This window comes from Acetanaerobacterium elongatum (assembly GCF_900103835.1).
GTDB classification, from domain to species: domain Bacteria; phylum Bacillota; class Clostridia; order Oscillospirales; family Ruminococcaceae; genus Acetanaerobacterium; species Acetanaerobacterium elongatum.
Genome location: NZ_FNID01000015.1, coordinates 1 through 57,671 on the forward strand (window position 1 = coordinate 1; position 57,671 = coordinate 57,671).

At 47.1% G+C, this 57,671-nt stretch carries 58 protein-coding genes, 1 tRNA gene and 2 pseudogenes (1 of these 61 running past the window's edge); 42 read left to right on the top strand and 19 right to left on the bottom strand.

What is annotated here, in order from left to right:
• Positions 1 to 80: 80 nt before the first annotated feature.
• The 4 genes from BLR50_RS06805 to BLR50_RS06830 form a co-directional block, all read right to left on the bottom strand.
• Complete coding sequence (locus BLR50_RS06805) at positions 81 to 566, bottom strand: hypothetical protein (protein ID WP_092639889.1); 486 nt, start codon at positions 564 to 566, stop codon at positions 81 to 83.
• 324 nt (positions 567 to 890) lie between these two features.
• A tRNA-Ala gene (locus tag BLR50_RS06815) sits at positions 891 to 967 on the bottom strand.
• A gap of 283 nt (positions 968 to 1,250) precedes the next feature.
• Complete coding sequence (locus BLR50_RS06820) at positions 1,251 to 2,498, bottom strand: MFS transporter (RefSeq protein WP_092639893.1); 1,248 nt, start codon at positions 2,496 to 2,498, stop codon at positions 1,251 to 1,253.
• 431 nt (positions 2,499 to 2,929) lie between these two features.
• On the bottom strand, positions 2,930 to 4,042 hold the full coding sequence (locus tag BLR50_RS06830) for a hypothetical protein (protein ID WP_143008059.1): 1,113 nt from the start codon (positions 4,040 to 4,042) through the stop codon (positions 2,930 to 2,932).
• A gap of 154 nt (positions 4,043 to 4,196) precedes the next feature.
• Between BLR50_RS06830 and BLR50_RS06835 the strand changes: the two genes are divergently transcribed.
• The 9 genes from BLR50_RS06835 to BLR50_RS06875 all read left to right on the top strand — a co-directional run bounded on the left by BLR50_RS06835 (position 4,197) and on the right by BLR50_RS06875 (position 12,306).
• A complete protein-coding gene (locus tag BLR50_RS06835; RefSeq protein ID WP_242871706.1) occupies positions 4,197 to 4,511 on the top strand; it encodes a YabP/YqfC family sporulation protein in 315 nt (104 codons plus the stop codon).
• Positions 4,512 to 4,546: 35 nt separating this feature from the next.
• Entirely contained in the window at positions 4,547 to 5,734 is a 1,188-nt protein-coding gene (gene yqfD / locus BLR50_RS06840; RefSeq protein WP_162840354.1) for a sporulation protein YqfD, read from the top strand.
• Positions 5,735 to 5,892: 158 nt separating this feature from the next.
• Positions 5,893 to 6,864 carry a PhoH family protein gene (locus BLR50_RS06845; RefSeq protein WP_092639901.1) on the top strand — a complete coding sequence of 324 codons (972 nt, stop codon included), beginning with the start codon at positions 5,893 to 5,895 and terminating at the stop codon, positions 6,862 to 6,864.
• Between the two features lie 82 nt (positions 6,865 to 6,946).
• A complete protein-coding gene (gene ybeY / locus BLR50_RS06850; protein WP_092639904.1) occupies positions 6,947 to 7,453 on the top strand; it encodes an rRNA maturation RNase YbeY in 507 nt (168 codons plus the stop codon).
• A complete protein-coding gene (locus tag BLR50_RS06855) occupies positions 7,443 to 7,979 on the top strand; it encodes a diacylglycerol kinase family protein (protein WP_092639907.1) in 537 nt (178 codons plus the stop codon). Before ybeY ends, BLR50_RS06855 begins: the two co-directional genes overlap by 11 nt.
• Positions 7,960 to 8,853: a GTPase Era gene (era, locus tag BLR50_RS06860; RefSeq protein WP_092639910.1), complete on the top strand. Its 894-nt coding sequence runs from the start codon at positions 7,960 to 7,962 to the stop codon at positions 8,851 to 8,853. The genes BLR50_RS06855 and era overlap by 20 nt, the downstream gene beginning before the upstream one ends.
• A 163-nt stretch (positions 8,854 to 9,016) precedes the next feature.
• On the top strand, positions 9,017 to 9,169 hold the full coding sequence (locus tag BLR50_RS06865) for a YqzL family protein (protein ID WP_242871707.1): 153 nt from the start codon (positions 9,017 to 9,019) through the stop codon (positions 9,167 to 9,169).
• A complete protein-coding gene (recO, locus tag BLR50_RS06870) occupies positions 9,132 to 9,905 on the top strand; it encodes a DNA repair protein RecO (RefSeq protein WP_092639914.1) in 774 nt (257 codons plus the stop codon). The genes BLR50_RS06865 and recO overlap by 38 nt, the downstream gene beginning before the upstream one ends.
• Positions 9,906 to 9,924: 19 nt before the next feature.
• Positions 9,925 to 12,306, top strand: a complete 2,382-nt coding sequence (locus tag BLR50_RS06875) for an endonuclease MutS2 (protein WP_092639916.1) — start codon at positions 9,925 to 9,927, stop codon at positions 12,304 to 12,306.
• 235 nt (positions 12,307 to 12,541) lie between these two features.
• Here the strand turns inward: BLR50_RS06875 and BLR50_RS06880 are convergent, their stop codons facing one another.
• From BLR50_RS06880 to BLR50_RS06895, 4 genes are all read right to left on the bottom strand, one after another.
• Positions 12,542 to 12,955 (bottom strand): hypothetical protein, encoded by a 414-nt coding sequence (locus tag BLR50_RS06880; RefSeq protein WP_092639918.1) that lies wholly within the window; start codon positions 12,953 to 12,955, stop codon positions 12,542 to 12,544.
• 141 nt (positions 12,956 to 13,096) lie between these two features.
• Positions 13,097 to 13,369: a zinc-ribbon domain containing protein gene (locus BLR50_RS06885; RefSeq protein WP_092639920.1), complete on the bottom strand. Its 273-nt coding sequence runs from the start codon at positions 13,367 to 13,369 to the stop codon at positions 13,097 to 13,099.
• A 473-nt stretch (positions 13,370 to 13,842) separates the two neighbouring features.
• Entirely contained in the window at positions 13,843 to 13,995 is a 153-nt protein-coding gene (locus BLR50_RS14280) for a molecular chaperone GroEL (protein WP_143008061.1), read from the bottom strand.
• 33 nt (positions 13,996 to 14,028) lie between these two features.
• Positions 14,029 to 14,232, bottom strand: coding sequence for a hypothetical protein (locus BLR50_RS06895; protein ID WP_092639922.1), 204 nt, complete (start codon positions 14,230 to 14,232; stop codon positions 14,029 to 14,031).
• Between the two features lie 232 nt (positions 14,233 to 14,464).
• Here BLR50_RS06895 and BLR50_RS06900 point away from each other — a divergent pair, with 232 nt between their 5' ends.
• On the top strand, positions 14,465 to 14,881 hold the full coding sequence (locus BLR50_RS06900) for a putative ABC transporter permease (RefSeq protein ID WP_092639924.1): 417 nt from the start codon (positions 14,465 to 14,467) through the stop codon (positions 14,879 to 14,881).
• A 62-nt stretch (positions 14,882 to 14,943) separates the two neighbouring features.
• Here the strand turns inward: BLR50_RS06900 and BLR50_RS06905 are convergent, their stop codons facing one another.
• Positions 14,944 to 15,534 (bottom strand): hypothetical protein, encoded by a 591-nt coding sequence (locus BLR50_RS06905; RefSeq protein ID WP_092639926.1) that lies wholly within the window; start codon positions 15,532 to 15,534, stop codon positions 14,944 to 14,946.
• Between the two features lie 215 nt (positions 15,535 to 15,749).
• On the opposite strand from BLR50_RS06905, the gene BLR50_RS06910 reads away from it, so the two are divergent.
• Positions 15,750 to 16,433, top strand: a complete 684-nt coding sequence (locus BLR50_RS06910) for a DUF3298 and DUF4163 domain-containing protein (protein WP_162840355.1) — start codon at positions 15,750 to 15,752, stop codon at positions 16,431 to 16,433.
• Between the two features lie 139 nt (positions 16,434 to 16,572).
• Positions 16,573 to 17,160, top strand: coding sequence for a flavin reductase family protein (locus BLR50_RS06915; RefSeq protein ID WP_092639930.1), 588 nt, complete (start codon positions 16,573 to 16,575; stop codon positions 17,158 to 17,160).
• Positions 17,161 to 17,259: 99 nt separating this feature from the next.
• Here BLR50_RS06915 and BLR50_RS06920 read toward each other — a convergent pair whose 3' ends face one another.
• The 4 genes from BLR50_RS06920 to BLR50_RS06935 all read right to left on the bottom strand — a co-directional run bounded on the left by BLR50_RS06920 (position 17,260) and on the right by BLR50_RS06935 (position 22,401).
• Positions 17,260 to 18,078: a GNAT family N-acetyltransferase gene (locus tag BLR50_RS06920; protein WP_092639932.1), complete on the bottom strand. Its 819-nt coding sequence runs from the start codon at positions 18,076 to 18,078 to the stop codon at positions 17,260 to 17,262.
• Positions 18,075 to 19,478 carry an oligosaccharide flippase family protein gene (locus tag BLR50_RS06925; RefSeq protein WP_092639934.1) on the bottom strand — a complete coding sequence of 468 codons (1,404 nt, stop codon included), beginning with the start codon at positions 19,476 to 19,478 and terminating at the stop codon, positions 18,075 to 18,077. Before BLR50_RS06925 ends, BLR50_RS06920 begins: the two co-directional genes overlap by 4 nt.
• Before the next feature lie 150 nt (positions 19,479 to 19,628).
• Positions 19,629 to 21,068: an aminoacyl-histidine dipeptidase gene (locus BLR50_RS06930; RefSeq protein WP_092639936.1), complete on the bottom strand. Its 1,440-nt coding sequence runs from the start codon at positions 21,066 to 21,068 to the stop codon at positions 19,629 to 19,631.
• Positions 21,069 to 21,195: 127 nt separating this feature from the next.
• Complete coding sequence (locus tag BLR50_RS06935) at positions 21,196 to 22,401, bottom strand: cofactor-independent phosphoglycerate mutase (RefSeq protein ID WP_092639938.1); 1,206 nt, start codon at positions 22,399 to 22,401, stop codon at positions 21,196 to 21,198.
• Between the two features lie 278 nt (positions 22,402 to 22,679).
• Here BLR50_RS06935 and BLR50_RS06940 point away from each other — a divergent pair, with 278 nt between their 5' ends.
• Both BLR50_RS06940 and BLR50_RS06945 read left to right on the top strand, forming a co-directional pair.
• Positions 22,680 to 23,891 carry a hypothetical protein gene (locus BLR50_RS06940; RefSeq protein WP_143008063.1) on the top strand — a complete coding sequence of 404 codons (1,212 nt, stop codon included), beginning with the start codon at positions 22,680 to 22,682 and terminating at the stop codon, positions 23,889 to 23,891.
• 131 nt (positions 23,892 to 24,022) lie between these two features.
• Positions 24,023 to 25,048 (top strand): SDR family oxidoreductase, encoded by a 1,026-nt coding sequence (locus BLR50_RS06945; RefSeq protein WP_092639942.1) that lies wholly within the window; start codon positions 24,023 to 24,025, stop codon positions 25,046 to 25,048.
• 63 nt (positions 25,049 to 25,111) lie between these two features.
• Here BLR50_RS06945 and BLR50_RS06950 read toward each other — a convergent pair whose 3' ends face one another.
• The gene (locus tag BLR50_RS06950) at positions 25,112 to 26,176 is read right to left on the bottom strand and encodes a M23 family metallopeptidase (protein ID WP_092639944.1); all 1,065 of its coding nucleotides are present in this window, start codon (positions 26,174 to 26,176) and stop codon (positions 25,112 to 25,114) included.
• A gap of 87 nt (positions 26,177 to 26,263) precedes the next feature.
• Entirely contained in the window at positions 26,264 to 26,995 is a 732-nt protein-coding gene (locus BLR50_RS06955; protein ID WP_092639946.1) for a hypothetical protein, read from the bottom strand.
• A 452-nt stretch (positions 26,996 to 27,447) separates the two neighbouring features.
• On the opposite strand from BLR50_RS06955, the pseudogene BLR50_RS06960 reads away from it, so the two are divergent.
• The 4 genes and pseudogenes from BLR50_RS06960 to BLR50_RS14810 form a co-directional block, all read left to right on the top strand.
• Positions 27,448 to 28,179 (top strand): annotated as a pseudogene (locus BLR50_RS06960) (alpha/beta hydrolase); the annotation flags it as partial.
• A 36-nt stretch (positions 28,180 to 28,215) separates the two neighbouring features.
• Positions 28,216 to 29,577, top strand: a complete 1,362-nt coding sequence (locus BLR50_RS06965) for a family 43 glycosylhydrolase (RefSeq protein WP_092640034.1) — start codon at positions 28,216 to 28,218, stop codon at positions 29,575 to 29,577.
• A gap of 155 nt (positions 29,578 to 29,732) precedes the next feature.
• Positions 29,733 to 31,205 carry an alpha-N-arabinofuranosidase gene (locus BLR50_RS06970; RefSeq protein ID WP_092639948.1) on the top strand — a complete coding sequence of 491 codons (1,473 nt, stop codon included), beginning with the start codon at positions 29,733 to 29,735 and terminating at the stop codon, positions 31,203 to 31,205.
• 10 nt (positions 31,206 to 31,215) lie between these two features.
• Entirely contained in the window at positions 31,216 to 31,461 is a 246-nt protein-coding gene (locus BLR50_RS14810; RefSeq protein WP_092639950.1) for a DUF6171 family protein, read from the top strand.
• A 2-nt stretch (positions 31,462 to 31,463) separates the two neighbouring features.
• On the opposite strand, the gene BLR50_RS06980 is transcribed toward BLR50_RS14810, so the two are convergent.
• From BLR50_RS06980 to BLR50_RS06990, 3 genes are all read right to left on the bottom strand, one after another.
• Positions 31,464 to 32,378 carry a carbohydrate ABC transporter permease gene (locus tag BLR50_RS06980; RefSeq protein WP_205408677.1) on the bottom strand — a complete coding sequence of 305 codons (915 nt, stop codon included), beginning with the start codon at positions 32,376 to 32,378 and terminating at the stop codon, positions 31,464 to 31,466.
• 14 nt (positions 32,379 to 32,392) lie between these two features.
• Entirely contained in the window at positions 32,393 to 33,379 is a 987-nt protein-coding gene (locus tag BLR50_RS06985; RefSeq protein WP_242871708.1) for an ABC transporter permease, read from the bottom strand.
• Positions 33,380 to 33,441: 62 nt separating this feature from the next.
• The gene (locus BLR50_RS06990) at positions 33,442 to 35,163 is read right to left on the bottom strand and encodes an extracellular solute-binding protein (RefSeq protein WP_092639953.1); all 1,722 of its coding nucleotides are present in this window, start codon (positions 35,161 to 35,163) and stop codon (positions 33,442 to 33,444) included.
• 551 nt (positions 35,164 to 35,714) lie between these two features.
• Between BLR50_RS06990 and BLR50_RS14865 the strand changes: the two are divergent.
• The 9 genes and pseudogenes from BLR50_RS14865 to BLR50_RS07035 all read left to right on the top strand — a co-directional run.
• Positions 35,715 to 35,836, top strand: a pseudogene (locus BLR50_RS14865) (IS256 family transposase); the annotation flags it as partial.
• A 175-nt stretch (positions 35,837 to 36,011) separates the two neighbouring features.
• Positions 36,012 to 36,803 (top strand): polysaccharide deacetylase family protein, encoded by a 792-nt coding sequence (locus BLR50_RS07000; RefSeq protein WP_092639957.1) that lies wholly within the window; start codon positions 36,012 to 36,014, stop codon positions 36,801 to 36,803.
• Between the two features lie 108 nt (positions 36,804 to 36,911).
• Positions 36,912 to 37,634 (top strand): 2-C-methyl-D-erythritol 4-phosphate cytidylyltransferase, encoded by a 723-nt coding sequence (ispD, locus tag BLR50_RS07005; RefSeq protein WP_242871709.1) that lies wholly within the window; start codon positions 36,912 to 36,914, stop codon positions 37,632 to 37,634.
• Between the two features lie 76 nt (positions 37,635 to 37,710).
• Entirely contained in the window at positions 37,711 to 38,187 is a 477-nt protein-coding gene (gene ispF, locus BLR50_RS07010) for a 2-C-methyl-D-erythritol 2,4-cyclodiphosphate synthase (RefSeq protein WP_092639961.1), read from the top strand.
• Between the two features lie 164 nt (positions 38,188 to 38,351).
• Positions 38,352 to 38,570: a putative Se/S carrier protein gene (locus BLR50_RS07015; protein WP_092639963.1), complete on the top strand. Its 219-nt coding sequence runs from the start codon at positions 38,352 to 38,354 to the stop codon at positions 38,568 to 38,570.
• Positions 38,571 to 38,572: 2 nt separating this feature from the next.
• Positions 38,573 to 39,712, top strand: a complete 1,140-nt coding sequence (locus BLR50_RS07020; protein WP_092639965.1) for an aminotransferase class V-fold PLP-dependent enzyme — start codon at positions 38,573 to 38,575, stop codon at positions 39,710 to 39,712.
• Between the two features lie 153 nt (positions 39,713 to 39,865).
• Positions 39,866 to 40,735 carry a diadenylate cyclase CdaA gene (gene cdaA, locus BLR50_RS07025; protein WP_092640038.1) on the top strand — a complete coding sequence of 290 codons (870 nt, stop codon included), beginning with the start codon at positions 39,866 to 39,868 and terminating at the stop codon, positions 40,733 to 40,735.
• Complete coding sequence (locus tag BLR50_RS07030) at positions 40,732 to 41,997, top strand: CdaR family protein (RefSeq protein WP_092639967.1); 1,266 nt, start codon at positions 40,732 to 40,734, stop codon at positions 41,995 to 41,997. The genes cdaA and BLR50_RS07030 overlap by 4 nt, the downstream gene beginning before the upstream one ends.
• A 114-nt stretch (positions 41,998 to 42,111) precedes the next feature.
• Positions 42,112 to 43,701 (top strand): NAD(P)/FAD-dependent oxidoreductase, encoded by a 1,590-nt coding sequence (locus tag BLR50_RS07035; protein WP_092639969.1) that lies wholly within the window; start codon positions 42,112 to 42,114, stop codon positions 43,699 to 43,701.
• Between the two features lie 50 nt (positions 43,702 to 43,751).
• Here the strand turns inward: BLR50_RS07035 and BLR50_RS07040 are convergent, their stop codons facing one another.
• Positions 43,752 to 44,279: a flavodoxin domain-containing protein gene (locus BLR50_RS07040; protein WP_092639971.1), complete on the bottom strand. Its 528-nt coding sequence runs from the start codon at positions 44,277 to 44,279 to the stop codon at positions 43,752 to 43,754.
• 208 nt (positions 44,280 to 44,487) lie between these two features.
• Between BLR50_RS07040 and recJ the strand changes: the two genes are divergently transcribed.
• From recJ to BLR50_RS07115, 15 genes are all read left to right on the top strand, one after another.
• The gene (gene recJ / locus BLR50_RS07045; protein ID WP_162840356.1) at positions 44,488 to 46,533 is read left to right on the top strand and encodes a single-stranded-DNA-specific exonuclease RecJ; all 2,046 of its coding nucleotides are present in this window, start codon (positions 44,488 to 44,490) and stop codon (positions 46,531 to 46,533) included.
• A 64-nt stretch (positions 46,534 to 46,597) separates the two neighbouring features.
• Complete coding sequence (locus BLR50_RS07050; protein ID WP_092639975.1) at positions 46,598 to 48,760, top strand: RelA/SpoT family protein; 2,163 nt, start codon at positions 46,598 to 46,600, stop codon at positions 48,758 to 48,760.
• 46 nt (positions 48,761 to 48,806) lie between these two features.
• A complete protein-coding gene (gene dtd / locus BLR50_RS07055) occupies positions 48,807 to 49,259 on the top strand; it encodes a D-aminoacyl-tRNA deacylase (RefSeq protein ID WP_092639977.1) in 453 nt (150 codons plus the stop codon).
• A 49-nt stretch (positions 49,260 to 49,308) separates the two neighbouring features.
• Complete coding sequence (locus tag BLR50_RS07060; protein WP_092639979.1) at positions 49,309 to 49,965, top strand: MBL fold metallo-hydrolase; 657 nt, start codon at positions 49,309 to 49,311, stop codon at positions 49,963 to 49,965.
• Complete coding sequence (gene hemZ / locus BLR50_RS07065; protein ID WP_092639981.1) at positions 49,949 to 51,424, top strand: coproporphyrinogen dehydrogenase HemZ; 1,476 nt, start codon at positions 49,949 to 49,951, stop codon at positions 51,422 to 51,424. The genes BLR50_RS07060 and hemZ overlap by 17 nt, the downstream gene beginning before the upstream one ends.
• Entirely contained in the window at positions 51,405 to 52,349 is a 945-nt protein-coding gene (locus BLR50_RS07070; protein WP_092639983.1) for a uridine kinase family protein, read from the top strand. The genes hemZ and BLR50_RS07070 overlap by 20 nt, the downstream gene beginning before the upstream one ends.
• 18 nt (positions 52,350 to 52,367) lie before the next feature.
• A complete protein-coding gene (locus BLR50_RS07075; protein ID WP_092639985.1) occupies positions 52,368 to 52,649 on the top strand; it encodes a hypothetical protein in 282 nt (93 codons plus the stop codon).
• Positions 52,650 to 52,867: 218 nt separating this feature from the next.
• Complete coding sequence (locus BLR50_RS07080; protein ID WP_092639987.1) at positions 52,868 to 54,667, top strand: putative polysaccharide biosynthesis protein; 1,800 nt, start codon at positions 52,868 to 52,870, stop codon at positions 54,665 to 54,667.
• Between the two features lie 41 nt (positions 54,668 to 54,708).
• Positions 54,709 to 55,521, top strand: coding sequence for a nucleoside triphosphate pyrophosphohydrolase (gene mazG / locus BLR50_RS07085; RefSeq protein WP_092639989.1), 813 nt, complete (start codon positions 54,709 to 54,711; stop codon positions 55,519 to 55,521).
• 16 nt (positions 55,522 to 55,537) lie between these two features.
• Entirely contained in the window at positions 55,538 to 55,813 is a 276-nt protein-coding gene (locus BLR50_RS07090; protein WP_092639991.1) for an HU family DNA-binding protein, read from the top strand.
• A 112-nt stretch (positions 55,814 to 55,925) separates the two neighbouring features.
• Positions 55,926 to 56,168: an RNA-binding S4 domain-containing protein gene (locus tag BLR50_RS07095; protein WP_092639993.1), complete on the top strand. Its 243-nt coding sequence runs from the start codon at positions 55,926 to 55,928 to the stop codon at positions 56,166 to 56,168.
• 138 nt (positions 56,169 to 56,306) lie between these two features.
• Entirely contained in the window at positions 56,307 to 56,588 is a 282-nt protein-coding gene (gene yabP, locus BLR50_RS07100) for a sporulation protein YabP (RefSeq protein WP_092639995.1), read from the top strand.
• Between the two features lie 119 nt (positions 56,589 to 56,707).
• The gene (gene yabQ / locus BLR50_RS07105; RefSeq protein WP_162840357.1) at positions 56,708 to 57,301 is read left to right on the top strand and encodes a spore cortex biosynthesis protein YabQ; all 594 of its coding nucleotides are present in this window, start codon (positions 56,708 to 56,710) and stop codon (positions 57,299 to 57,301) included.
• Complete coding sequence (locus BLR50_RS07110) at positions 57,255 to 57,548, top strand: septum formation initiator family protein (protein ID WP_092640000.1); 294 nt, start codon at positions 57,255 to 57,257, stop codon at positions 57,546 to 57,548. The genes yabQ and BLR50_RS07110 overlap by 47 nt, the downstream gene beginning before the upstream one ends.
• 58 nt (positions 57,549 to 57,606) lie before the next feature.
• On the top strand, positions 57,607 to 57,671 hold the 5' end (the start) of the coding sequence (locus tag BLR50_RS07115) for a S1 RNA-binding domain-containing protein (RefSeq protein WP_092640002.1). 388 nt of this gene lie beyond the right edge of the window; the window shows 65 of its 453 coding nt (coding positions 1-65); it begins with the start codon at positions 57,607 to 57,609; the stop codon falls past the right edge of the window.

Here is a 57,671-nt window from a genome sequence, read left to right on the forward strand (position 1 = left end):
AGCGAAGGAAGCGTTAAGAGGACAAAGCAGCATTTTGCTGACTAAAAACATGAAGGATTCTGTTTCTGAAGCGGAAGAAATTACGATAACCATAGCATATTGCCGATCTCATCATAGGTGATGGACTGCCCGTTGTAGGCCGTCAGCTTATCCTTCCAGTTGCTGTCGCCGTAGGTGTAATTGATAGTATCGGTGGCGTTCGCAGGCTCCACCGCCGGGTCGGTATACGCATACGTTGCTTTACTCTGAATGTTACCACTGACATCGTAGGCGTAAACGATGGTTTCATCCTGCCACAGGTTGTCCTCTCTGGTCAGCTGGCTTAACGCATCGTAGTGGTAGGTGGCCTTCAGATTACCGTTTTCGCTGATGGTCTCGATGTTCCCCAGTTTGTCGTAGGTATAGCTGAGTGTGCTACCGCCGTTGTTAATGCTGGAGAGCAGGGTAGTCGTTTTGCTGTCGGATACATCCTCATAACTATAGCCTACCGCATAGTTATTCGCCCCGTTGATGGTCTTGTTGGTTAATCTCGCAAGAGAATCGTAAGCATATGAGAGCTTCTGCACATCGTTGAGCTTGATGCTTTTTCAAAAGATATGCGTCCATCGCGGATTGCTGAAGCGGAAGTTAAATGTACCGAGCTTCAGAATGTTCTTGCTGAACTGAACGAACAATACAATGAAATTATTACATGGTCGGGGATGTACGACACTGACAGTTTCGAGGCCAAGAAAATGATCATCAACTACCTGATAAGCAGAGTAGAAATTTATCGTGGATACAAGCTCCACATTGACTTCCAAATCAATCTTGACCAATTCAACGAAGGGCTTGATATCGCTGCACAAAGCAAAAAACTCGCTTCCTTACAGAAACGAGTTTCTTTCGATTGGTGGAGACGGAGGGGATCGAACCCTTGACCTCTTGAATGCCATTCAAGCGCTCTCCCAGACTGAGCTACGCCCCCGTATTCATACCCCCATGTTGGTTTGGGGATAAAGATATTAACTTTTGTGATTGAGGATACGTGAGCACACTGCTTGCGCTCCCAAGTGAGCTACATCACCACAAAAAGAATTATTATACTGAGGTAGTACATTCGTTACAAGCGCTCTCCCAGCTGAGCTATACCCCCGTGTCTCATGCGACGTTAATTATTATACTAAATACAATTAACTTCGTCAATAGTTTTATTATAAAAAAATTCAGGCCCTCAAACTACTGTCGAGGGCCTGAAGAGGATATAAATATTATTCCGGTTTGATGAAATCAACAGTATCATTCTTTGGAATTAATGAAAGGAATATAAAGCCTATAATAAACAGCACAATCAAGGCTAAAACACCATACTTCGATGCCTTAAAGATAAAAGCGGAAGCCGATAAAATCAGTGGCCCGAAAAAATCCGCAAACTTACCGAAGATATCAAAGAAGCCGAAATATTCATTCGATTCTTCCTTAGGAATCAGCTTGCCGAAGTAGGAACGAGAGAGAGACTGTACACCGCCCTGCGCAAGCCCAACGGCAACGGCAAGCACCCAAAACTCCCATTGCTGATCTAGCTGGAAGCCAAACAGGCAGATAGCAATATACCAGACGATATATATTTTAATCATTTTCATAGCGCCAAATTTTGTGCCGAGTTTTCCGGCAAGAATTGCAAACGGGAAGGCTACGAACTGGGTAAGCAGTAGCGCCAGAATCATACTGGTACTGTCAATGCCAACCTCACCGCCATAGGTGGTAGCCATTGAAATGATGGTGTAAACGCCGTCTATGTAGAAGAAATATGCCACAATAAAGTAAAGCAGGATTCTTTCTTTTACAATCTTTTTTAAGGTAGCGCCAAGGCGCGAGAAGGCGTGTGTAATCTTATCCTGGCGGTTTTCCAGAAAAAAGACCTGCTTAACATTCTTCAGAAGCGGAATGGTTAAAAGCCCCCACCAAAGCACGGCGAATAGAAACGAGATCTGCGTTGCCATACCGGTTGACATTCCGAACGGTTTTAAGAAGATAACTGCAATACCGGCTATGAAGGGAATACAGCTGCCGATATATCCCCACGCATAGCCTGCAGCGGAGATATAATCAATACGTTCATCGTTGGTAACATCGGTGAGCATGGAGTCATAAAAAACATTGCAGGCCGTATAGCCTACTCTGGCAAGCACAAACACCAGCAGGTATGCAACCCAGTCTGAGGTAACCGAAAGTGATAGCCCGCCGATTAACCCGATAACAAGAAAGAGGATAAACATCTTCTTCTTCATACCCTTGTAATCCGCAATTGCACCTAGAATAGGTGATAGAATAGCCATGATGGCTATGGCTATCGAGGTTACAATTCCCCAGATACCGGTTGCGGTTGAAGGGTCTGCTCCAGAGTTCTCCACCAACGACCTAAAGTAGATGGGAATTGTGGTAGATATTATCATGGTAAATGCCGAATTTGCCACGTCATATAATACCCAGCTTTTCTCCGCTTTCGACAGTTTCATTGTTTTCCCGCTCCAATCCTAAGACTAAAATCTTGTTTTAGGCGCTGCTAACTTAATTTATGCTAAGTGTAACATATTTTAGGTTATGTCACAATGAATTTTGTTAAATAAGACGTAAAGCGGTGGTAAAAAACATCTATAGTTGGGTTATGTATTTAATACAGATGGTTATAGCTTAAAATCCTCCGCGGAGTATTGCGGAAGCGTTAGTATTCTTTTGGGCTTACGTTTCAGCGGGTCATACTCAAAACGTTTACAGCTTCCAGTTAGAACAGATGCCTGTTTTTTGCGGCAGCTGTGTAAGGTGACGTTTTCTGCGATATTGTAGTAAATGCAGTATTCGCAGGAGGGTTCAATTTCTTTCCCAAAATACAACATTTTCAAAAGCACATCCCCAATCTTTTCTTAACTCAATATTATTATACCAAAAATTAGAGAATTGGTCTATCTTTTTTAAATAGTATGAGTGCGATGCACAGTACCAAAAGTACACCGGCGGCTAAAGGGGGGCCAGAAAGGCCGTAAGCAGTCAAAGGGCTTTCCGGAGTAAATGAAAAGACTGCTATTGCTCCGGGGAATAACGCCTGTAACCCGGCTGCAATCAGGCAGGATAATGGTATGTGCACAAATCTTGATAGAATATACGGCCTCATGCTGACTTTCAATCCATTAAAGAAGGCTGTTACTTGGCAAATAACAGATAAACCACCAAAGGAACAGAGCGCGCAGGCCAATATAACGGCTGAGCTCCCAGAAATGGCGGCAGTTGAAGCACACCCCAACGTTACCTCAAAGACGCCGGTAAATACAGCCATACCCCATGAGCGTAGGTCCAATGGTAGAAAAGTATAGATTCCGGCGGCTAGCGGCAGCTCTTTTAAAAGTGCAAGTATTGCAGAAAAAATCACCACAAAACCGCAGATGCTTAGAATACCCAGTGCAGATCCGGTTACAGCTTCCACGAATGCTTCGGCCAGTGGAGCAGTTGTATTGGTATAACTGTCTAAAAGCACCTTTTTTTCTGCTCCTTTCATTTTAATACCTGAGAATATTGCGATAATAATGCTTGCGATTGTCTGGGCGGCAAAGATAATCACTCCGGTGTAAGGGTTGCCGAACATCTTTGTTCCTACGGCAGTTATTAAAAACGCAGGCCCCGCATTTACGCAAAAGCAGAGCATTCGGGCGGCGGTTTTAGCATCCAGACGTTTATCCCGGCACAGAGCAGCGATTGAACGGGCCCCGATGGGGTAGCCTCCAATCAAGCTTAATAGAATAATAGTGCCTGTATATTTGGGCAGATGCAGAATTTTAGCGGTAAAAAAGGATAGTGGCCTTGATAATGTGTCAGATAACCTACTGTTTATTAAAAACGAGCAAAGAACCATAAACGGAAAAAGGGAAGGAATTACGGCGTTAACGCAGGCCGCGAGCCCTTCCTTTACCCCGGAAATGACGGCGGTACTGTTTAGAAAATAGAGCAGTGCAAGAACAGTAACAAATACAGAAAGAATAACTGCCTTTTTCAAGCCGGTTTTATTCATACCCTCCATTACACAACCCCCAATTGACGTCAGTTATTCCATATATATGGATAGTTTGATTATAAAATTAGCCATTCTTCAATATATATTTAATGTTGTATAAATTATATTGTGCGCCTTTCGGGCGTCGCTGAAGGAAGGCTTGGTTTTATATATGACGCGAAGGGAAAGAGAAGCCGAGAAAAGGAGTAAAAGGGAGATTGCGCAAAGAGGGGCTGTTAAGGTTGCCAAAATGCTCCAGTTTCCTGAAACGGCGTTGTCAAAATCCGCCCAGATGGAGATTATGGGAAACCGTGAGATAACCTTAGACGGCTCGCAGGGCGTTTTGGAATACAGTGAGGATTGTATTAAAATCAATGCGGGCCGAATGGTACTGAAATTTTCCGGTAGAGGGCTCACCTTGAAATGCCTTTCGGGGGAATCACTCGCGATAGAAGGCTTTTTAACAGGAATTGAGTTTCTCACCTAGTTGGCAGACGGGATATAAAGAGAGGGGCGCCGCCTTTGTTTATCGTAAAATTAGTCAGATGGCTAAAGGGATACGTTTCTTTTACGGTCATCGGTGCATTTGCGGAACGGTTTCTAAACCTTGTAACCCGTGCCGGAATCAGTATATGGAATATCAGCAGAAAAGATGAGGTACTAACTGCCTGTACTGTTGCAAAAGATTATAAGCGGTTAAGAACCCCGGCAAAGAAATCCGGCGTAAGGCTGCGGCTGAACAACCGTTTTGGTCTTCCGTTTCGCGCCAGAAAATACCGTAAACGAGCAGGATTATTGCTGGGGGTTGCCATATTCATCGGCTTTATCATGCTCATGTCACAGTTTATCTGGTCGGTAGAGGTTGTTGGCAATGTAGAGGTGTCGAGGTTTGAAATCTTAAAAGCACTTGAGGTTGAAGGCATAAAGGTTGGCGGGTATAAAAACAATATTGATATACCTGCAGCCAAGCAAAGGCTTTTGCTTGCACTTGACGATCTTTCGTGGCTAACAATCAATCTCAGCGGAACAACCGCGGTTGTAGAGGTGAAGGAGCGTACCAAAGAGCCGAAGATGGAACCGGTTGATATACCATGCAATATCGTTGCGGCAAGATCTGGGCAGATACTTAAAATGGAAGTGTATGACGGGGAGTCTATGGTTAAAAAGGGTGATGTGGTTAAGGCCGGGGATATCCTGGTAAGCGGAATAATCGAGGATAAATCTGGAAACAATACGATTAAGCACGCAGGCGCTAAGGTAATTGCACAGGTTCAGGAGCACCGCGAATATGATGTTCCGCTGGTTACCGAGGTCACGCGGTATACCGGAAAAGAGAGAACGAAACGACTGCTTTCGTTTTTAAATACCGACATACCCATCTGGTTTTGCGGTAGTACCGAGTTTGATTATCGGCTGGAAACCGCCAAGGATACACTTTCGCTGTTTGGTATAGAGCTTCCCGTAATCTATAAAGAAGAGCGTTATCGGGAAGTAATCAGTAAAAAAGTGCCTGTAACCGAAGAAAAGGCAAAAGGCGCAGTTTTGCTGCTTGTAAAAAAGTTTGAAAAAGACGAACTGAAGGATGCAGAGATAATATCTCGTATTATTGATGTTAAGAAGATGAATAACAGGTATCTGGTAAAGGTGGATATGGTGGCAAATGTTGATATAGCAAAAGAGCAAGAAATTCTGGTACAAAATTTAGAATAATATTGCTGTTTTTTTAAGGAAAATTATGATATAATTCTTTAGAATGTAGGTTGTTCAAATATTAAATCATTTTTTAATACATATTTTTGCAGCGAAACGAATTAAAGCGAACACAATAAAGGTATCGGAAAAAGCTAAAGAAACGGAGCATTGCCTTGATGATTGAACAGGTAATTAATATTGACAGGCTGGAGCATACCTTTGCCCTTTTCGGAAGTTTCGATTCTAATATAAAGATTATTGAACAGGAATATGGTGTCAGCGTTGTTAACCGCGAGAATGAGATAAAGGTAAGCGGTGAGCCCGACAGCGTGATGTATGCGTCGCGTGTAATTGATGGTCTGCTGACGCTTTTAAGCCGGGGTGAAACAATCAACGAGCAGAATCTCCGTTATGTGATTTCGCTGGTCAGTGAAGGGAACGAAGACCAGATCAGCTCGCTGGCTGCCGATGATAATGTTTGTATTACTGCCAAAGGCCGACAGATTAAAGGTAAGACACTGGGCCAAAAGCAGTATATAGATTTAATGAAGAAGAATATAATTGTATTCAGCATAGGCCCGGCGGGAACAGGTAAAACCTATCTTGCTGTAGCCATGGCTGTTCGCGCTTTTCGCGCGCATGAGGTAAACCGGATTATACTTACTCGTCCTGCGGTGGAGGCGGGTGAGAAGCTGGGTTTTCTGCCCGGTGATCTTCAAACAAAGGTTGACCCTTATCTGCGCCCATTGTATGATGCACTGTTCGATATGCTGGGAGCTGAGAATTATCAAAAATATGTTGAACGCGGCAATATCGAGGTGGCACCGCTTGCGTATATGAGAGGGCGAACCCTTGATGATTCGTTTATTATACTGGATGAAGCGCAGAATACTACGCCGGAGCAGATGAAGATGTTTTTAACCAGACTGGGTGTAAACTCTAAGGCGGTAGTTACCGGTGACATAACGCAGATTGACCTCCCCGAAGAAAAACGTTCGGGCCTGATCGAAGCAAGCAAGATCTTAAAGGACGTGGAAGATATAGGAATGATATATCTTACTCAAAAGGATGTAGTTCGGCATGTGCTGGTGCAAAGGATTATCCGTGCGTATGAAAAGTATTATGATGAAAAGAAGCATGTAAGATAAAATACGAGATTCTTTACAGGTAAGGAATACCGAATAGTTGAATGGCGATAGTTTGGTATTGCCAGAAAGGAAAGGTAAAACAATGGAGAGAATTAAAGCATTAATATCCAACCGACAAAAAAAGATAAAGATTCCTACCGGTATTCGGCTGCTAATCAGGCGTTGCTGTCATGCGGTGCTGGAGCAGGAAAACATGAGCGGGAACTATGAGGTGAGTGTCAGCTTTGTGGATAACGAGAATATCCAAAGCTTGAACAGTCAGTACCGGCAAAAGGACATGCCTACCGACGTACTGTCGTTTCCGCTTGGTGAAAACGGCATATATGATATGAATCAGGAAACCGGTGCATATATGCTTGGCGATATCGTGATCTCAATGGAGAAAGCCGTTGAGCAGGCAGAGATGTACGGGCATTCCTTGCGGCGCGAGGTGGCATATCTTACTGTACACTCTATGCTGCACCTGATTGGGTACGACCATGAGGATGGCGGCATGGAACTGGTGCGGATGCGCGAGAAGGAAGAAGCTGTACTTACCAGCCTTGGGCTGCCCAGAGGCGAAAGCTACGTTTTAACCGATGAAAAATAATGAACGTGGGTTAAAAGGGTTTGTTAAAAGCTTTCAATATGCAATAACGGGTATCATAAGCAGTATAGTAAGCGAGCGAAATATCCGTATTCATCTTGTGGTAACACTATATATACTCTATTTTTCACGCTTTTACAGTCTAAGCCGTGCGGAGTATATTCTGCTCATTCTCACTATCTGTTTTGTAATAGCCACCGAAATGCTCAACACAGCTATCGAAACAGTGGTAGACCTTGTTACCGATGCCTATGCAAGACTTGCCAAGATTGCGAAGGATGTAGCGGCAGGTGCGGTTTTGGTGGCTGCATTTTCGGCGGTGGTTGTGGGTGTCATTCTGTTTTTTGACATTGGTATCATACAAAACATCTTATTGTATTTTGCTGCCAGTTGGGTGAGAGTTGTGCTACTGCTGCTTTCTGTAGCTGTTGCAATACTGTTTATTGTTAAGGCAGGCAGATGGGCCAATAAGGCTGAGAGTTCTAACAACTTAAATTACGGAGGAAAAGATGCTCAAAACCAAAAGTGAGTTTGTAGCAATAGTCGGCAAACCCAACGCGGGGAAATCCTCGCTGTTAAACAGTATGATTGGCGAGAAGATTGCCATTGTAAGTAATAAGCCGCAAACAACAAGAACAAGGATTACCGGGGTACTTACCAAGGAATCCACGCAGTTTGTATTTATCGATACCCCCGGCCTGCATAAGCCGAAAACAAAGCTGGACGAGTATATGGTAAAACAGGTGGACGATTCGGTTGCCGATGTGGATACCGCGGTTTTAGTGGTTGATTTTCAGGGTGAACCCGCAAAGGCGGAGCTGGAGTTGATAGACAGCTTTAAATCGTTGCATATTCCCGCACTGCTCGTTATCAATAAAATCGATACCTTAGCGCAAAAGGAACAGATTATTCAACGAATCGATCAGTACCGCAGCTTGTTTGAGTTTGAAAGCGTCATCCCCTTATCGGCGAAAACCGGCGAGGGGGTTGAAATCCTTTTGAAAGAGCTGGATAAGCTTGCGCAGGAAGGGCCGCATTTCTTCCCGGGTGATACCATGACCGATCAACCCGAGCGTGTTATTGCTGCCGAGATTATTCGCGAAAAGCTGCTGCGCAATCTTTCAGACGAGGTACCGCACGGCACGGCGGTAGAGATCGAATCCATGAAGGAACGCGAAGGAGCCGATATCATTGATATTGATGCGGTTATCTACTGCGAAAAGGAATCGCATAAGGGCATTATTATCGGTAAGGGCGGCGCGATGTTAAAAAAGGTTGCAACCCAAGCCAGAAAAGAACTGGAAGATTTTCTGGACATAAAAGTTAATTTAAAGACCTGGGTAAAGGTTAAGGATGATTGGCGCAACAAGGAAAGCGCCGTTCGTTCACTAGGTTACAACTAAGCCCGCAAGACCGATTTTGCAGCAGCTTAGTAAGAATATGGTCTACATTGCCGCACATATAAACCCCGCTCAGGGCAACAATCTTAATACACCGCTGTGAAGAGAGCTGATTCGTCAACCCTTTGAACAAAACGGTGATTGTTGATTATATGGAGGGGTTATTGTGGACAGGGAAGCTCTGTGGAGAATTTTTGAAGACACCGGCAGCGTAGAGGCTTATCTTCTTTATAAGGATAATCAATTTCTTCAAGGTTTGGCCGAAAGCGAGGAACCCCAGGATGCAGATATGTACCGAGGGAGTGGTGCTAAAGGTTAGGGACGTTGACGAAGCCGACCGAGTGCTCACCATTCTTACGCGTGACAGAGGCGTTATTACCGCGTTTGCCAACGGCGCCAAACGGCTTAAAAGCAAACTGATGGCGGCAACACAAACGTTTAACTATTCGGGATTCCAGCTGTATAAGGGTAAAGACCACTATACGGTAGACTCAGCAGAAACACTAAACGTTTTTTATGGCATTCGAAATGATATAGACAGTCTATCACTGGCCGGATATCTTTGTGAGCTTACCCAATGCCTCGCCCCGGAGGAGGACGAGGCAGAGGGTTATTTGCGTTTGCTGTTAAACTCAATGCATTTTTTAAACACCGGTACCCGTTCGGTTCGGTTTATTAAGCCGTTATATGAGCTTCGCATTCTTTCACTTGCCGGATACATGCCTAATTTGGTTTGCTGTGAAAGCTGTTCCTGCTATGAGGCTGCCCAAATGTATTTTCTACTAAGAAGCGCCAAGCTTTTATGTGCCGACTGTGCGAAGTCGGCCATTACCGAGCCTTATATGCTGCTGCCGCCCGCAGTATTAACCGCCATGCGTTATATTATCTACAGCGAGTTTAATAAGCTTTTTAACTTTACGCTGGCAGATGAGAGCTTAAGCCAGTTGGCTAGGGTTTGTGAGGCCTATCTGCTTTGCCAGGTAGGGCATGGGTTTAAATCGCTGGACTTCTTAAATTCACTTTCCCCTGCAAATGAAGGGGAAGCTATAGTTTGAATAAACGAAAGGAATTATCATGCCTGATTTTGAAAGACATTATAGGGCATTGGAACTGCCTAAGATACTCACCCTGCTTGCCGAACAGGCAAGCTGTAAGGATACATACGGCTTAGCTTTGGAGATAAAGCCGTCATCCGATTATAATACCGTTAATGCCGAGCTTGATAAAGCTAACGACGCGTATATGCTGTTGCAGCGCTTTGGAGCACCGACGTTATCCGGTGTGGCAAACCCCAAGGGGATGCTCAGGCGAGCCGGCGCCGGAGCGGTACTTTCTATGGGGGAATTACTCTCAATCGCCGAGGTGCTGCGCTGCATCCGGTCGCTAACCGAATGGAAGAAGCGATGCGAAGGTATTTCAACAACGCTTGATTTTCTGTTTGAATCATTAGTCCCCAATAAAAAGCTGGAGGAAAAGATTTTCACCTCAATCCTTTCAGAGGATGAGATGGATGATAACGCAAGCCCTGAGCTCGCCGAGCTTCGCAGAAAGATTAAAGGCGCAGGTATGCGTGTGCGTGAACAGCTCGAGGGAATGGTGCGTTCGCAGACCTACCAGAAGTATCTTCAGGAGGCTATTGTAACAATTCGTGATGGGCGGTTTGTACTGCCGGTTCGTGTGGAATATCGCAACGAGGTAAAGGGGCTGGTGCACGATACCTCTTCCAGCGGCGCTACCCTGTTTATTGAGCCCATGGCTGTGGTGGAGGCTAACAATGAAATCCGTGTACTTCAAACTAAAGAAAAGGCGGAGATTGAGCGTATATTGGCACAGCTTAGCGCTGAGTGCGCCGAATATGCCGATGCAACCTGTGGCAGCTATGACTGCTTAATTGATATTGATCTGTATTTTTCCAAGGCAAGGCTTGCAGACCGTATGCGCGCAACAAGGCCGAACCTTTCAGCTAACGGTGTAATTGAGCTTAAAAAGGCACGCCACCCGCTGATTGACCGTGAAAAGGTTATACCTACCGATATTCGTCTTGGGCAGCAGTTTGATGCCTTAGTGGTTACTGGCCCCAATACCGGCGGTAAAACCGTTACACTGAAGACCATAGGGCTGTTTACGCTTATGGCGATGTGTGGGTTGCTGTTGCCCTGTGCCGAGGGCAGTACCATTGGTCTGTATGAAAAGGTGCTTGCCGACATCGGGGATGAGCAGAGCATTGAACAAAGCCTTTCTACCTTTTCATCTCATATGACAAATATCATTGCTATCCTGCAGGCGGCGGATGAACACACGCTGGTGCTGCTGGATGAGCTTGGTGCGGGTACCGACCCGGTTGAGGGAGCGGCACTGGCTATCTCGATTCTCGACCATCTGCGCTGGGCCAAATGCCGGGTAGCCGCTACCACGCATTATGCCGAATTAAAGGTTTATGCGCTTGAGACCCAGCGGGTAGAGAATGCCTGCTGCGAGTTTGATGTAGAGACCCTGCGCCCCACCTATAAGCTGCTCATCGGTGTGCCCGGGCGCTCCAACGCGTTTGCCATTTCGCAGCGTCTGGGGCTGGACGGTTCTATAATCGATAGAGCGCGTGCGATGGTTTCCAGCGAAAACACTCGTTTCGAGGATGTGGTATCCGGTCTGGAGCAAACCCGCCAGCAGCTTGAAAAGGAAAAGGAGCTTGCGCAGCGCCAGCGCTGGGATGCTGAGACTGCAAATGCTGAGATACAAAATCACAAGAAAAAGCTTGAGCTAGAAAAGGAAAAAGAACTGGAACGGGCACGCCGGGAAGCCAGAAATATTGTTGAACGTGTGCGGTATGAAGCCCAGCAGCTGATTGATGAGCTGACGGAGCTAAAAAAGCAGAAGGATAACGAGGCGTTTACGCGCATGGCTGCCGAGGCAAAGGCACAATTCAATTCAAAGGTTTCCAAGCTGCAGGCAACGGCTGATCCTGTTATTACGAAGAAGGACGAAAACTATGTACTGCCCCGCGCGTTAAAGGTGGGGGATACAGTATTACTGATGGATGTTGATCAGGAGGGAACGGTTGTTCGTCTACCCGATAAGGATGGCATGGTGGCAGTAGAGGCGGGCATCCTGAAAACCAAAACCCCGCTTGCCAACCTCAAACTGGTGGAAGGCAAGCGTAAGCGCACAGAGCAGCCCGATGCAAGGCGTAACGTAAGGAGCACCGTGCAGATGCAGGCCAAAACCGAGGTGGATCTGCGTGGCATGAATTTGGAAGAAGCGCTTATGGAGCTTGACCGTTTCATTGATGAATGCGTACTGCTGCATTTAGAGGTTATCTCTATTATCCATGGCAAAGGCACCGGCGTACTTCGTAAGGGCGTACAGGCACACCTGAAAACTCACCCCAATATTGAATCGTATCGTTTGGGTGTTTATGGTGAAGGCGAGTCTGGCGTAACAATTGCAACATTAAAATAATCGATCTTATAGAGCTTCCTGATAAACCATTGAATGTATATGTAATCTCAAACAATCACAAGTATAATTGGTATTTACTGTAATGCTATAAAAATCAGTGCCCATGTAAATTCATGGGCGCTGATTTTTATGTGGTTCTGTTTTGTTAGGCTCCATTCTACGTTCGATGCCGGAGTTTACACAAAATGCGCGATACACCCCTGCATCAGCTTAGTAGAACGAAATCACTTTCTTTTCAGGTTACCTTTATAAAATGATTCCCGCATTTGGGGCAGGATATCTCGATCTTTCCTTTACCTCTTGGCACCCGCAGCTTTTGCCTGCAGGTCTTACAGATAAAGTAGCGGTAGTACTTGCGATTGGCAAACTGCTGCCGCTTTGTTGTAAACCAACCCTTTATGCGGTTTCTAAATGATAAGTACTTTATATTCTCTGCCGTACGCTTTGGAATATTGCGGGAAAGCACACGGAAGAAAGCCAGTACCAAAACCGCAAACCCCACCCAGTAGATGATATGCGTTCTTAACAGAATATCTAAAAACATCAGTATAAATGCAAGGATATTCAGGTCGCGCGAAAGTAGATCCACCCCGTTTCGGCCATACATCCATTGTTGTAAACGGTAGCGCAGCTGCGAGAAAAACCCCATTGTATCTATGCTCCTTGTTAACATTCTATTTATATTACCATACATAATAATTATTAACGGCTTAAATATTACTTGTGAAAAGAATGCAAACAAAAAAACACGCCCCCCAAAGGGACGTGTTTGTAAGTGCGGTGTTAAGGGTTATCTCTGGCTCGAGAAGCAATCGCTGCAGTAAACAGGACGATCGTTTCTGGGCTGGAAGGGAACCTTGCAGGTTTTCCCGCAGGAAGCGCATACAGCGTCGAACATTTCGCGCTGGGGCCTTCCGTTATTCTTACGGGCATCGCGGCAGCTCTTGCAGCGCTGAGGCTCATTGGTAAAGCCTTTCTCCTCGTAAAAATCCTGCTCGCTTGCTGTGAACACGAACTCGTTGCCACAGTCTTTACATACCAGTGTTTTGTCTTGATGGTTCAATGGAAATACCTCTTTTTTTTATTATGACGGATATACTCCGCATTAACACTTAGTATACAGCATAATAATCAAATTGTCAAATTTTTATATTCGGAAATTTCATCCTTTTTAGATTATTTACAATTGAAAGCAGCAAGGCCTAAGCTTTGCTGCTTTAAGTAGTAATTGCTTAGATTTTATCGCGGTCTCCACGGTGGGGGAGGCGGGGGAGGAGGTGGCGGTCCCGGAGGCCACGGGGGTCTTGGAGGCGGGGGCGGGGGTGGAGGCCCGGGAGGAAACGGAGGACGCGGTGGACAATTGGGGCACTGCCACATCCATGGCCATCTGGGCCTTGGGTACCAGCGCCGACGTCGCCAGCGGATATCTGAGCACTCGCCATGGTCACGCATTTCAGGCATATTATCATCTCCTTTTGATGCATCATATGCCTAAAAAACCTAGATTGTTACAAAACTTGCCTGAGTGTTTGCTGTTTATAGCTCAGCCTTAAAATGCTCTGCAATCTGCATTAGTTCCCCCAGTGTTGAGATTTCAACACCCGATTCCAAAATTTTATTCTTAACCTGAATGGGCAGCGACTCGAAATACTCCCGAAAACCGGGGATATTCTCGTCATATACGGTCATTCCAAGCTCACGTCCTTATCTTAATATTTTTTCCTAGTAAAAGGCCGATGGGTTTTGCGCAAGCTGCGCTATATACTGCTTCATCTCGCTTTTAGACCGTATTGTTTTTGTGCGATCAATAACCCTTTGCTGCTGCTCTTTGGTAAGGGAGCCAAAATGGTTCAGTGCCTCGGTGTTCTGTGCAAGTGCCATACCAAAGCCAAGCGGCAGGCCCCGTTTATCCTCTGCGTCTAACATATCGTATCAACAATCCTTTCAATGTTTAATCAAATTTAGTATTACCAAGGCAAATACGGTCATACCCAACAAACAGTTAAATGATATGGATATAGCGGTTCAAATTACCGTTAGCAAATGGGGTTGAATCCGTAAAAGCTTGAGATACTAATCCGGTAATCATTTTTAAGGAATAAAGGGAGAAGTAGCTGAAAAATAGACTTTCATGTTCCCGAAAGGCAGGATTTTAACAATGAAGCTCTTTTTTAAGGAATTCTATCTGTTTTGCTTTGGTGCGGTGGCCTATGGGCTAATCGAGATCATGTTCCGCGGCAATACGCACTGGACGATGTTAATTGTCGGTGGTTTGTGTTTTGTGCTGATTGGAGCTGTTAACGAGGTCTTTCCGTATGAGATAGCGCTTACCAGCCAGATGCTGATTTCGGCAGTAATTATCACAGCATTGGAGTTTGTATCCGGTACGGTGATTAACGATTGGTTTCGGCTTGGGGTGTGGAACTACAGCGACATGCCTTATAATGTTAACGGGCAGATATGCTTGGTATTCTTCTGCGCGTGGTTCTTCCTCTCGCTTGTGGGGATTGTACTGGATGATTATATGCGCTATAAGCTGTTTGGCGAGGAACGTCCTCATTATAAACTCCTGTAAGAAAACAAGGCCTCCCTGTTCCTGGCAGGGAGGCCTATTGATATTCATCGATATATTTTTAGTTAAGTCGTGGCTTCCGGCCTTTTTGGCTTAGCCGTAAACAGTTCGGCGGTAAAGCGGTTACGGTTTACCGCCTTCCACAGCAGCCAAGAGATGTAGAAATCAATACTGCTGTGGATAATGGTACCGACCCCAACCAACAGGATGACGGCAACCACAAAGCCTTTGGCATAATAGCCCTTGGCCATGGTATTGCTGAAGTAGAAGGGTATTACCACGAGCACCTCAAAGCCCGCGTGAATAAGCGCCATTACAAAGTTAAAGGCAAGGTTTGATTTAACGCTCAGCAGGGTGTATGGGTGCCTTTTCAGCCATAAAGCGCCGATGGTAACAAAGATTACCTGGCTCAACGCACGCAGCACCACAACAATGGGGAACCCGCCGAGGAAAAAGCCTAGCGTAGTGCCAAGCGACACTGATACCGCTACAGCGGGAGATATAAACATTGCGATAAAAACCGCAACATGGCTGGCCAGCGTAAACGAGGCCGGCTCAAGGATTAGTCTTACCGGGGAAAACATCGGGATAACGATACCGATGGCGCAGAGCAGTGCTGCAATCACCATCCGGTACAAGCGCATGTGACTGTTCATACTTCATCCAATCCGCCGCTGTGCAGCCGGCCCGATAGTTTATTTTGCAACGCACAGGTTTGCTAAACGTTCTTCCTGTAAACTACAGGGTATATTATTACACGTATTCTACCATGTTAGGTTATGAAACGCAAGCTTTAGCCGCCTGCGCATTTTATTGTTGGCAGGCATGTACTTCATTATTAGCGCATATGCTTGTACTGGAGGTGGCGGTTGTGAAAAAACAAAATGTAACGGTAGATAAAATCATCCTAGAGGGTGAATTAACCTACAAGGACGTTAAGGTGCTGCATTACAAGATTGAATACCCAAAGTTTACGGGTATCTTTTTTCAGCGTATGCTTGGGGAACTGAACCTGCTTTACAAGGCTCGGGCGATTACCTTTCAACAAACCTGCGTACAGCAGCTATTATGCGAAGCAAGTAAACAATATGATGAAGCGGTGTCAAACGGCTATCCGTTTCATATGTTTGAGGCCTACATAGTTTTTGAGGTAACCTATAATTGTGACTGCACGATTAGTCTTTACTTTGATAAGTATGAATATAAAGGCGGCGCCCACGGTGCAACTGTCAGAAGCTCCGATACATGGAGCCTGAGCAAGGAGTGCTGCCTGTTGCTGTGCGATATGTTTCCCTCATCGGTAAGCTATAAAGCCTACGCAATGCAGGCCATTAACAATCAAATAGCCGAGCAGATAGAGCAGGGAACCGGCTTCTATTTTGATGATTACCAAAGGCTGGTTGCACGCTATTTCAACCAGCGCAGCTTCTACCTCACCATGGAGGGGGTAGCCGTTTATTATCAGCAGTACGAGATTGCCCCTTATGCCTCGGGTATACCGGTATTTATACTTCCCTATGAACTTGGCTGTGTGCTGCGCCCTCAGTGCAGGTAATACTAGTCTCTCGTTATAACCTTACTTAGAAATCTCGCATAAGCCCATAAATATAAGCTGATACATCCATGCGGGGTTGCAATAATCTCCTAATATGGTATAATTAAAATATAATTATGCAACAGAAGGGAGACCCTCAATGAGTAAAGTGGTTTGGAAACCGGGCACCCTGCTTGCACCGGTGCCTCCGGCGATGGTATCCTGCGGTACCATGCAGTCGCCAAACGTTTTAACCATAGCATGGACAGGTATTATCAATTCCGACCCGGCCATGACCTATATCTCGGTGCGGCCCACACGTTATTCTTACAACCTGATAAAGGAATCCGGCGAATTTGTAGTCAACCTCACTACTGCCGATCTGGTGCGTGCGGCGGATTATTGCGGGGTTAAGAGCGGTGCAAACACCGATAAGTTTAAGGATATGAAGCTGACAGCCGCCCCTGCCTCTATGGTTTCGGCGCCGCTGGTTGCCGAAAGCCCCGTGAGCCTTGAGTGTCGCGTAACCGAAATAAAGGAGCTTGGCAGCCATCATATGTTTCTAGCTGAGATTCTGTGTGTGGATGTAGACGAGCAGTATATCGACGAGCAGGGCAAGCTGATGCTGCATAAATGTGGGCTGGCCGCCTTTTCTCACGGCGAATACTTTGCGCTTGGCAAACGGCTGGGCAAATTCGGATATACCGTTCGCAAAAAGCCTTCATCCGGTAAGCCGAAGAATAGATAGATATCAATATATAAATTTAAAGAACAGGCACGAAACCAAACGGCTTCGTGCCTGTTCTTAACATAATAAGTATCTCTGCTGAAACAGAACTATTTACTCCTAATCCGGTATCTCCTCTACTATAGAACTACCGGCAGTACAATCACCATTCAGCCACTGCCAGCGCTCGTTTAAACGCAGCCTTCCGTCCGGCAGAAGCTGCGGCCTGCTCAGGCATTTACCCATCCTAAGCCGCCCCTGGTGGTTTATGTGCTGGTATGTAAAGCTTAAACCGCCGTTTTGCACTTTCCCAATTAATAAGCCCTTGCTGATTTCGCCGCCGGAATACTCCGCCCAAACGGTATCATCGTTCTGATGATAGCGAAATATTGTTTTTTGCGAGACCTCACCATTCTCGCTGTTCTCAACCGCAAGAAAGGTACGTCCATCATACGAAAACTCTTCTGGAGAAGCCTCTGCAAAGGGAAGAAGTTTTTGCATAGCCGGGTAGCATAATACCCGGTTATGAGCAGCAACAATCTGCAGATTTTCAGTGGTGATATAGCCACGCTTTAAATATAACCCCATCGCGGGCTGCGATGCGTCTAAAATTGCGGCAGGATAATCCTTCGCAATCATTCCTTCCAGATAATCCATTAGATATGTGCCGTATCCTTTACCTTGGTGTTCGGGAAGCACAAAAACGCGCGTGATATGATTTTTATCCAAGCTGCCCGTACCAACAATTTTTTGATTATCGGTAACTAAATAAGTTTTGCCGTTTTGAAGATCGATTAAGATGTTTTCCTCTCTATGGTGGTTTAAAAAGAATTCAACCACCTCGCCGGGATAATACCTCGGGTAAACCGCTTGAATGGTGTGCGTTACTATCCCATGAACGATTCGCAGGTCACCTGAAGAAGCCGGCTGAATATTCATGCTGTGTGCTTCCTTCTCTCGAATAGCTTAAACAGTGCTGTAATGAGGGTTTTGGCATTCACCAGCAAGACAATAACAGTCAACGCAATCTCAAACACAATCCAATACTTTATCTGCAGAATAATAATAACAGCCTGTAGTATTAGTATCGTTGTGCTTATAATCAGGCGAGCCCAACTTACGTCCACTTTTAAATATTTACGAGAGTGAATACAACGGAAGACAAATACGACAAAATAGCTGGCAAAGGTAGCAAACGATGCTCCATTGGCACCGAATTTTGGAATCAATATAATATTCAATACTACATTCAGGGCGGCCCCGGAAAAGGTAGTAATCATAGTCATGACATTGCGCTTTTCAGCCATGTAAATGCTTGCAAAGAAGGATCCAAAGCAGTTGAATACGATTGCTACAATCAAGTAGGGTACATAAATCCAAGAATCGAAGAAGTTCTTGCTAACAAGTATTCTGGTAATGGGCTGTATCAGCAAAATTAAAGCAGACCCAGCCACAAATAGTAACGACTGGTAGGCATCGAATACGGTCGTGTAGAATCTTGCTCTTACCCTTTCATCGGTCTCTGTAAAGGCAGAAAGCTGCCAGGCCTGCATGAAGAAAGTTGAGACCACAACCAGTAGATTTGGAATGGTGTAGGAAGTGGTATAGAGACCGTTTATTGCTGAACCGACAATGCCAGTTACAAAGTACTGGTCGGAAAGGCTGATTATCCAAAAGAACACGGTGTTTGGAATTAGGGGCAGCGAATACAAAAGCATCGATTTCCATAGCTGTTTATCCAGCTTTTTAATCTTGAAGTACCGCCAAAGTTCCGCAATCCAGATAAGAAATACCGCAGAAAGAAAATCGGCGAGAATGGTAGACAACACATAACCGACTATACCAAGCTTGAATACAATAAGACCTAACAAAGTAAAAACAAAATACATCAATGTGTTGAGGACACCGTCAAACGCATATAACCGCACATAGCCCTTCGCGCGGACAAACTGTGCGCAGACACCATTTAAGGAGGAGGCAAGTACATAGAGATAAAGAAGAACGGTATATCCCTTGGTAAAAGGGAGCAAATCCATCAGCGGGTAGAACATTAAAAAGACGGCGAAACCAGCCAAGACAGTTAAAATACCGGCGGAGAATACATCCGACTTATGTGTTTTGCTTTCAAGGGCAAAACGAATTACCGCCTCACCGATACATACGGCGGTGATCGGTATAATAAAGTTAGCGGTGTTAGATACCAATCTGGCCGTGCTCATCTCTTCAGGGGCAAGAATATGCGTGGTGATTGGCATGAGCAGAAACATCAGTATCTTGGTACCCAGTTGACCTATCGCAAATATTAAGGTGTTGGAAAGCAGCTTTTTGTATTGATTCATCGTCGATATTTCCCTACGCTGTATTCTTAGGCCGATTTATCACCTAGCCTAGATTCATGAAGTATCCGTTCCCAAAGAGGGTAAACATACAAAGTCATTATATCATGCCAAGTTTTTAGAATATACTACGAATATGTAAATATTCTCCGTTTATGCACACAATTTATCAAGAATGGAGAGAATCAGCTGCCATATCCGTCTGCACGAGTCCAAATCCAGCCGCTCATTGGGCGTATGCACCTCAGCAATATTCGGCCCGATTGCCAGAATATCAAGCGACGGCTGCTTTGCCTTGAATAATCCGCATTCCAGGCCCGCATGAATGGCATTGAGCCTAAGCTCCTTGCTAAAAAGCTCACGGTAACTTTTTGAGGCAAGCTCCCGCAGATGAGAATGTGCGTCATAAGCCCATCCGGGGTAATCGCCCGAATGGGAAGCACTAAAGCCAAGTGCACCCGCTGTTTGCTCTATACTTGCAACAATTTCATGTTTTTTATCCTCAACAACGCTGCGGGTAAGAAAGATGCACTCCACACAGTTTTCAGTAGTATGAATAGAGGCAAAGTTGGTGGAGCTTTCAATAAAATTCTCTTCTCCCCGAGCAAGTACGCCGTGGGGGACTGCATTCATAAGCATCAATATATTATTGGAGGCTTCAGCGGTCAGCATCTCCGTTGTACTGCACGGTTTAACCGAAAGGGCGAAGCCGCTGTCGTCACTGTGCAGTGTTTTTGCAATGGAAAGCCTTACATCCTCAACAATCTTCATAATTTCACTCAAGGCGGCACTGGCAGCTATTACGGCGCAGCATTCGCGTGGGATAGCATTATCCATATTGCCGCCATCAACTCGAATCAGGCGTAAAGGAAAACGCTCTGCTACACATGAAAGCACCTGTGCCATCAGCTTGTTGGCATTCGCGCGTCCTTTGTCGATATCCATACCTGAATGGCCGCCTGCAAGCCCGCCCAGGCTGATTGCCATACAGTTGCCCTTAACAGGCTCAAAGTTCACCGCTCTTTTTAAGTGTGTGCGTATACCCCCGCAGCAGCTTACGGTTGCAATGCCTTCATCCTCTGCGTCCAGATTGATCATATACTGTGCCGTAACCTGCCTCTTATCCAGCTCGGCGGCACCGGTTAGCCCGGTTTCCTCCATTACGGTGAAGATACACTCAAGCGCGGGGTGTTTGATACTTTCGTCATCCAGCAGGGCCAGCATCATGGCAACCGCGATGCCGTTATCCGCCCCCAGCGTGGTGCCCTTGGCAAAGAGCTTACCGTCCTTCACTGCAAGCTTCAGCGGGTCGCGCGAAAAATCGTGCACTGTACCTATATTCTTTTCGCATACCATGTCGATGTGCCCCTGAAACGCTATGGCCGGAAGTCCATCAAATCCCTCGGAGGCAGGCTTGCGGATGACAACATTACAGATGGCGTCCTGATAATACTCATACCCGTGAGCCTTTGCGAAGCTTACCAGGTAGTCGCTGATTTCCTTCTCATTACCAGAGGAACGCGGGATTGCGCTGATCTCCTCAAAAAAATGAAAGACCTTTTCGGGCTCATAGCCCTTAATAATATAATTCATGATAAGTGTACTCCTTACTGTAATGTCATCAATATAATGGTTAAAACATATCGTTGCCCCCGCCGTTACAAGCGAGGGCAGCCATTTTATATTAGGTTATGCTTTTTATATGCAAGTATTCCGCAACTCATTTTTTATCCAAAAACCTGTCCATCTGCAGATATCCGGTGTCAAAATAAACCTTTGTATCCGCAGCGGACTGTTCGCTGAAATTCACCACGCCGCTTTCCTTCTCCGAGCGCTTATGGTAGATGAGGTACGGCACGGGGATACCCACATGGGTGCGAAGGGCAAGCGGTGTAGCATGGTCGGGCAGAATCATTACCTTGTAATCGTCGTAGGTGTTCAGCGCCTCCAGCACAGGAGCAAGAATGCGCTTATCGATATACTCAATCGCCTTTACCTTATTCTGAATCTCGGCACGGTGCCCGCACTCATCGGGAGCCTCCACATGCAGGTATACAAAGTCCTGCCCGCGTTTGAATGCGTCAATGCAGGCCTGAGCCTTTCCTTCAAAGTTGGTGTCGATATAGCCGGTGGCGCCCGCCACATCAATTACCTCAAGGCTTGCCAGCCTGCCGATACCTTTAATCAGGTCAACCGCCGAGATTACCGAGCCCTTCAGGCCGTATTTCTTCTGAAAGTCCTCCAGCGGCTTCTTCTTACCGCTGCCCCATAGCCATATGCTGTTTGCCGGGCGGTGGCCGTTAGCCATGCGTTTGAGGTTTACCGGGTGATTCTTTAAAAGCTCGTAGCTCTTTTGGGTGAGCTCAAGAAATTGTTCGTTCTGGGGCAGGTAGTCAGTAATCTTCTGGGTTGTGATATCATGCGGCGGGGTAAGCGCGCCTATCTTATCGGGGCCGTTTTTCCACACCAGACAGTGGCGGTAGCTTACACCGGTGTAAAACGAGAATACCTCGTCGCCTAACTGCTCCTGCAGATACTTTATAAGGATATCTGCCTCGGCAGTGGAGATATCGTCGGCGCAGTAGTCTACCATTGTTTTCTGCGCAAAATCAGGCTCATCCGAAAGCGTAACAAGGTTGCAGCGCGTAGCAACGTCATCATTGCTTAAATCAACCCCAATGTTTGCAGCCTCCAGCGGTGAACGCCCGGAGTAGTATTTAAACGGGTCGTATCCCAGCACCGAAAGGTTGGCAACATCACTGCCGGGTTTTAAGCCCTCGGCTACCGTATTCAGAAGCCCAACCTCCGCACGGGAGGCCAAACGGTTCATCAGCGGCTTGTCAGCTGCCTCCATGGGGGTTTTTCCGCCCAGCTCATTCACTGCATAGTCCGACATACCATCGCAAAGCAAAACCAGATACTTCATGTAAAGACACAAATCCTTTCTATATGTAAACAAAGGCTTATGTATTGTTGTATATCCTCTGTGAAAAACTTAACGGTATTATTATACGCTTGCTTATCGGCTTTTTGCAACAGTTTTTGCCGTATCCCTGTAAAAAACGCCATGTGCTGAACGCAAAACCACATTAGTATGGAATTGTTCACGGCTTGCAGTTGAATCAATCGATGTAAAACGACAGGATAATTGTTGCCAAATAGATTATACTATCAATAGGAAATATATGGAAATGAAGTGTGCTTATGAAGAAGGTTATCAAAAGACTAGCGTCATTAGCTACTGTGATGGTTCTGCAGTTTTCTCTTACTTCCTTAAATATGCCTTTGCTTTCTGCCACAGCCTTGAATATTGCAACAGAAGAGCAGTTGGCAGAAACCCTGGAAAACGCCCTGGATGGTGACACGATTACTTTTATTTCAAATATTACACTAACCCAAGAGCTCATAATCAATAAAGCTGTTACCATAGACACAAGGGATTACCGCCTTACTGTTTCGGCAGCAAAGCTCATCTGTAATGCGGGTACGATAAAAGGGAGCAGGTCGCCGGTAAACGTTGCCTCCGGTGGCTGTCTGGAGCTTAACAGCGGAGCGGTTGTTACCGCCGAAAAGGGCGATGCTGTTTACTCTGTCGGCGGTATCGTACATATTAACGGTGGTACTGTAAACGGAGCAGTCAGTTACAATCAGGGTTCCGATATAACCATAAAGGGGGGATCAATTACAAACGGATTGCATTTAAATCGGTTTGATTCATTTAAATTCACCGGTGGTATTATTAACAACGGTATAAAGGCACAAAACGGAACAATTACTTTCGACGGAGGCGCCGTAAAAGGCGAAGAATACGGTGTTTGGGCTGAAGATGGTTTGATTTTGAATATAACAAGCGGTTCCATCAATGTAAACCAAGGCATCGGTATAGAGCTGCTCAAGGGCGCCGAAGCCGATGTTAAGGGAGGCGCGGTTAATGCGAGATACGGGGTTGTGCTGCATGATGGTTCAAAAATTGCGGTTGTCACCTCATACAGCAGTATAAGTGGTGTCTATGATAATAGTTTTAATATGTTGGTTTCCCCGCAGTCTCCCATAATCAATACAAAAATCGGCTCTACCCAAGACGTTCAGATCAGCTGCTTGGATGGCTTTAACTTAAACATAAATCAGGATACACCATCTTCACTTTTTGCCCAAAAGAACGGGAGAAATACCTTTACTGTTACTCCGTCAATGGCTGGCAGCTTTCTGCTTTTGCTTAGCAATACTTCTCAGGGTGATTTTTCTGTTCTTTTAGGGGTTCCGGTAATCGTAAAAAGGAACTCAGCCGATTCCTCATCGTCTTCGGAATTTGATTTGGATTTAAGCAACAATTTTTATCAGGATGCTTGGAAGATGATACAGGAGGAGTTTCGGTTTACGCCACGGCCAACCATTCCGGAAACGGGTGCCGGTTAAGATTTATATTAAGGCCTTAACAGAGATAACCTTTGTTAAGGCCTTTTGATTGAAAATGTTAGTTGTAATGAGTATAATTATTTTATAATTTGAAAGGCTTTTAACAATAAAAAATTTATAGGGAGAAGCATATGAAAGCACTGTTTATCGGTGGTACCGGCACAATCAGTACGGCTATATCAAGTCAGCTTATTCAAAATGGCTGTGAGCTTTACCTGCTTAACCGCGGCAATCGAAATAATTTGCTGCCGGACGGCGCGAAAGAGCTTAAAGCGGATATTAACGATGAACAGGCCGTAGCCGCGCTTATTAAAGGCTTAAGCTTTGATGTGGTTGCCGATTTTATCGCGTTTGTCCCGTCGCAGCTGGAGCGCGATTACCGTCTTTTTAAGGATAAAACCAGACAGTTTATCTTCATCAGCTCCGCCTCCGCCTACCAGAAGCCGCTCTCTGATTACTGTATTACCGAGGGAACCCCGCTGGCAAACCCTTACTGGGCTTATTCCCGCAATAAGATTGCCTGCGAGGAGTTTTTGCTTAGGCTGTACCGTGATAAGGGCTTCCCAATTACTATTGTAAGGCCAAGCCATACCTACGACGAGCGTTCAATTCCCCTCGGCGTGCATGGCAGCAAGGGCAGCTGGCCGGTTGCAAAGCGTATGCTGGAGGGTAAGCCTGTGATTATACATGGCGACGGCACCTCGCTTTGGACGATGACGCACAGCAGCGATTTCGCAAGGGCCTTTATCGGGCTGATGGGCAATATCCATGCACTCGGCGAAACGGTGCAGATTACCTCTGACGAAACCGTTACATGGAACCAGATTTATGAAAGCATCGCAACTGCGCTGGGTGTAAAGCTGAATGCAGTGCATGTGGCCTCCGATTTCCTTGCGGCCTGCGGGATGTTAATCGGTGTAGATTACGGCGGGGCGTTGCTGGGCGACAAAGCCAATTCGGTGGTGTTTAATAACGCTAAGCTTAAGCGTTTTGTTCCCGGGTTTACCGCTACTGTACGGTTTGACGAGGGCATCCGCCAGACGGTGGACTTTATCCTTTCTCACCCTGAATACCAAACCGACGACCCGGAGTTTGATGCATGGTGCGATAAGGTCGTTGTCGCTCAGCAACAGGCTTTAAAAGCGGTGTTCGGCTGAAATTCATTATAATAAAATTGCGCCTGCCCTTGCAGTACATGCCAGGGCAGGCGCATTATGTTTTTATGGTGTGGCGAATTGCGGTATCTTACCGTTTAATGCCTCCACCGACGGATCTATAAACGCATATTTGCGATAGTACTCCTTAGTATCATCGTTCCGTTCAACGGGCGATTTGTGGTGCTCCAGAAAGCTAACCAACTGATAGGTGTCAATCCAGATTTCATTTGCGCCTTCAGCCTGAGACGGGTCAAAGATCAGCTGCATCCCAAAGTGCAGATGCGGTACGTTCATCCCATTGACATTCTCGGTATTGGAATAACCGGTCATGCCAAGGTAGCCAATCACATCGCCCGCTTTTACCACCGCCCCCTTTTTCAGGTCGGCGTGGTAGGGACGGTTCTTGCGCATATGGGCATAGTAGTAAAAACGTTTGCCGTCAAAGCTTCGGATTCCTACGCGCCAGCCTCCGAATCGGTTCCAGCCCATCTCCTCCACCACTCCGGATTCCACCGCGATAATCGGCGTTCCGATACTACCCATCAGGTCGTGTCCCAGATGGTTGCGGCGAAAGCCATAGTTGCGGGGGTTGCCAAAATCGTCATAATGTGCAAAGCTGTAGCCATACGCAATGGGGGAGTAGGCCTTTAAGCCGTATTTTTCCTCATATTCCACCGTCCCCTTTTCAAGGGATTCGGTAGTTTGTATCTTATAATTGCCCACAAGGTTATCCAGCACCGCGCCATAGGCCTCTCGATAATAGTCGTAATACTTCATATCCTTGGTAAGCTCCAACATGGGAGTACCTGCCTGCAGCTTCTCTACAACAGTATCAAGATCGCTGCTTTTAAATCGCTTAAAGTTGCCGCCGTATTTGGCTGCAAGGTAGGCGATTAAATCTACCCAGTCTAGTTTTACGCCAGCTTTCTGGCTGTCAATATCCAACTTCATCGTCTGTTCCATCACCTCTTCGGTGACGGTAAAGTCTACCCACTTGATGAACTTGCAGTTTTCGGTGTTTGCGGGCACGGCAGGTGAATAAAACAGGATGCAGGCTAGGTTTACGAGAATGGCCGCGCAAATCAATACAACAGCCACCCAAAACCACGGGATCTTTCGCTTAAGCATAAAGCGCATCACCACTTTTGTTTTCTTAATCCAAAGTATGATTATGAAATAAGATTTAGAAGCGGCAACACTATGCAGCAGAGAAGTTTACTGTATTCCCAAAAATACCTTAGCCCGTTCAAAATCCTCTTGCAGCCGTATGCTGTACCCGAATTTTTTACCGTCTGCCCGTGCAAACGAGATGGCATAGGTATATGGCAGGGCTTTTGCTGATTGCAGCTCTTCCAGCTTCATCAGGCGTTTGGCTCGTCCCTGTTTCAGCACCTCTTCGAATGGCAGGGAGGAGACCATCCGGTTCAGCCCGTTAATAATATCCTCATATGCGCTCATCCATTGCCATTTGCCCATGTCTGTTCCTCCTATAATCTTATCCACCCCCTGAAGCGGAACAGTCAAAGCCCAAATTGCTTTGTTCGTAATAATCAGCGCATTTTCTGGGGCTATAACCTTAGGGGCACCCATTACACCATTGCTTCGTGCAGCCCCAAACCGCTTAACCGCAGGAATGGTGGCTGTAAGCACCTCGTCAGCCTCCAGCTCTAATGTATCAAGCTCCGGCTGCTTCGTCTCATCCAGCCGCACATCAGAATTCCTAATCAGTGAGATTACGTCCAGTATTATCAATAAAGGTGCAATCGCTATGATTACCGCACCGATATACCAGGGAATACCCAAGCAGATAAACAGAATACCCGTTGCTGCGATTACTACGGCAAAGCAGGCGGTTTTCAGCAGCCTTAACCCCGTACCCGCAGCGGAAACCTGCTTTGTATTTTTAGCAAGCACATTGGCAGAACTATTCGTTAGATTGGTGTTCAAGCATGTCAGCCTCCTTTATGCTTTCGCGATTAACCTCCACTTTACTTACCTAATAGTAATGCCACTTCCCATATAAAATCAACAGAAAAATGTCAAATAATCCCATTCATGCGGCGCTGATCTTTAATCCGGACTGTAATGGAATATTGTCTTATATCCAAAAAATGCTAACGATTTAATTGCAATATATCTGCCGAAAGCATTGTGGTTAGGATGTAATATTACCGCTTATCCGTTGTATCTCCCGAAAAGGAAAGGTATGAAATGCCGTTTGGATGCGCCCCGGTTTTTTGCACTTGTAAAACCGAACATAGTTTGACTATTAATTATCGTTATGGTACAATTAGGAATATAATATGCCATTGTTTTATTCTAAGTTTACACATGCAATGATGAATTAAAAATAAACGATTATCTCTGCTTTTATAATTCTGATAAAGGAAGCGATAGGAATGGCTTTAGCTAAAGTGGATTTTTTTTCAAATTCTCTGCAACGGACGGTTAATTTTAATATTCTGCTGCCCGATGACTTGACAACCTGTAAAGCCTTGTATCTTCTCCACGGATATTGCGGCAGCAATATGGATTGGCTTATTAACAGCCCTGTAAGTGAACTATCCTCAAAGTACAATCTTGCCGTGATCCTGCCTTCCGGTGAAAACAGCTTCTATCTGGATGCAAAAGGTACGGGCAAAGCGTTTAGTCAATACATCGGTGTTGAACTGGTGGACTACACGCGGAATGTTTTCGGCCTTTCTTCCTCGCGTGATGATACCTTTATCGGCGGCTTATCCATGGGCGGCTTCGGTGCGCTGCTTAATGCGCTTAAATACCCCGATACCTTCGGCAAAGTTTTCGCTTTATCATCTGCGCTAATAGTACATACCATCAGTAATATGAAGGAAGACACCCCATGTCCGCACAAAATGGCAGATTACGATTATTATCATTCCGTTTTTGGAGATCTGAGCAAGCTGGAAAGTAGTGCAAATAATCCGGAATATTTAGCTGAAGAATTAGTAAAGGCCGGGAAAACACTACCTCAAATCTATATGTCTTGCGGAACGGAGGATTTTCTAATCAATGAAAATCGCATGTTTAAAGCGTTTTTGGATGCCCATGGTATTCCGGTTACATATGTAGAAGGAACGGGAGTTCATGACTGGCATTATTGGAGTAAAGCTTTAGAGCCAAGTATACAATGGCTGTTGAATGATCCTATAAAAAAACAATGCGTTAACCCATACCTTCCGTCATGGGAGTATATCCCAGACGCCGAGCCTTATGTTTTTAACGGAAGAGTTTATGTTTACGGCTCGCATGACCGTTTTAACGGCCAGGTTTTCTGCTTAAACGATTACGCGTGCTGGTCTGCGCCTGTCGACGATTTAGGTGCTTGGCGGTACGAAGGGATAATTTATAAAAAAACCGATGACCCATTAAACCCCGACGGTAGAATGTGCCTTTACGCTCCGGATGTTACTGTCGGACCTGACGGGCGCTATTACCTATACTATGTACTCGATAAGGTTTCGGTTGTATCGGTGGCGGTATGCGATTCCCCCGCTGGGAAATATGAATTTTACGGCTATGTGCATTATGCCGACGGAACACGGCTGGGTGAGCGTGAGGGTGACGAACCTCAATTTGACCCCGGCGTTTTGACGGAAGGAACTACTACATATTTATATACCGGGTTTTGCTCAGCCGGAGACAAGACCAGAACAGGTGCGATGGCAACCGTGCTTGGTCCGGATATGCTTACAATTACGGAAGAACCAGTTTTTATTGCTCCCGGAAGCTGTTATGGCAAAGGAACATCTTTTGAAGGGCATGAATATTTTGAGGCAGCTTCCATACGAAAATATAAAGACACCTATTATTTTATATATTCATCTGTCGCCATGAATGAATTGTGCTACGCTACAAGCAAGTATCCCACAAAAGGCTTCCGATACGGCGGCATCATTGTAAGTAACTGTGACTCAGATAAGCGTACTTATCCCGGCGGTAACAATCACGGCAGTATAGTGGAGATTATGGGCGATTGGTATGTCTTTTACCACAGGCAAACAAATGGAACGTGGTTTTCCCGTCAAGGCTGCATGGAACGTATTGCAATAAATGCTGACGGAACAATCAGGCAGGTGGAAATGACGTCTCTGGGGGGCAGTAAATGCCCCTTTACCGGGCATGGTGAGTACCCCGCATACATAGCCTGCAATTTGTTTCGCTGCGATGGTTCGCAGGAGCAGCTTCCGAAGATAACGCAGGATGGCAGAGATGGTGATAAGGAACAAGGCTATGTCGCCAGCATCACAGATTCAGTTACTGTGGGTTTCAAATATTTTGATTGCGTTGGAGTACAAACAGTCAAAATAAAAGTCAGAGGATATTGTGACGGCTTTTTTGAAGTGCGAACGTCTTTAAACACCAAGCCCTTGGGCAGTATTCCTGTCGAGTTTACCAACGTATGGACAGAATTCTCCGCCGATATAGCAATCCCTAACGGGGTTAATGCCTTGTATTTTACGTATGTTGGAAACGGCGTTGCGAGCTTAGCATCATTTAGTTTAGCATAACGAGTGGCAGGAACTGAAATGTGTGATATAAGCTTTGAGTTATTCTACAATGGCTGTGGTGCCATCCGGTAACCAAACTTATTTAAGACATCAAATGCTCTGTTGTATGTGACTGTACGTTTTACGACTATGAATTGTATTTCATGGAGGGTATTATGAGTAAAGTTATTATCAACCCAAACAAAAAAGGTGCTAAGATTAACCGAGAAATATACGGGCATTTTTCAGAACATCTGGGAAGGTGTATTTATAACGGCATATATGTTGGGGAAGGGTCAAATATCCCAAATGTTAATGGGCTGCGTACCGATATTGTAAAGGCGCTTAAAAAGATTAAAATTCCTGTGCTTCGTTGGCCTGGCGGTTGCTTTGCTGACGAGTATCATTGGAAGGACGGGATTGGCCCGAAGAATGCGCGCAAAAAAATGGTAAATACCCACTGGGGCGGTGTGACCGAAGATAACTCGTTTGGTACGCATGAGTTTTTGAATTTATGCGAGCAACTTGGCTGCGAGCCGTATATTAACGGCAATGTGGGAAGCGGAACAGTGCAGGAAATGAGCGAGTGGGTAGAATACATGACGTTCGGCGGGATTTCGCCGATGTCTGATTTACGCGCTGCAAACGGGCATGAGAAGCCGTGGAAGGTTAAGTATTTCGCTGTGGGTAACGAGAATTGGGGGTGCGGCGGCAATATGCGCCCCGAATATTATGCAGACGAGTACAGGCGATATCAGACCTATATACGTAACTATGACGGCAACAAGGTCTATAAGGTAGCTTGTGGGCCGGATACGGCAAACTACAAATGGACAGATGTTTTAATGTCGGCAGCGGGGAAGTTCATGGACGGGCTGTCGCTGCATTATTATACAGTCCCCGGCACATGGGAGAAAAAGGGCTCGGCAACCGATTTCTCGGTGCAGGAATACTATACAACGCTTAAGAAAACCTTATATATGGATGAGCTCATACAAAACCATAGCCGTATCATGGACGTATACGACCCTGACAAGAAAGTCGGGCTTATCGTTGATGAATGGGGTACATGGTATGACGTAGAACCGGGTACAAACCCCGGCTTCCTGTATCAGCAGAACACGATGCGCGACGCGCTTGTGGCGGCGATAAACCTTAATATTTTCAATAATCACTGCGACAGGGTAGCGATGGCAAACATCGCGCAGATGATAAATGTTTTACAGGCCGTGATATTGACCGATGGTGAGAAGATGCTACTAACCCCAACCTACCACGTTTTTGATCTTTATAAAATACACCAAGACGCAACTCTTCTGGAAAGTTATGTCGAATCCTCGCTCATCGGCACGGATGGGGCGATGGTGCCAGATCTGCACGTTTCCGCATCCGAAGATTCCAACGGCAGGATCAACATTACGCTTGTCAACCTTTCGCACAACCAAAGCCGTCATATCGACTTGGATATACAAGGTACAAACGGCAAGCCGGTATCAGCGCATATTCTTACTGGGGAACCCAACGCCCACAACAGCTTTTTTGCTCCCGATAAAGTTAAAAACGAGGATTTCAAAGACATATCTGCCACAAATACGGGCTTCGCCTTTACAATAGAAAGAAGCACTGTGTTAAGCGTTACTATTGGATGAAGGTATAAGCATGGGAAAAAAGTGTTTACGCTGCAACGAAACTATTTTTGATGAAAGTAGTTTTGCAGAGCAATTAAAGGAATATGTAGAAGCAATACCCGAAGAAATAAGAACGCCGCCGGTTGAATACTCCCGGCGGCTAAACTTATGTCACAGCTGTGATAATCTTATAGGGGGGATATGTTCCGCTTGCGGATGCTTTGTAGAGATGCGCGCGGCAAAAGAAATTATGTACTGCCCCTATAATAGGTGGTAACACTACTCTTTTACACCGCCGATAGTTAACCCAACAACGAAATAACGCTGCAAGAACGGATACACGCACAAAATAGGCACTGCGGCTACCATTGTAATTGCGGCCCGCAAAGCTAAGGGTGTTGTTACCTGACCGCCCGTACCTGCTATCGCCTGGGCGCCCGCCATACCGCCTTTAGCCACAGTAGAGTTCATAGCACTCGCAAGCAGCTTTTGCAGCTCGTATTGCAGTGTTGAAAGGTTTTGAGCTCTGGATGCATAAAGCAACGTGTCCAGCCAACTGTTCCAACTGCCCACCGCTACAAACAGCGCAATAACCGCCAATGTTGGCTTACACAAAGGCATTACGATTCTCCACCAGATGCAAAATTCACCCGCACCGTCCAGCTTGGCGGATTCGATAAATGATTCCGGTATTGTCTTCATATAAGTGCGTATAACAATAAAGTTAAAAGCACTTATAATACTAGGCACCCAATACGCCTGAAAAGTATTTATTAAGTTTAAATCCTTAATGAGCAAGTAGTTTGGAATAAGTCCCGCGTCAAAATACATGGTCAGGATTATAAGAATTGTTATAGGCTTTCTGAAAATGTATTCGCGGCGGCTAAGTGAATAAGACAAAAGAGATGTAAATATAATGTTTGTAAATGTTACAACCAGCATTTTGGCTACGCTAACGAAAAACGCATTGTATATTGTGTGCATTTTCAATACAATTTCGTAATTCTTAAGCGAAAACATCCTTGGCCAGATATAAATGCCGCCTTTAACCGCATCTAACCCGTCATTTAATGATATTGCAAGTGTATTCAGCAAAGGATATATCATCAATACGGAAAGCAGTATAAGAATGAGCGTGTTAATCGTTGTAAATGTAACATTTTCAAAAGTCAATGTTTTTCTTTTGGATTTCATGTTTACGCTCCCTCCTATACTAGTGTTTCTTGACCAAGACGACCTGATACAAAATTGGAAAGCCCGACTACGACAAGCCCCACAGCCGTCTTGAATATACCCGCAACAACGGCAAGGTTGTAGTTGCCCAGCTGATAACCGTATCTCATAACAAATACATCAATTGTTTCAGCCCTTTCAACAACAACACCGTTGCCCAGGAAGTACGGTAGTTCAAAGCCTGTCTGTAAAATGTACCCCGTAGACATAACGAGCAGTATTACAATTGTCGGTCGGATACCGGGCAGGGTAACGTTCCAAATCTTACTATATCGTCCCGCTCCGTCTATTTCGGCAGCTTCGTAAAGCGTCGGGTCAATTGCCGTCATAGCCGCGACATAAAGAATTGTATTCCATCCAAGCTCCTTCCAGAGGTTGCTGCCCGCCACTATACCCCAAAAATAGTCTGGCTTGGATAGGAAAAGTATCGGTTCTTTAATGAGGTGCAACGCCATAAGGGTAGAGTTTATAAAACCACCCGAAGACGGCAGCGACAAGGCTACCGAAACCAGCCCCGTTACAATAATCCAGCTGAGGAAGTGGGGCATATATGTAATGTTTTGCACCACACGCTTGAAAGCAGTATTCTTTACCTCGTTGAGCATTAACGAAAGCACTATGGCAAAAACGGTACTCAGTATAAGTGTCAACAAGCTCTGCCCAAGGGTGTTAATAATGTCACGGATAAAACGATCTCCCATTAGCCCTGTAAATAACTTCTTAAAGTTGTCAAGACCAACCCACTGCTGTTTGAATATATTGCGTATCTGGGGCTTGTAATTTTGAAATGCAATTAGCCAACCATATATAGGCACATAAGCAAACAGAATCTTATAAAGCAAAATGGGTACACTCATTAAAATGAGCCCACGCTGCGCTATAATCTTTGCGCCTAGCTTATTTTTCTTTTTTACTATAGTTACGTCCAAATCGTTATTCTTTTTTACAGCAATTTCGGCCAAACCAATTCCTCCAAAGGGGGGGCATTACCTGCCCCCCCAATATTATTATGGTCTATTAAGCATTATTGCCAGTTCTTAACACGCTCTTGGATACCAGCGTTAATGGCATCCTCATACGCTTTCACATTAACCTTATGGATAGCGTCTACATATTCTGTCCAGTTCTTTTCAAAACTATCGGTAGAGCCCATAATAATCTTTGGCAGATACTGCACATTAGCATCTGTAAGCTGCTGATTGATTTGGTTAACTTCATCAGATAGTGCAATATTCCAGCAAGGATAGTATGCGGGATTATCCTTTGGCTGATTCATAAACTGACGCCATGTTTGCTTGTTGTAGCTCTTAAGGAAGTCCTGATCGTATTTAAGCAACGAATCAAAGAACTCTCTTGGCTGGTCATCAGGACTGAAAGCATTGCCGTCATCGAACGACCCGTTGTGCTTAGGCAGTACATCGCGAAGAGCCATTAGACGGTTGCTTGCACGCCAAGTTACGTTATTGTAATTGTCGCGCTGCTGCTGTGTACGATAGAATTTACCGTCTTTGTCAACCATATAGTCTTCGCCTTCGATGCCCCAAGAGATAATTTTCTGCCACTTATCAGTAAGCATAGTATCCAGGAATGCAAGTGCAACTTCCGGCTGCTTGCAGGTAACGGAAACGCCAAAGCCTTGATTGATGTTCATAACATCGCGGTCCATATACCAAGGCTGCACACCTTCATAAGTAGGCATACAGGCAACCCATGTAAGCTCCGGTTTGCCGGCTGCTACAAGCGCGTCATTCGCTGTACCAAAGTCCCAGCGCTGATCATGCATGCCAAGCACGCGCCCGGTAGCCAACTTTGCTAAATACTGATCAAAAGTTTGGGTAAACGATTCAGAGTCGATAACGCCTTTAGCGTACTCCTTATTCAAAACCTGGAAATAATCTTTTGCTATTTGCTTATCCGCAAAAATGGTTGCTACATTTTTGTCGTCAACAATAACACCGCCATTATTCGGGTATCCCGCAAGGAACTGAGGCGGATTAGTTAAGCCCCATTCATGTCCTGTTGCTGCAAGAACTTCAAATCCGATTGTAGGTTGGCCTTCAGTTTTCGGGTTTTTAGCCATAAAATTCTCAATCAGCCCGAAGTATTTCTCCAGTGTCATGTTGCTAAGATCAGGATAGCCCGCATCGACTAATACACGCTTTTGAATCCAAAAGCCTGTGCCCCAGTGTGTTCCGCCCTGGATTTCGCCAAAGAAGCGGTTGTAATTGGGGAATATGTATAAACCCTTTTCTACCGCAGTACCGATGTAACTCATTCTTTTAACGTACGGTTCAACATATTCGGAAAGCTTCGGGTAATTGCCCGTTGCCAAGTAATCGTCAAGTTTACGCAATGCGCCGGCTTCCAACAGACGTAATTTAAGGTCTGTCGTACCAACGAGGTCAGGATAATCGCCGCCGGCAATCATAACGCCAATTGCTTGGTCAACGTTGTCCGGAGTAACTATTTGATATTCGATTGTGACACCAAGCTCATCTTTAATGAGTTTTGTAATCTTGTTATCTGGTGCTGGTGCAGTTTCTTGTGTGGTAATCCATGCCGTAAGTGTTACAGGCTTATCCGGTGACAAAACTACCTTGTTGCTGCTTTCGGTGCTACTTGTCGCATTGCTGCCAGAATCCTCGCTGCTTGAAGATGGGACGCTTGCTGGGCTGTTGGAACATGCTGACATTGCAATCAACATGCACACTGCCATGGTGCCGGCTAGAATTTTCTTGAGTTTCATTAGAAAACCTCCTTATTTCTTTTATGTAAATTTATAAAACCGCATTAAAATGTTACCCGATATATAAAATACTAACATAACAAATAGTGGATGTCCATATTTACACACGCACGCACGCACGCACGCAATACACACAAAATAACACACGTGCACACCAATTATTTCGTGAATCATTCACAAATTTTATATCGCGGGAGGAATGGTATAAGGAGCAAAAAGTTTGCTGCTCACCCCAATGCCCCACAAACCCACATAGTAGTGGGGTAAATCAAGGTTACTTACACAGGAAAACTCCTTTCAGTATCTATTGATTATAATTTAGTGATAGTAAGTTTCATTTTATAAGCTGCAGGGTGTGTAAATCTATATTGATAAGTAGGGCCAACTTAAAAAACGTTCAAACCGGAACCAGGCCAATAGAATGCTGCTGAAACAGTATAAATTGCCCTTGAAAAGCAGGCGCAAAAGCGCCCGCAAGCAGTGGAGATGTTCATGGCAAACACCTGTAAGGCCGCTTCGGTTTCGGCCGTTTCTTTCAGATATGCCATAGACTTTTTTACACAATAAGCATCATCGGGGGTTTCAACCGCCAGCTCCGAAGGGGGACAAAGGCAAAGTCGGTTTTCCGACGGACGACAGCCTGCTGAAAATGCTGTGTCTGGCAATGGTTGATAAATGCTGCTATCGCTGTACTGATAGGTAAGGGAGTCGCTGCCGCTGTCTGAAAGCACTAATTTGATTATATAGTTGGCAGTTGCCCCTAATGTGCCCCAAGCATACCGTACAAGCAGCCCCGCATATAAAGAATCGTACAAGTGTGCGACTTCAAAACGGGGGAGCGGGTTTGGGTGAAGCGTTATCTGATGATTACCAAAAAGCATCTGGCGGCAGGCATTTTAGCTTTGGCGGGATTAATCATCTTGGTGCTGATTGCGGGTCCGCTGGAGCACATCGCGGTGCCTGCGGCAAGCTACACCCCCGCATGGAGCTTTGACCGCGCACGGCAGCTGCCTATCTATGGGGTAGCCACCGAAAAGAAGCAGCTTGCCATTACCTTTAATGCCGCGTGGGAGGCAGACGACATTCCCGCTTTGCTGGCCCTTTTAAAGCAACAGGATGTGGTGAGTACCTTCTTTCTGGTAGGCCAGTGGGCCGAAAAGAACCCGCGGGAGGCAAAGCTGATTGCCGAGGCGGGGCATGAAATCGGAAATCATTCCTATGCACACCCCGATATGACCAAGCTCACCGCTTCGCAGATAGAAGCCGACATCACTAAAGCGGATGCGGTAATCCAACAGGCTACAGGGGTTTTCCCCAAGTACTTCCGCGCCCCTTCGGGAAGCTATAACGATACAGTAATCGAGTTAGCAAAAAAACTCAACCATATTCCAGTGCAATGGACAATCGACAGTCTAGACTGGAAAAAACCCTCACCGGATGAGATTGCCACCCGCGTATTGAAGGAAGCGGATAATGGTTCGATAATCCTGTTTCACACTGCAATAGAGAACACCCGCACTGCTCTGCCGGGAATCATCGCCAGTCTGCGAAAGCAGGGCTACAGCTTTGTTAAGGTCAGCGAATTAATCTATACCGGTGACTATACCATTGATTATCAGGGTATTCAGCACACAAGGTAAGCTTATGGTCCCCTTTTTGTTTTGTAGCTTTTTATGGTATAATAACATTATTAATACGGTGCATTTCAACGCAAATACGGCACCCGACATTTTACATATAAGAAAGGCATGAAGCTTACGATGAAGAAAAAGCAGCAGCCGTTTATTTCGGCGGTAATTGTTGCGGCAGGCAGTTCCTCCCGAATGGGGGAGGGGGTTAACAAGCAACTGCTTATGATAGGCGATATGCCGGTGGTAGCTAAAAGCATCCGGGCTTTTGAGCAGAACGAACTTGTCCGTGAGATTGTGGTTGTAACCAGAGGCGAGAATATTATGGATATTGCCGCGATGGCTCGGGAGTTTGGCTTTAACAAGGTTCGTGAGGTGGTTAGCGGCGGCGAAACGCGGCAGGAGTCGGTTGCCAAGGGGATTACCTGCACCTCTAAGGAGGCCGAATATTACCTTATCCACGACGGCGCACGCCCGCTGGTCTCTCAGCATACGATTAACGCCGTTATTGCAGATGCGATGGAATATGGTGCCGCAACCGCAGGCGTGCCGGTAAAGGATACCATCAAGCGTGTGGACGCAAAAAGCATGGTGATCCAAACTCCCGACCGCAGCGTGCTCTATATCACCCAAACCCCGCAGATGTTCCGTGCCGAGCCATATCGTCAGGCGTTAAGGCAGGCCGAGCAAAAAGGGTTAAGCTTTACCGACGACTGCCAGCTGTTTGAACAGGCAGGCCACCCTGTGGCTATGTCCGCGGGCGATTATACAAACATTAAAATCACAACGCCGGAGGACATGCTGTTTGCACAGATTCTTGTTACTGCCGCTGTTGATAATTAGAGCGCACCGATCATAATGACAGTCTAAGCTAAAAAAGTATTATGCAATGCAGCAAAATTAAAAAGGAGTGACACCTATGTTTAGGATTGGCCACGGATATGATGTTCACCGACTGGTAAAGGACAGGCTGTTGATTATCGGCGGGGTAACTATTCCCTACGATAAAGGGCTGCTGGGCCACTCGGATGCGGACGTACTTACGCATGCTGTGATGGATGCCCTGCTCGGTGCGCTCGCGCTGGGTGACATCGGCAAGTATTTCCCCGATACCGACCCCACCTATCAAGATGCCGACAGTATGAGGCTGCTGTGTAATGTTGCGTTGCTGATTGGGCGGGAGGGCTATCGTGTGGGTAATATTGATGCGACCGTTATCGCGCAGGCGCCCAAGCTCGCGAGGTATATTGAAGACATGCGGCTCAATATCGCACAGGCAGTCGGCTGCGACCTTTCCTGCGTCAGCATAAAGGCCACCACAGAGGAGGGTTTAGGTTTTACCGGTACGGGTGAAGGGTTGGCCGCCCATGCAGTGTGCCTATTAGAAACTGTTTAAAATTATCTTGAATTACTCCATAGCAAAATAGCCTGATTAGGCAGTATATCTACAGGAAGTTCATCAGAATCTATGTTCCAACTCCGGCTGTCCGGCATAAGATGAATTATGCGGTATACGTGTGTATCGTTTCATTTTTGTCCCGGATGAAGGAGTGTTAAGATATGGGGAACGGTGTAATTACCTTTTCAACCATCACCTATGCCATGAAGGCGCAAAGCCTGTTGCAGCGAAACGGTATTAAGGCAGATATTATAAAAACACAGGATAATCTGCTCAGAACCTGCCAATATCGGTTAAATGTACATTATGCCTTCGATAAAGCCGTGGGGTTGCTCGCCGGTGCGAATATCACCTATCTGATTGCGATAAATGGTGAATAGCCATGATCTATTTTGATAATGCGGCTACCACCATGCAAAAACCGGGTACGGTTTTAAAGGCTGTCGGGGAATGTGCCTCCTATTACGGCGCAAACCCCGGCCGGAGCGGGCATCGCCTCTCGATGCTTGCGGCACAGAAGGTTTACGAAACCCGCGAGCTTGCGGCAAAGCTGTTTGATGCAGAGCCTGAGAATGTAGTTTTCACTCAGAACTGTACACACGCGCTGAATATCGCCATAAAGGGCGTTATGGAGAGCGGCGGGCATGTTGTAATCTCCGATTTGGAGCACAACTCGGTGTTCCGCCCTGTGTACCGGCTTGCCAAAGCCGGGAAGATAACCTTTAGCATAGCGCGGGTATATGAGGCTGACTTTGCCGAAACGGTGCGTTCCTTCGAAAGCTGTCTTACTTCTCAAACGCGTATGATTGCCTGCACGGCAGGCTCCAACCTGTGCGGTATCATGCTGCCCTGCGACGGCCTTGCAGAGCTGTGCAGAAGGTATAATCTGCTACTGCTCCTCGACTGCGCCCAGACGGCCGGCGTTGTAAGGCAATCGCTTCAACAAGCCGATTTTTTATGTATGCCCGGGCATAAGGGGCTATATGGGCCAACCGGAACCGGTATGCTCATCACCGATAAGGGTGAGATGCTCGAAACCATTATGGAGGGCGGTACCGGCAGCCAATCGTACTTAGCAGATCAGCCGCCCATCATGCCCGATAAGCTTGAATCCGGCACGCTGAATACCTACGGTATTGCGGGCTTACGCGCGGGGCTGCACTTTGTAGATACATTTGGAATAGATAAGATATATAAACATGAGCTTGCCCTTACGCAGGCCCTTTACGACGGGCTAACCAAGATAAACGGCATTCGGTTGTATACCGAACGCCCGCAGGTAGCAACCCATCTGCCTGTGCTGTGCTTTAATCTGGGAGAAAGCAGAAGCGAAACCGTAGTGGAAGAGCTGAGCAAGCGAGGGTTCGCCCTGCGGGGCGGCTACCACTGTGCACCTTTGGCACATAACAAGCTTAAAACGGGTGAAGCGGGCGCCGTTAGGGCGAGCTTTTCGCTGTTTAATACGCACGAGCAGGTGGAACGCTTCTTGTTTGAACTGAAAAGAATGAGGGAACAGGCTTAATTTTAAATGGAATTTTGTTAAATTACGAGGCGTTTTTTCTATACTTTCGGCATTGAAATAGCCGGTAAATATGTTACAATATATTTAGGTGTATTTTCAGGCTCAAAGCTTGTCCTGGCAGGTAAATGTTGTGCCTATACGGTGGTGGAGATAGTGATTGACTTTTTAAGTATATGGGATAAAATACTCAAAGGCCTTCAAACCATTCGGTTTCAAGACTTTCTTGATGTTGCCATCGTATCGTACCTTATCTATAAGGTTATTAAGCTTGTGCGCGATACCCGCGCAGAGCAGTTGGTAAAAGGCTTTGCGCTGCTGGCAATCGGCTATCTGCTCGTAGCGCAGCTGCAACTGACTGCGATGAGCTTTTTACTTAAAAATCTCCTTTCTCTTGGCGTAACCGCATTGGTGGTGGTGTTCCAGCCCGAGCTTCGCCGCGCGCTGGAGCAGGTGGGCAGAACGCGTATCGGGCTGAGTATGTTCACCCCCGGGGATGTAGACGCAGATGAGCAGGAACGCCGTTGGCGTACTGCTATTTCTGCAATCTGTGACAGTACAAGCTTTCTTTCGCGCCAGAAGATCGGTGCGCTGATTGTAATAGAAAAAGAGACCAAGCTGGGCGAGATAATAAAAACCGGAACGATTATTAATGCCGATCCAAGCGTGGAGCTTATTGGCAACGTTTTCTTTCCGAACTCTCCGCTTCATGACGGAGCCATGATTATCCGAGGCGGCAAGCTGTACGCAGCGGGCTGCTTTCTGCCGGTTTCCGAAAACCATACCATCAGTAAAACCCTGGGTACCCGTCACCGTGCGGCTTTGGGCATGAGCGAAAACTCCGATGCTGTCGTAATCATTGTTTCGGAGGAAACCGGTATCATCTCGGTGGCTGAGAACGGTAAGCTTACCCGTAATTTTGACAGTGAAACGTTAGCGGAACGGCTGGAAAAAACACTCTTTACCTCTAAGATCGCCGAGCTCGCCGAAAAGCGTCCATCCTTCTGGAAGGTGAAATCCAAATGAAAAAGAACAAGTTTTCGTTTAAACGGCTTATCTATAACGACCGTATTCTTATGGTGATATCGGTTCTTTTAGGCATTATTGTATGGGTAATTATTGCTTGGATTGTAGAACCGACATTCAGCATGAGGGTGAATGGCATTCCCGTTACCTACGATAAAACCAGTTTGGATAAGCTTGGGTTAAGCGTTATTTCAGGTCAAAATGAAACAGTAAGTATTGAGGTTACCGGGAACCGAGCAACGGTTGGCGAGCTCACCCCCGATAATTTTATTGCAAAAGCCTCTCTTGTAGGTGTTGATGCTCCGGGTACATACTCGGTTGAAGTGCAGGTAAGTAAGAAACTACAGAATACCGATTATGATATCCAGCAGCCTCAAACGCCTATTCTTGTTTCTGCCAAATTCGACCGCTATGTATCAAAAAAGATTTCCTTGGGTGTTGATCTTTCCAAACTTACTGTTCCAGACGGTTATATTATGGAAGCATACTATATTACACCTACCGAGGTTACAATCTCGGGCCCGGAGGCCGAGGTTTCACGCGTAACCAGATGTATGGTGGAGCCGGAACTGCCTGAGACATTGAATAAAACCGACATTGAAAAAGGGCCGATTGTGCTCTATGACGCTTCAGGCAAGCGAATAGAGCTTGGAAACATGAAACTCGATAAGGATACCGCGGAAGTTACTATTCCGGTGCTTAAAAAGAAGGTGCTGCCTCTCCATGTGGGGTTCACGAATGTACCGGAGGGCTTCCCGATTTCTGACTTGGATTATACGCTTTCGGTTAATGAAATAGAAATTGCGGGTCCTGCTGAAACAGTAGACACGCAATCTAGCATTAACATCGGTTATGTTTCCTTAAAAGAAATTGGGCCGGAATATGTAAAATTATTTGATTTAGACTTACCCCAAGGCTTTGCCAATATTCAGAATGTAACCGAAGTTATGGTTAAAATTGCGTCATCCGGCTTTGAAGAACGCAAGTTCAATATCAAAAGCGCCAACATTCATTTTATCAACGAACCGGAAAACTATATGGTTAAGCTGGAATCCAGGGGTGTTAGTAACATCAAGCTGGTTGGCCCGCCGGATATACTGGATAAGATTACGGCCAACGATATTGTCGGAGAGATTGATCTTTCAGAAATTGATCTAAGTACAGGATCGCATAAGGTGCCGGTACAGATATTCGTTCCTTCCCGTGGCACGGTATGGGCCTTTGGCGATTATTCAGCTGTTATCTCGGTAAAAGAAAAATAGTTAAAATACAAGGAGCTTGGTGATATGCCAAGCTCCTTATCCAATACTCAGATGGGTACAATAAATCATAATAGGTACAATACCAGCTGAAATCAGCGGAGAAACGGGGTAACCATGGCCATCTTGGTTCCAAATATCAGCACAGGTTTAAACGAGCCCAAACAGGCAGCGATAACGCTCGCGCTTAAAAAGTTGGGGCTTACCCAAAAGGATATTACACGCGCCTACATCGCAAAATCTTCGGTTGACGCACGCAAGCGTGAGCAGATACAGCTGGTGTACTCCATAGGGATAGAAGCACCCAATGAGGCGGCTATTCTTAAACGCGCCGGAAGCATTGGGGCTGTTATACGCATCAAAACGGCTCTTTCGCTGAAAACCGGCGAGCAGACTTTGGCTTACCCGCCGGTGGTTGCGGGCTTTGGCCCTGCGGGGATGTTCGCAGCACTTCTTCTTGCAAGGGCGGGCTTTCACCCGATTGTGCTTGAGCGCGGCGGGAGTGTGGACGAGCGTGTCAATGCCGTAAACGCCTTCTGGCAGGGTGGGGCACTGGATGTAAACACCAACGTGCAATTCGGCGAGGGGGGAGCGGGTACCTTCTCCGACGGTAAGCTCACCACCCGTATCAACGATGAGCGCTGCGATTTTGTACTGGATGAGTTCTGCCGCCACGGGGCGCCTGCCGACATCCTTGAAAAAGCGAAACCGCATATCGGCACCGATAAACTGCGCGGGGTGGTAAAGTCCATCCGGGAGGAGATTATTCGTCTGGGCGGCCAGGTGCTGTTTCACACCTGCCTCACCGATATCACTGTAAAAGATGGCAGGCTCGTTTCGGTTACCGCAAACCATCAGGCAATCCCTTGCGAGACCCTGTTGTTATGCATCGGGCACAGTGCAAGGGATACTTTCTCCATGCTGCTGCAAAAGCAGGTTGCTATGCAGCCCAAGGCGTTTTCGGTGGGGGTTCGTATCGAGCAGCTGCAGCAAACCATCGACGAGGGCCTCTACGGGCGTTTTGCGGGGCATCCCGCGCTGCCAAAGGGAGAATATCAGCTCTCGCACCGCTTAAACGGCAGAGGAGTATACACCTTCTGCATGTGCCCCGGCGGCTTTGTGGTGCCCTCCTCCAGCGAGGAAAACGGGGTTGTAACAAACGGCATGAGCGAATATCTGCGTGACGGCATCAATGCAAATGCCGCTGTAGCGGTAGGGGTTGAACCTGCCGATTTCGGCGGAGGTATTTTGGATGGTATTGCATTTCAACGTCAGTTAGAATCTGCTGCTTTTCTGCACGGCGGCAAAAGCTACAAAGCCCCCGCCCAAACCGCGGGCAGGTTTTTAAACAGCCAGCCGGGGCTTGCGCTTGGCCGTATTCAACCAAGCTACGCCATCGGTGTAACCGAAGCCGATTTCACCAAGATATTCCCCCCGTTTGTTTCCGATATGCTCAAGCTCGGCCTTGTCAATTTTAACGCAAAGCTCAAGGGCTTCGCATCACCGGACGCGGTACTTACCGGGGTGGAAACCCGCACCTCCTCACCGGTGCGCATCCTGCGTGATAATACCCTGCAATCGCAGGGGGTGCAGGGGCTTTACCCGTGCGGCGAGGGTGCCGGTTATGCGGGTGGCATTGTCAGTGCCGCGGTAGACGGTGTTCGGATAGCGCAGGCGGTAATGGAGCGGTTTAGACCCTTTGAATAACTTATTTTTCATAAGAAAAGGACGGATTAACATCATCCGTCCTTGCTGCTTTATTTAGCCAAGATCGCCTTCACCACTGGCTCAATATTCTTTTCTCTCGTAAAATCTACCGGCTGCGAATAGGCCGCAAGCATGCCCCGCGCATCTGCATCGGGGTTCTTAATGCTTTTTAGCTGTATCTTCCTTAGCGACATCAAGAATTTATCAATGGGGCTTAATTTATTATAATTAAATCCGCCGCGCATCATAAAGAATTGAACCTGCTTTTGTTCTTCCGGGTTCAGATTGTGTTTCTTCACCTCGTCAACCACCTCCGGACGTACCGGTGAGGCTCCCGAGGTAAATACGATCAGCCTTTTCCCTTTTAACTGATCAAGGTTCTTCTTAATCAGCCTAAAACCGTTGATACCGCCGGCATAGAGGCCGCCGCCGTAGACAATCGTATCGTATTTCATAAGGTCGGTTATCTCAACGCCCTTGGCTTCCCTTAAATCGGCACCAACCGCCTTGGCAATCCACTCGGCGTAGTTTTTTACAAAACCGGTCTTTGAGCGGTATACTACAATAATATTTGACATAGTCTATCCCTCCCGCTGATGATATTCGTATAAATTCTATTATACAATTAAAAGCGTAGAGTGTCTATCTCATCCCGATTAAATGCCCACGATTATCTTTAGCCAGTGCCGTCAAAAAAGGTTGAATAACGGTAGGCAAAATGATAGAATACAGAATAGACCGTTAACGGAAAAGCAAGCCAATGCAAACTTTATGGGGGAAAAAGCTTTGGGCTATAAAAAATGGGTGCTGCCGAATATAGATAAAAGCCTGAGTGCAAGGCTTGCCGCCGAACTTGGGGTCTTACCGGCGGTTGCTGATATTCTGGTGGCCCGCGGCATAACCGAACCGAATCAGGCGCAGGCCTTTTTACATAACGACGCTGCACTTTCCAACCCGTTTTGCTTTAGGGATATGGATAAAGCCGTCGATAGAATCAACGAAGCACTGGAAAACGATGAGCAAATAGCCGTCTACGGAGATTACGATGCCGACGGTGTTACCGCAACCGCGATTCTGGTGCTTTATCTGGAGTCAGCAGGGGCGAATGTTACATATTATATACCATCCCGCGAGGATGAGGGCTACGGCATGAACAAGGCCGCAGTCGCCAAGCTGCATAAACTGGGTGTCAATTTGATTATCACTGTGGATAACGGCATCACCGCCAATGAAGAGATAGCCTACGCCTCCGAGCTTGGCATCGATGTGGTGGTAACCGACCATCATAAGCCAAAGGATATACTACCGAAAGCCTGCGCGGTGGTAGACCCCCATCGCAAAGACTGTGACAGCCCATTTAAAGATTACTGCGGCGCGGGGCTTGCCCTGATGCTAATCACGGCGCTTTCGGGCGGCGATTTTGATGAGATGCTGGATTTCTGCGGCGACCTTGCGGCAGTGGGTACTATCGCGGATGTTGTGCCGCTGGTGGGCGAAAACCGTATCCTCGCCTGTGAAGGGCTAAAACGCCTGCGAGACACCCAGAACATTGGCCTTGCGGCATTGATTGAGTGCTGCGGCTTAACCGATAAGCCTATCACATCCGAGGTGGTTGCTTTCGCAATTGTTCCACGCATCAACGCGGCGGGCCGTTTGGGGCTTGCCGAGGTCGCACTCAGGCTGCTTCTAAGCGATGATTACGAAGAAGCGATGGCACTTGCCCTTGAAATCAATAAAAATAACGCCCAGCGGCAGGAACTGGAGGCTGTCATCCTGCGCGATATCGGGCAGGAGCTTGCCAAACACCCCGAAAAGGCTGAACGGCGCGTAATCGTGCTGGCTAGCGAGGGGTGGCATCACGGTGTAACCGGTATCGTGGCGGCAAAGCTGGTGGAGCGCTACGCAAAGCCCTGCTTTTTAATCTCGATAGAGGGTGATACAGCCCGCGGATCCGGCAGGGGAGTGGCAGGCTACTCGATGTTTGAGGCACTGCTCTCGTGTGACGACCTGCTCTTGCGCTACGGAGGCCATACCGCGGCGGCTGGCCTTACGCTTGAAACCAAAAATATAGAGGCCTTTATACAGCGTATAGAGGATTACAGCCGCAAGCAGTACCCCCTCATGCCGGTGCATTCTGTTAGCGCTGACAGGCTCTGTGAGCCCGACGAGGTAACAATCGAGGAACTGCGAATGCTTTCGGTATTTGAACCGTTTGGCTGTGGAAACGAGGCTGTCCGCTATTGCTTTACGGGTCTTACCATCACCGAGATTACTCCCTTGGGCGGCGGAAAGCACCTGCGTCTGCGGCTTTCCAAGGGCAAAAAAACGGTGTTCGGTGTATATTTTGGTATGACCGAGCAAAGCTTTCCCTATAAGGCAGGCGATACGGTGGATATCTTGGCAGCCTGCGATATCAACGAATATCAGGGTAGGCAGAGCGTTTCTATCAAGATACGCGATATCCGGGCGTCTTCGTTTAATCAGGATCAGTTCTTCCGCTCCCGCGAGCTGTATGAGCGCTACCGGGGGAAGGAAGAGATAATATCGACGGATATTGATGTAATTATTCCAACCAGGGATGATGTCGCAGTTATCTATCGTCAGCTCAGGGAACACGAGCGTTACCCGTGGGGCGCAGTGCAGCTTGCGGCAGCGTCGCTTTCCAACTACGGCAAAACCATGGTTGCCCTGCAGGCGCTTGAGGAGCTTGGGCTGATTTCTACAAACATTGATAACAATCAATATATAATCTCAATTGTCAAGGGCGCCCCCAAGGCTAACCTTGCCGATTCAAAATTTCTGCAAGGGTTAAGCACACAAAGGGAACGCTGATTATTTAACGATTAATTCAGCGCACCCTAACACAATAACCGGGGGCAAGGGGCTGGTGACTGCGATGGACGATTATTTAAAAGAACTTCTGGACTTTATTGATAAAAATGAAAAGCAGTACGATAAGGCTTTAGTTACCAAGGCCTTTGAGGTTGCGCGTGATGCGCATCAGGGCCAGAAGCGGAAAACAGGGGAAGAGTATATTATACACCCCGTGTGTGTAGCTAAGATACTGGTTGAGCTTGGTATGGATACCGAGTCACTGGTTGCGGCACTCCTGCACGATGTGGTAGAGGATACCGAAACCTCGCAGGAGGAGATTACCCGCCTGTTCGGGCGTGATATTTCACTATTGGTAAGCGGGGTAACCAAGCTCGGCAGAATCCCGTATTCCTCGCGTGAGCAGCAGCAGGCCGAGAATATACGAAAAATGCTGCTCGCCATGAGCCAGGATATCCGTGTAATCATTATTAAACTGGCTGACCGACTGCACAATATGCGCACCATCGATGCCATGCCCCCCCAAAAGCAGCGCGACAAGGCCCTTGAAACCATGGAGGTTTATGCCCCCATTGCACATCGCCTAGGTATCCGCGCTGTAAAAGAAGAGCTTGAAGACCTCTCACTCAAGCACCTAGACCCTGTTGCCTACAACGATATTGATAAGGCACTTGCCATCCACAAGGAGGAGCGCACTCAATTCTTGCAGAATATTATCGAGCGCATTCAGGAGCGCATGAAGACTGACAGCGTTCAAATCTATCTGGAGGGCCGCGTTAAAAGCATCTACGGCATCTACCGCAAGGTGTATATGCAGGGCAAGGCACTGGAGGAGATTTACGATATCTATGCGGTGCGCATCATTGTGGATACCGTTATCGAGTGCTACAACATCCTTGGCATCATGCACGATATGTTTACGCCCATCCCCAACCGTTTCAAGGACTATATATCCACCCCCAAGGCCAACATGTACCAGTCGCTGCACACAACGGTTATCGGCAAAGAGGGTGTTCCGTTTGAGATTCAAATCCGCACATGGGAGATGCACCACACCGCTGAATACGGCATCGCGGCGCATTGGAAGTACAAGGCCGGGCTGCAGGGCAAGGATAGGCTGGAGGAGCGCCTTGCGTGGATACGCAAGCTGCTGGAATCACAGACCGACGACGTGGAGGAGATTGTCCGCACCATAAAAACCGATCTTTCTCCCGAGGACGTATTTGTGTTTACGCCCAAGGGGGATGTAAAAAGTCTGCCCGCAGGCTCTACGGTAATCGACTTTGCTTATGCTATACACAGCGCGGTGGGTAACCGTATGGTGGGCGCCAAGATTGACGGGCGCATGGTGTCTATCGACAGCGAGGTGAAAACCGGACAGATCGTTGACATTATCACCAGCAACGCGGTGGGGCGCGGCCCTAGCCGTGACTGGATTAAGATCGCAAAAACCAGCGAGGCAAAGAACAAGATACGTGCATGGTTTAAAAAAGAGCGCCGCGAGGAGAATATTGAGGAGGGCAGGCAGGAGATTGAGCGTGAGTTTAAGCGCAACAATATCCGTGTGCCCGATGAAGCCTACGATACCTTCATGGAGGACCTTGCCAAGCGCCAGCATTATGCCTCTGTGGATGAATTCTACGCGGCTATCGGCTACGGCGGTATCACCCTTTCAAAGATTATACCTCGCATCAAGGATGATTACCTCAAGGCATTCAGACCTGTGGAACCCATACAGACCATACCCAAGAAAACAGCGGCCAAAACCGTCTCCAGTGGCGTTATCGTCGAGGAAATCGACGGCTGTTTGGTAAAGTTTGCGCAGTGCTGCAACCCGCTGCCGGGCGATGATATCATCGGCTTTGTAACACGCGGCTACGGCGTTTCGGTGCATAAGCGCGACTGTGTGAACGTTGTAAACTCGCTTGAATCGGGCGACCAGCCCGAACGCTGGGTGAACGTGCAGTGGGCTGACGAGGTGAAGGAGACCTTTAAGTCCACCGTCGAGATTCTGGCGCATGACCGGCCGGGCATGATAGCCGACGTAACGGTTGCGCTTGCCAATATGCACCTGCAGATACACGAACTCAACGCGCGCGAGCTGAAGGATGGCTATGTGGGCATTCATGTCACCATCGGCATCTCGGGCAAGGAGCACCTGCAGAATATTATAAACAACCTCACTCGTATCGACAGGGTGGTTTCGGTTACCCGTACCGGTAAGTGATATATTTATATTTGTCTATATATTGGAAAGGACATACTATCTAACAATGAGAGCAGTAATACAGCGGGTTACCCAGGCTAGCGTTTCGATAGACGGCAAAATCTGCGGCGAGATATCACAGGGGCTTCTGCTGCTTTTGGGCGTTTACCAAACCGATACCGAGCAGGAGGCACAGCTGCTGGCCAGAAAGGCGGCGGAGCTGCGCATTTTTGAGGATGCGGCGGGAAAGATGAACCTTTCGCTTGCCGATGTAAACGGCGGTATGTTAATTGTCTCAAACTTCACCCTCTGTGCAGACGCAAGCCACGGCCGGCGGCCCTCGTTTATTGCCGCCGCGCGCCCCGAACAGGCGAAGCCACTCTATGAATACTTTGTAAACTTGGTACGGGAAAAGGGGATTACTCCGGTTCAAACGGGTGTATTCGGTGGTGAGATGAAGGTTTCACTGGTCAATGATGGGCCAATTACGATCCTGCTGGATACCGATGAATTAAAATAGAAGTATATTTACGCCTGTAAATATATAGGATGAGAGCGTGGGAAGTATTTTGAAGCTGATAAAACTCAAGGTAGGGCCGATGGATAATAACTGCTATATCCTTGCTTCCGGGCAAGGGAACAGCCTTGTGATAGACCCCGGCGCAGAAGCAGATACGATTCTGCAGGCTGTTACAAGCAATCAACTCTCCCTGCGCTATATTCTGCTTACCCACGGCCATTTCGACCATATCGGGGCGGTACGTGAGGTGCATCAGCAAACCGGCGCCGGTATTATCATCTCGCAGCAGGATGCCGAGATGCTTAGTGACCCGGAAAAGAACGTCGGTGCACGTTTTGCTCAGGATGATAATCGGTACAACCTTGCCGATATCCCAACCGAGCGGTTGGTGAATAACGGAGATATTATTACTCTGGATGAGATAAACGTAGAGGTTATTTCAACTCCGGGGCACACCAAGGGTTCGGTAGTGTTCAAGGTTGATGATATGCTGTTTACCGGCGACACCCTTTTTGCGGGTACCATCGGTATTGTCACCCATTACGGCGGTAGCTTAGCCGAGGAGATTGCTTCGGTAAAGCGTTTAGCCGAAACCCTGGAGGGTGACTATGCGGTGTTCCCTGGCCACGAAAAAGAAACCACACTGGAAACCGAACGCCGAACCAATCCTTATTTAGGAAATGTAAGCTATGACGATTGTTTTTAAAGGCCACGATTACGCTTATGAGGTAAGAAATGTCGCGCTGCTGTTCTTCCAAGGCGAACCCATCACCGAGGCCAGTGAACTGCCGGAGCAGGGGGATTACCTGTTTACCGAACTGCAAAGAGACGGTAGCTCCGCAAAGCTTACCCTAACTGTTAGGCTGAACGGTATCGTTCATTCCAGCTATGCAGAGGTTCCGCTGGATGTGCGGGCATTCGACAAGGAATGTGAACGTGTATTCGGTATAATGATGTACAGGCTGCTGTCGCCGCTTACCGGGGTTACGCCTCAATGGGGGATACTTACCGGCATACGTCCCGTCACGCTGGTTCACAAGCTTAAGGCGCAGGGGCTTTCGGAACAGCAGATTGTAAAGCACTTTGAAGAGAGCTATCTGGTTTCGCCGCGCAAGGCGTCGCTTCTGCTGCGAACCGCGGGCAAGGAGGCGGCGATTATACAAACCTCTGCGCCCAATTCCTTCAGCCTGTATATCTCCATCCCTTTTTGCCCCACACGCTGCCACTACTGCTCGTTTGTCTCCCACGCTATTGAAAAATCGGCGGGGCTTATCGAGGCCTACCTGCCTAAACTGTGCGAAGAAATCGCCCTTACCGGTGAGATTGCTGGGGGGTTAAAGCTGCGGCTGGAAACGGTCTACATCGGCGGCGGAACCCCTACCACGCTGTCGGCACAGGGGCTTATCACATTGTTTGCCGCTATACGCAATGCGTTTGACCTTTCCACCCTGCGGGAGTATACGGTGGAGGCCGGCCGCCCGGATACCATTACCGAAGAGAAGCTTATCGCCATTCGTGAAAGCGAGGCCACCCGCATCAGCATCAACCCGCAAACCTTTAACAACCATGTGCTTGAAGCCATCGGCAGACGACACACCGCGCAGCAAACCATCGATAGTTTCAACCTTGCGCGCAGGGTCGGCATAAACTGTATTAACATGGACCTGATTGCGGGCCTGCCTACCGATACCCTGGAGAGCTTTCAAAACTCTGTGGATACCTGCATCCGTCTTTCACCCGAGGATGTAACAGTGCATACACTTTCACTCAAGCGCTCTTCCAACCTCGCCTACAACAAGGCCGCGGAGCAGGGTGCGCGCGAGGGTATGGTTACCGCCATGACCGACTATGCCGAAACCATGTTACAGGGTGCAGGCTATAACCCTTATTATCTATATCGTCAGCGCAACACACGCGAAAACCTTGAGAATACCGGTTTTGCCAAAGAGGGGTATGAGGGGCTTTATAACGTATTTATCATGGATGAGACGCATACTATTCTCGCCTGCGGGGCCGGTGGGGTAACCAAGCTGCGGGAACCCAGCGGCAGCCGCATAGAGCGAATTTTCAATTACAAATACCCGCACGAGTATATCAGCGGCTTTGACGAAATACTATCAAGAAAAAGACAGGTGGAGGATTTTTATGACGGATGCGTTCTATGACTCACACTGCCGCGTACAGGCCGAAAAGATGAACGACCTTGCGGTTTCAGACCCTAAGCAGCTGGTGGCATTAAGCGAGCAGCGGTATGAGGCGCAGATACGCAATGTCTGCAGCTATATCTGCAACAATATGGAGCGTTCCCACATTGTACTGTTGGCGGGGCCCAGCGCCTCGGGTAAAACCACTACGGCGCACAAGTTCCGCAAGATGCTCAAGGAAGAGTTTTATGTAAACAGCTATGTGGTTTCGCTGGATGATTTCTATATCGACCAGTGCCGGCTGCCCACCCTTCCTGACGGAAGCAAAGACCTTGAAACGGTATATGCCCTTGACATTGACTGTATCCACCAATGCTTTGACCAGCTCACCAATACGCGCAGGGCAAGCCTTCCCACCTTTGATTTTCATACCGCTTCACGCTCCATCATTACAAACGATATTACGCTGGGCGACCACGAGATTTTGATTGTAGAGGGCATTCACGCGCTCAACCCGCTGATAACAGAGGGCTTGGACGCCTCAAAGTTCTTCCGCTTGTTTATCAGTGTAAAGGGTGAGTACAGCTTAAACAATGAGGTGGTGCTCACGCACGAGGACCTGCGTTTTATCCGCCGCTGTGTGCGCGATTACTACCACCGGGATTCCTCACTGGAGCGAACCACCGGAATGTGGGCCTCGGTGCGCGCGGGCGAAAAGAAGTATATCTCGCCTTATAAATGCTATGCCAACCTTACCATAGATTCATTGATTCTGTACGAACCGTGCATCTTCCACCACTTTTTATGTCCGCTCATTGAGCAGATGGATCCTAAGTGTGATATCTACCCGCGCTTTGAAAGGCTTTATCACATTCTGCAGTACTTTGCCGAATTTGATAGGCATTATGTTTCGGAGGATTCACTGCTGCGGGAATTCATAGATTAAGAAAGGAAGCATTTTATCATGAGTACTTACGATGATTTTACTGCCACCGCGCAAACAATCTTTGATAATGCCTGCAGGGCAACCGGTGATTTTGTGAATACCTCCCGGCTGCGCATCGAGCGTATGAACCTCGGCGCCGAGCTGGAGCGCAGCTACGCAAAGCTTGGTAAGCTCAGCTACAACATGAATAAAAACGGCGTAACCGAAAGCGATGCCGTCAATGAGATTATTGCCCGCATTGACAGTCTGCTCAAGAAGATTGAAGATATTACCGGCCGCATCAACAGCATGCAGCAGTAAATTCCTGCCCATACTTATCACGATTATAAAACCTCAAAAAAATCGAGCAAAAAGCTTGAATTTATGGGCTTTTGCGAAGATTTTTTTGAAAGGTTTTAATGAGAGATTAGTATTAGCGTACACCTGTTTAAAAGAGGCTTCTTTTTGCCATTTTGCCCGCATAGTAATATCTAGGCCGTACAGGCGTCAGCTTTGCCTGCACAGGTCTTAGGGCTGCTGTGCAGATTCAGCAGCCCAATGCAGGCAGAAAAGGTGTGATGGATGTGACCGCTAGGCGAAAACAAAGCTTTTTACACGGTGCGCTGATTCTGACTGCCGCCACCGTGATTGTAAAGATCATCGGCGCGATATTCAAAATCCCCCTCACACTGGTTCTGGGCGGGGAGGGTGCCGCGCATTTTTATACGGCCTACGATATCTTTAACCCCATCTCCGCAATAGCCATCGCAGGGCTGCCGATTGCAGTTTCAAAGCTTGTTTCCGAGAGTGTGGCGGGTGGCCGGTTTCGTGATGTGAGGCGTATCCGTAAAATATCGCTATATCTTTTCTTGGCAACCGGTACTGTCGGCTTTGTGGTTACCCTTATTTTTGCGCGGCCTTTTGCGGTATTGGTGGGCAACCCCAACGGAGCGGTTCCGGTTATGGCAATTGCCCCCGCGGTGCTGTTCCTTTGCCTGATGTCCTCCTACCGGGGCTATTACGAGGGGCTGCGCAATATGTACCCCACCGCTGTTTCTCAGATTACGGAGGCGTGTGCCAAGCTTATTTTAGGCTACTCGCTTTCCTTGTGGGTGCTGAAGCTTGGGCTTGAGGATTATACCAAAACCGGCACGGTTTTCGGCGTTGTGGTACAATCCCTCGAACAGGCAAAAACCGCGGTGCTGCCATTTGCTGCGGCAGGCGGTATTCTGGGGGTTACCCTAAGCACGCTGTGCGGTTTTGTTTACCTGTTAATCCGGCATATCGGAAAAGGCGATGGCATTACGAGCACCGAGTTCGCTGCAGCTCCTGCGCCGAAAGCCACCGGAGAACTGTTAAAAAGCCTCATTCGAATCGGCATACCGGTTTGTTTGGGGGCGTTGGTGGTAAGCCTAACCTCCACCATCGACCTTGCTTCGGTAATGAACCGTCTGACATCTGCTGTGAACAACAACCCAGAGCTTGTAATGGGCATGTACGCAGGCGTGCTGCCTCAGGATATGACCCTTGATCGTCTGCCGGCCTTCCTGTTTGGCACCTATAAGGGGCTTCCTATGACCATCTTTAATCTGGTGCCTGCCATCACCACAGCCTTCGGTATCAGCGTGCTGCCGGCCGTTTCGGCGGCGTGGGCGCGCAATAATACTAAAGAACTGAAAAAGAATGTTGAATCAGCCCTGCGCGTAACCTCACTCGTTGCAATCCCTGCGGGCTGCGGCTTAATGGCACTGGCAGGGCCGGTGCTTACGCTGCTTTATAACTTTAAGGGCGATGGGCTTGCCAGCGAGGTTGCCATTTCAACCCCGATTCTATCGTTTATGGGCATTAGTGTAATCTTCGTTGCCATTACAAGCCCTGTGAATGCCATATTGCAGGCAATCGGCAGGGCCGATCTGCCGGTGAAGTTCCTGCTTGTAGGCGGGCTGATTAAGCTTGCCGTAAACTATTTTCTGGTGGCCATCCCCAGCGTCAATATCCTTGGAGCGCCGGTTGGCACGCTGCTGTGCTACCTGTTTATCGTCGTTGCCAGTATGATTGCCGTAAGCCGCCAAACCCATATGGTTCCCAACCTGCTCAGCGTATTTGTAAAGCCTGTTATCGCAGGAGTTTTCTGCGGCGCGTCTGCCTGGGGCAGCTACGGGTTGCTTGTACGTGCCTGCGATGCAAGGGTTTCCACGCTTATTTCCATTGCAATTGCGGCAATACTATATGTTATGGTGCTGTTTTTAATCCGTGGCATTAGTTTAGATGACATTTTAATGCTCCCAAATGGAGAAAAAATTGCTAAAGTACTTGAAATGCACGGATTAATAGGGTAATATATATATGTTTTAACACATGGAAATTGGAGAATGGATTCGTGGAGTTTGAGTTTAAATCGAAATACGACGTAAACGATCTTCTTACGATTATGGACATTCTTCGCGGCGAAGATGGCTGCCCGTGGGATAAGGAACAAACACATTCAAGTATCCGTAAGAACTTCATTGAAGAGGTTTATGAGGTTTGCGAAGCCATCGATATGAACAATATTGCTCTGCTCCAAGAGGAATTGGGCGATGTGCTTCTGCAGGTGGTTTTCCATTGCAGAATGGAAAAGGAGCTTGGAAACTTCGATTTCGACGATGTGGCCGATGGTATCTGCAAAAAGCTGATTATCCGTCACCCGCATATCTTTACCGAGAATGGTAATTGTAAAACCTCCAGCGAGGTTTTGGTAAACTGGGAAAACATTAAAAACTCCCAAAAAGGCATGAAGTCAAGAACAGAAAGTATGAAGGATGTGCCCCGTGTTCTGCCGGGGCTTATGCGCGCGCAGAAAGTTCAGGCGCGGGCGGCAAAAAGCGGGTTTGATTACCCCAACATCCAGTATGCCTTTTCTGATTTGGTGAGCGAGCTCTCAGAGCTGATGCGTGCGGTCAGCGATAACGATCAGGCCGCCGCTTCCGAAGAGCTTGGTGATTTAATCTTTTCATGTGTGAACTTATCGCGGTTCCTCACGCTTGATGCGGAAGAGGCGCTTACCGCCTCGACCGACAAGTTTATATGCAGGTTTTCGCAGGTAGAAGCACTTGCGGATGCTGAGCGCATCGACCTAAACCATGCGGATATATGTGAGCTGGACAGACTTTGGAAGAAAGCAAAGGATCTTAGCAAAGCCCAAAACACTTAATTCGGAGGGAAAGAGAATGACGAAAACAGAGTTGATTAGTGCGGTTGCCGAGAAGGCAGGCATCTCTAAGAAGGATGCAGATAAGGCTGTAAATGCGGTATTTGATGCAGTAGCCGAGGCACTTGCCGGCGGCGACAAGGTTCAGATCGTAGGCTTTGGCTCTTTTGAAGTAAAGCCCCGCAGCCAGAGAGTAGGCCGCAACCCCAGAACCAAAGAGGAGATTGTTATCCCTGCTTCCAAGCTGCCTGTATTTAAGGCTGGCAAGTCTCTCAAAGAGCAGGTTGCAAAATAAGCTTGCTTTTGGGTTCATGTACAACTTTTAAGTTGCACAGTACACTGCGCATCGCCTTAAACGGTGCGCAGTTTTTTCTTATCCCGTTATATTTTTAAAAGGATGGTCAACCATGCGTTTGGATAAATATCTTAAAATAACAAGGCTCATTAAACGCAGAACCATTGCCAACGAAGCGTGTGATGCCGGGCGCGTGCTGGTAAACGACAAGCCAGCCCGTGCGTCCTACGATGTAAAGGAAGGGGATATCGTTCAGATTAATCTGGGTGCAAAGCCGCTTAAAGTACGTGTGCTCAAGGTAAGTGAGTATGCCACCAAGGACGATGCCTCCACCAACTACGAGGTGCTGCCCTGAATCAAACCAGACCTCCCAAGCATATAATACACCTTCCTATCATATCATTAAGTAATACCTGCCCCCAGGGCGTTGGTGTTACTTATTTTTTTGCAATTAAACAAGCTTTCCCATAAGCAGAAAGGCTGGTAATAGGGCATGGCTGAAGAGAAGAAAACCATAAAAATGCCGCACAATCTAATATTAGAGGGCAGGCGGGTACTAACGGTTTCGGGGGTAAACGACATCGACAGCTTTGACGAGCAGTCGGTAGTATTATTCACCGAGATGGGCGAGCTTACCGTCAAGGGCAGCAACCTGCATATCAACAAGCTGAATGTAGATACGGGAGAATTGAATATCGACGGTGATATTCATACCATGATCTACACCGACGACGATCCCAAGCGCAGAAGCTTCTTTGAAAAGCTGTTCAAATAATGCCGTCACGCTGGGGATAGTTGGTTTGCCTATTGAAGGAATGCCTTGCCGCAGCAGGGGAGTGCGGTAGCCTTTATGTTCAAAAACGGCAGGGCCAGGCAAAGGGGTGTTTAAACGGCGTGGAGGTTGTTGTATCGCATCAAACCGTTCTGTTTCTGCAGGCTTGCCTGCTGGGCTTTCTGCTGGGGATTTTTTACGAGATCTTCAGAATCCTGCGGCTGTTGATTCAAACGGGCCCGGTAGCTATTTTTGTGCAGGATATACTCTACTGGTCGGTTAGCGCACTTATTTCGTTTTTGTTTATCCTTGCGGTGAACTCGGGGCAACTTCGTATCTTCCTGTTGCTGGGCATCGTAATAGGAATGGTGGTATATTTTCTTACCCTCGGTGTACTTGTTATGAAGGCTTCCAAGGCTATTATAGCCTTCATTCATCGGGTAATGAGGTTTATCTACCGTAAGCTTGTTGCTCCGGTACAGCGTTTTATGGGCATTACCCGCCAAAAAGCGGACCGTTTTGCAAAAAAAGTTGAATCTAAGAATAAAATAATCAAAAATAATATGAATTACAGCTTGAAACAATACCGTCTTTTATTGTATAATTTATTACACACAACAAAATCTGAAAACATACACTATACCAAACAAAAACGAGGGATTGGCGAGTATGAAAAAAAGCGTGGAAAGAAAAGGAAAGATTCCTCTCATCATTAAGCTCATCATTGTAGCAATATGCGCGGTTTCAATCTTCTCTTCCATCCAGTTGGGTGTTACCATCTCTCAACAAAAGCATGAACTGGATCTCATCAATAACCAGATTGCCGAACAGACGCTTCAAAACCGTGAGATCAGCCAGTTGATCACTTCTGCTGATGACGGCTACATGGAGCGCATGGCACGGGAAAAGTTGGGCTATGTTTACCCGCAGGAACAGGTGTATGTTGACGTTTCGGGTAATTAGAAGTGTTTTATAAATTTAATAGCTTTTCTATAATGATTAAGGAGGATAAACTTTTCGTATGCAGCTTGAGGTAGGAAGTTTAGTAACCGGAAAGGTGACCAGTATTACCAAGTTCGGCGCTTT

Bases quoted from the DNA above. Each gene is read 5' to 3' on its own strand.
- BLR50_RS06820 (WP_092639893.1), bottom strand. From the start codon at position 2,498: ATGAAACTGTCGAAAGCGGAGAAAAGCTGGGTATTATATGACGTGGCA.
- BLR50_RS06830 (WP_143008059.1), bottom strand. From the start codon at position 4,042: ATGAATAAAACCGGCTTGAAAAAGGCAGTTATTCTTTCTGTATTTGTT.
- BLR50_RS06835 (WP_242871706.1), top strand. From the start codon at position 4,197: ATGACGCGAAGGGAAAGAGAAGCCGAGAAAAGGAGTAAAAGGGAGATT.
- BLR50_RS06845 (WP_092639901.1), top strand. From the start codon at position 5,893: ATGATTGAACAGGTAATTAATATTGACAGGCTGGAGCATACCTTTGCC.
- ybeY (WP_092639904.1), top strand. From the start codon at position 6,947: ATGGAGAGAATTAAAGCATTAATATCCAACCGACAAAAAAAGATAAAG.
- BLR50_RS06855 (WP_092639907.1), top strand. From the start codon at position 7,443: ATGAAAAATAATGAACGTGGGTTAAAAGGGTTTGTTAAAAGCTTTCAA.
- era (WP_092639910.1), top strand. From the start codon at position 7,960: ATGCTCAAAACCAAAAGTGAGTTTGTAGCAATAGTCGGCAAACCCAAC.
- recO (WP_092639914.1), top strand. From the start codon at position 9,132: ATGCAGATATGTACCGAGGGAGTGGTGCTAAAGGTTAGGGACGTTGAC.
- BLR50_RS06875 (WP_092639916.1), top strand. From the start codon at position 9,925: ATGCCTGATTTTGAAAGACATTATAGGGCATTGGAACTGCCTAAGATA.
- BLR50_RS06880 (WP_092639918.1), bottom strand. From the start codon at position 12,955: ATGGGGTTTTTCTCGCAGCTGCGCTACCGTTTACAACAATGGATGTAT.
- BLR50_RS14280 (WP_143008061.1), bottom strand. From the start codon at position 13,995: ATGACCGTATATGACGAGAATATCCCCGGTTTTCGGGAGTATTTCGAG.
- BLR50_RS06895 (WP_092639922.1), bottom strand. From the start codon at position 14,232: ATGTTAGACGCAGAGGATAAACGGGGCCTGCCGCTTGGCTTTGGTATG.
- BLR50_RS06900 (WP_092639924.1), top strand. From the start codon at position 14,465: ATGAAGCTCTTTTTTAAGGAATTCTATCTGTTTTGCTTTGGTGCGGTG.
- BLR50_RS06905 (WP_092639926.1), bottom strand. From the start codon at position 15,534: ATGAACAGTCACATGCGCTTGTACCGGATGGTGATTGCAGCACTGCTC.
- BLR50_RS06915 (WP_092639930.1), top strand. From the start codon at position 16,573: ATGAGTAAAGTGGTTTGGAAACCGGGCACCCTGCTTGCACCGGTGCCT.
- BLR50_RS06920 (WP_092639932.1), bottom strand. From the start codon at position 18,078: ATGAATATTCAGCCGGCTTCTTCAGGTGACCTGCGAATCGTTCATGGG.
- BLR50_RS06925 (WP_092639934.1), bottom strand. From the start codon at position 19,478: ATGAATCAATACAAAAAGCTGCTTTCCAACACCTTAATATTTGCGATA.
- BLR50_RS06930 (WP_092639936.1), bottom strand. From the start codon at position 21,068: ATGAATTATATTATTAAGGGCTATGAGCCCGAAAAGGTCTTTCATTTT.
- BLR50_RS06935 (WP_092639938.1), bottom strand. From the start codon at position 22,401: ATGAAGTATCTGGTTTTGCTTTGCGATGGTATGTCGGACTATGCAGTG.
- BLR50_RS06940 (WP_143008063.1), top strand. From the start codon at position 22,680: ATGAAGAAGGTTATCAAAAGACTAGCGTCATTAGCTACTGTGATGGTT.
- BLR50_RS06945 (WP_092639942.1), top strand. From the start codon at position 24,023: ATGAAAGCACTGTTTATCGGTGGTACCGGCACAATCAGTACGGCTATA.
- BLR50_RS06950 (WP_092639944.1), bottom strand. From the start codon at position 26,176: ATGCTTAAGCGAAAGATCCCGTGGTTTTGGGTGGCTGTTGTATTGATT.
- BLR50_RS06970 (WP_092639948.1), top strand. From the start codon at position 29,733: ATGAGTAAAGTTATTATCAACCCAAACAAAAAAGGTGCTAAGATTAAC.
- BLR50_RS14810 (WP_092639950.1), top strand. From the start codon at position 31,216: ATGGGAAAAAAGTGTTTACGCTGCAACGAAACTATTTTTGATGAAAGT.
- BLR50_RS06980 (WP_205408677.1), bottom strand. From the start codon at position 32,378: ATGAAATCCAAAAGAAAAACATTGACTTTTGAAAATGTTACATTTACA.
- BLR50_RS06990 (WP_092639953.1), bottom strand. From the start codon at position 35,163: ATGAAACTCAAGAAAATTCTAGCCGGCACCATGGCAGTGTGCATGTTG.
- ispD (WP_242871709.1), top strand. From the start codon at position 36,912: ATGAAGCTTACGATGAAGAAAAAGCAGCAGCCGTTTATTTCGGCGGTA.
- ispF (WP_092639961.1), top strand. From the start codon at position 37,711: ATGTTTAGGATTGGCCACGGATATGATGTTCACCGACTGGTAAAGGAC.
- BLR50_RS07015 (WP_092639963.1), top strand. From the start codon at position 38,352: ATGGGGAACGGTGTAATTACCTTTTCAACCATCACCTATGCCATGAAG.
- BLR50_RS07020 (WP_092639965.1), top strand. From the start codon at position 38,573: ATGATCTATTTTGATAATGCGGCTACCACCATGCAAAAACCGGGTACG.
- BLR50_RS07030 (WP_092639967.1), top strand. From the start codon at position 40,732: ATGAAAAAGAACAAGTTTTCGTTTAAACGGCTTATCTATAACGACCGT.
- BLR50_RS07035 (WP_092639969.1), top strand. From the start codon at position 42,112: ATGGCCATCTTGGTTCCAAATATCAGCACAGGTTTAAACGAGCCCAAA.
- BLR50_RS07040 (WP_092639971.1), bottom strand. From the start codon at position 44,279: ATGTCAAATATTATTGTAGTATACCGCTCAAAGACCGGTTTTGTAAAA.
- BLR50_RS07050 (WP_092639975.1), top strand. From the start codon at position 46,598: ATGGACGATTATTTAAAAGAACTTCTGGACTTTATTGATAAAAATGAA.
- dtd (WP_092639977.1), top strand. From the start codon at position 48,807: ATGAGAGCAGTAATACAGCGGGTTACCCAGGCTAGCGTTTCGATAGAC.
- hemZ (WP_092639981.1), top strand. From the start codon at position 49,949: ATGACGATTGTTTTTAAAGGCCACGATTACGCTTATGAGGTAAGAAAT.
- BLR50_RS07070 (WP_092639983.1), top strand. From the start codon at position 51,405: ATGACGGATGCGTTCTATGACTCACACTGCCGCGTACAGGCCGAAAAG.
- BLR50_RS07075 (WP_092639985.1), top strand. From the start codon at position 52,368: ATGAGTACTTACGATGATTTTACTGCCACCGCGCAAACAATCTTTGAT.
- BLR50_RS07090 (WP_092639991.1), top strand. From the start codon at position 55,538: ATGACGAAAACAGAGTTGATTAGTGCGGTTGCCGAGAAGGCAGGCATC.
- BLR50_RS07095 (WP_092639993.1), top strand. From the start codon at position 55,926: ATGCGTTTGGATAAATATCTTAAAATAACAAGGCTCATTAAACGCAGA.
- yabP (WP_092639995.1), top strand. From the start codon at position 56,307: ATGGCTGAAGAGAAGAAAACCATAAAAATGCCGCACAATCTAATATTA.
- BLR50_RS07110 (WP_092640000.1), top strand. From the start codon at position 57,255: ATGAAAAAAAGCGTGGAAAGAAAAGGAAAGATTCCTCTCATCATTAAG.